Below are 44,341 nucleotides of genomic sequence, written 5' to 3'. Positions count from 1 at the left end.
ATCTGTTCTCGCCCCCGCTGCCTATGTCTGTGTTCGTCTGCGCCTGTGCGCTCAGCCCGCGCCCGCGGTATCAGCCAGCGCAGTCCGAGCAGACGAGGACCCCGTCGTTGTCTTCCGCCAGCTGCGAACGATGGCGAACCAGGAAGCACTCCATGCAGGTGAATTCGTCGTTCTGACGCGGCAGAACGCGCACCGAGAGCTCTTCGTTCGAAAGGTCGGCACCCGGCAGCTCGAAATCTTCGGCCGCGGCCGTTTCGTCTTCGTCTACCTGGCTGGCCTGCGCCTGATTGCGCTGCGCTTTGAGCTCTTCGATGGAGTCAGCGCTGATCTCGTCATCCTGCTTACGCGGGGCGTCGTAGTCGGTTGCCATTTGTACTGGTCACACTCCGGCGGCATCTGGTTGAAGTCTGTGAAAGACCGGCTCATGTGCGGGTCATCCCGAATAATGCACCTTCATTTGCTTTTGCGCAACTGCAGACCGGGTGATTTCTGCTGTTTTTTCTTACTTTGGTAATTTGGAGGCTCAACATCATCGTGTTCATATTCAGTTCATGCGGACTGCCGATGATGCTGATGTTTGAGAAGGGAGGCTCCCATGTCAGGTTTTGCTGAAGGACTCGACAACAAAGTCGAGCTCCTGCGTGAACAACTCGCCGAAGCCCGCGAGGCCGGCGATGAGTTCCGCGAACAGGCCCTGCTCGAAGAGCTGAGCGATACCGTCAACATCGCCGGTGAAAACGATCTCGACACGTCCGAGCTGAAGAAGGTCCTCGCCGCAGAAACCGGCACAATCCCGGTTATCGACGACCCTGAGGACTGACGATTCGCATACGAAAGGGGCGGCCGAAGCCGCCCCTTTTCTGTGCTCAAAGGGTGATCAGTCAGCCCAGTTCGGCATCGTGGGCCGGTCTTCCCGACCGCGGCAGCATTCGACGGAGCCTGCGCCGGAACCGTCAATGAGCGCCCCTTCTTCCGTCACGGCCGGTGCGCTGACCTCTTCACCGCGCACCTGTGCGGCACGTTCCAGGATGAGGTCGACAAGCCCGCTGACGAACACCGGGTCGGTGCCGACAGTTGCGGCTCGCACAAATGCGAAGCCGTGCTTGTCAGCTGTTTCCTTTGCCTCCGTGTCAAGGTCGTAGACGACCTCCATGTGGTCGGAGACAAAGCCGAACGGAACAACGACCACACCGGTCACGCCTTCTTCGGCAAGTTCGTCCATGCGGTCGTTGATGTCCGGCTGAGACCACGGGATGTGTGCCGGGCCGGATTCCGAGCAGAATACGAGTTCCTGTTCAAGCGGCTGTTCGTCACCCAGCTGGGCGGCAACATAGTCCATGAGCTGTCGGTGCTGCGCTTCGTAGCCGATGGTGCACTTTTCCGAGGCTGCCTGCATGGTGTCCGGGATTGAGTGCGTCACGTACAGAACCCGGTGTTTCTGCGGATCGAGCCCACCGGTTTTCTGCGCGAATTCAGCCAGTGCTTCGCGGACGATCTTCACCTGCGTGTCGGCAAATCCCGGGTGGTTGTAGTACTGGCGGATCTTGTCGATTTCAACGTTGATCCCCTCGCCGGCGAGCTTCTGGCTGGCCTTGGCGAAGTCTTCGCGGTACTGGCGGTCCGATGAGTAGCTGGAGTAGGCCGATGTGGTCACAGCGATGAAGCGGGAGTCTCCAGCCTGTGCGCGCTCGCGCAGAACGTCGTCAAGGTACGGGTCCCAGTTGCGGTTGCCCCACACAACGGGGGCATCAATGCCGCGCGCGCTGACTTCCTTCCTCAGCGCTTCCAGAAGAGCGATGTTCTGTTCGTTGATCGGCGATTTTCCTCCGAAGGCGAAGTAGTGTTCACCCACTTCTTCGAGACGCTCCTCGGGGATGCCGCGGCCGGCCGTGACGTTCTTGAGGAACGGCACGACTTCTTCAGCCTTGTTGGGTCCGCCGAAGGACATGAGGACAATCGAATCGAAGGGAGAAACCGAAGATGAGGTCATGCCTGAAGTCTACCGTGGAGCTTCTGCGCGTCGCCTGGTCGCCGGGGCTTGACGACTCGCCGCCGCTGGTGCGCCCATCGGGCCGCGGCCCGTGAAAATATGGAACGGCTACAGGAAGGTGTGATTCGAGTGACGGAACTGTCTTTTCACGCAGCTGACGCGTCCGGTGCGCTTGTGCTGCGCGATGCACAGGGAGCCGAATATCGGCTTCGCGTCGACGACGAACTTCTTGCCGCGGTGCGCCGCCTGCGCACCCAGCAGGCCACCCGCTCCTACGGGCGCGGTCAGCTGAGGCCCAAGGCTATTCAGGCGATGATCCGCTCGGGGCTTACCGCTGAGGAAGTCGCGGATGCCACCGGCGGGGATCTCGACCACATCAAGGCCTTTGAACAGCCCGTCCTGGCTGAGCGCCGCCACATTGCCCACAGCGCCGGCCAAAGCCCTGTCTACGAAGACGGCAGCCGCGACCACACGCCGCGCCCGCTGCGCGATGTCGCCATGGAGCGCCTGGAGAAGCGCGGAGCTGACACTGACAGCCTCCAGTGGGACGCCTGGCGGTCCGATGAGGGCGTGTGGAACGTCGAACTGGCCTTCGCGATCCGCGGCACGCAGAAGACTGCGCGCTGGGAGTACCGCGAGCGAAATGTCCACGCTGTCGACGACGAGGCGCGCTGGCTGTCGGAAGCCGGCCCTGCTGATTCCGGACCGATCCCCAACTTCGGCAGCCCTGATGAACGTGTTTTCGACTTCGAAGACCAGGACCGCACCCCGAAGTCCGCTGATCACCAGGCCGAGACGGGACGCATTCTCGAAAGCCTCCGCAGGCGCCGCGCCCGTACACAGGAGGCCGAATCAGCGCAGGCTCCCACAGGTCTGCGCTCAGTGCCGGAAATGCCGGAAACCGAACCTGACGGAGCGCACACCGCACTGTCGCGGCCCGAAGAGGCCGATGATGACTCCGTGCTCGCTGTGAGCCCACCGGAAGAAGAGCACACTGACGCGCAGCCGTCACTGCTGGATGAACCGGGGGTTTTCGACGGCGGTGACGCTGCTGCAAGCCCCCAGCCGGCGGAACAAACGGAACAGAAAGAAGCTAAGCGCGGCCGGTCGTCCGTCCCCAGCTGGGACGAGATCATGTTCGGCACAAAACGCGACTGAGCTCTACAGCTTCACCCGCAGATCATCAGCGCTGACCCACCGCTGGTCGTGGGTCACCATGACGACAGCGCGGTCATCAAGAGTTTCGCGCAGATCCGCCATAAGCGCCTGTGCGGTCTCGACGTCGAGGTGTGCGGTCGGTTCGTCGATGACGATCACATCGGCACCTGTCAGGAGGGTGCGGGCAATCGCCAGTCGTCCCCTCTGCCCACCGGAGAGGAACTCTCCCCCGGCGCCGATGACAGCATCCAGACCGCGTTCGCGCGCAAGTTCGTCCAGTCCCACGCGCCGCAGCACTTCAAGCAGCTCGTCATCGCCGGGCCGGTCATCACGATCGCGCGCAATGAGCAGGTTCGCGCGCAGACTGGAATTGAAGACGTGTGCTTCCTGCGGACACCAGGCGACTGTGCCCGCGAGGTCTTCCGGCCCCACCTTAAGCAGGTTCGCATCGTCTGCCGTGTAGGTCCCAGCGCTTGGGTCGAGGAACCGCAGGATGACGGACACGAGAGTGGTCTTGCCCGAACCAGAAGGCCCGGTGACCGTCGTCCATCGCCCTCGCACGATATCGGCGTTGACCCCCGTGAGAATCTCCGGGCCGGTGGGCCACGATGCGCGAATGCCGCGCAGCTGCGCACTGCGGATCGATTCGACCGGGTGCTGCTGCTTCGCATCATGTTCTTCTTCCGCACCGAGTTCAGGTACGCGCTGCAGGACGGAAGCCAGTGCCGGCCACTGCTGAACGGCCCGCAGGGAATCGAGGTAAGCATCAATGAGGGCAAGCGGTACGAGCACGAGGATCGCCAGAGCTTCCGCAGAAATGCTGCCGGAAATCACCGCGGGGCCGGCGATGACGAGCATGAGAGCGCTCAGAGCCGACAACAGGAACGTGACTATTCCCTCGCCGAGCCCAGAAGACTGCAGGATGCGCTTTTCAAACGCGCCGACTCTTTCATCTTCTTCGATCAGCGCAGCTGCGGCCGCATCGGCTTTGCCGTTGGCGATGAGATCTGACTTAGCAGCCAGCAGCCGGGTGAGCTGCCCCAGCACGCGCGCCCGGTATTCCAGGCGCTGCACACCGGCCCGGCGCTCAGCCAAGAGCGCAGCAGCTGGTCCCACGGTGAGCGCCAGCGCAAGAACAGCAGCAAGCGCCAGTGCCGCCTGAGGCAGGAAAATCCAGAAGACTACGACAGCCGCTGCACCGATGATGACTGCAACAAGCGGGGGAACCAGAACCCGAGGTGCCGCGTCCCTGATGTCATCGACATCAGACACCAGCCTGCGCAAAGCCACATCGCTTCGCGCAACAGCGCGGTTGGCTGTTCCCTCGCGGGCAAAGGTCTGCCACAGCTGCCTGCGCAGCGAAGCCAGTTTGCCCAGGATCGCGTGATGCAGGTTGAGCTGGTGAGTGTAGGTCAGAACAGAACGGCTCAGGCCGAAGAACCGCACCCCGACGATCGCCACCAGCAGGTACATGATGGGCGGCTGGAATGAGGCGTAGACGATGAGCCAGGCCGACACTGCGGTCAGCGCCGTGCCGGCGGCGACAGCACCGACCGCCGACAGAACACCCAGCCAAAAGCGTCCCGTCGTGAAGCCGACGGCATCGGCTGCACGCCGAAGCAGCTGCCATGTCGAGGCGGGGCGGACGTCCTCCGCACCTTCGTCGAGGTTTGGGCGAGTGTTCGACTCGACAGGGTCCGCTGCCGGTTCCACCGCGTCGAGGTCCCGTGCTGGCGCGCCGATGTGCAGGCGTGTTCCTGCTGCTGTCAGCACTGGATCGTGGCTTGCCGCAATGACGGGGCAGGATTCGCTGATGGTCTGCAGTTCCCGTCGAATGCGCGCGGCAGAGGCGTCGTCAAGGTGCGCTGTCGGTTCGTCGACAATCAGCAGCTGCGCCCCTGAATCCACGCGCGCAAAAGCTCGCGCCAAGGACAGTCTCCGAGCTTCACCGGGGCTGAGCGCATCCACAGCGGCGGCATCATCCAGGTCGAGAGCCGCGCGCTGCTTCAGAGCAGCCGTATCAATCTCGGAACCGCCGAACAGGCGGAGCTCCTCGCCTACCGTCGAAGTGAAGAAGCGGGGACTCTGATCTGCAAAGGCCAGTGAGTCCGGAACCCCCGTCAGGCTGCCGGTGACCGAGGCGGTCTCCCCCGGCCGCACAAGACCGGCGAGGACACCCAGGAAAGTCGACTTCCCAGCGCCAGAAGCCCCAGTCAGAACAGTCAAACCCGGGCCGATCTGTCCCGACACCGGCGGCAGCGCGACAGAATCGCCGTAGGAAACCGACACCTCGGCAAACTGAACAGTCACCTCCGACCCGGCCGACTCCGCACCTCGGGAGCCGAAAACAGCAGACCGCGGAGAGGCGATGAGACCACGAATGCGGTCGAAAACGGCCAGTCCGTTCTCAGTGGAGTGAAAAGCCGCACCCAGCTGACGCAGGGGCAAGAACACCTCGGGGGCCAGAACAAGAGCCAGCAGACCGGCGCTCAGATCAAGCGTCCCGTTCACCAAGCGGACGCCGATGAAAACCGCTACGAGAGCAACCGACAGAGTGGAGATGAGCTCGAGAGCCAGAGCAGACAGAAACGCGACCTTGAGCGTCTGCATCGTGGTGCGCCGGTAGCTGTCGCTGATGCGCACAAGAGCTTCCGTCTGCGCACGCACGCGTCCCAGCCCCACAAGAACCGGGAGGCCGCGCGCAAGTTCCACCAGGTTGTCCGACAGGCGATCAAGAGACTTCAGCGCCTGCCCCACGCGCTCCTCGGTATAGCGACCTATGAGGATCATGAACACCGGCACAAGGGGCAGCGTGATGACAAGGAGTGCCGCTGAAACCCAGTCGGCGAAGACAACGCGGACGATAACCGCAAGAGGGATGACAGCAGAAGCCGTCAAAGCGGGCAGAACACCCGTGAAATAGTCGTCGAGGTCATCCAGCGAACGCGTGGCGGTCAGAACCAGCGCACCGTCGTCAATGTCAAGATCCCGCCCGCCGGAACCGACCGAGCGGCCGATGAGCTTCCGGCGCAGAGCCGTTTTGACGCCCACGGCGGCGCGTGCTCCGGCAGCCCGCTGGGCCCACGCCGCGGCCCCGCGCACAAAAGCCCCGAGCACACCCAGGAAAACAGCCAGCGAAACATCCTCGCCGACCATCACCCCGGTGACACCCCGAGCGGCAGCCTCGGCAATGAGCACCAGCCCCAACGCCTTGGCTGCGGCCACCCCCACAAGAACGCCAAGCGCCCGCCGCCCCGAGGGGACGGCGGACGCTGGAGCCCACGGTGAACTCACGCGTGGTAGCTGGCGATTGCCACCGGAACGCTGTGCGCCGGAGGCAGGTGCTTTTCGTGAATACGACGAGCGAACACGCGGTACGAATACACGGTGTAGCCCAGAACGATCGGCAGGAAGATCACCGTGACGACGAGCATCACGCCGAGCGTGTAGTCCGACGAAGAAGCAGAGGTGACTGTCAGCGACAGGGAGTCATCGATCGACGACGGCAGCACGCGCGGGTAGATGTTGACGAACAGGCTCGCAACACCTGCCCCGAGGAACACGCCGTTGAACAGGAAGGCGCGCAGCTCGGTGTTCTCGCCGATGCTCATCCACGTCACAACTGCTGCCAGCACCGCAACGGCGATGATCACAGCACCGGCGATGTTGCCGAACTTGAACTGGACGATCAGCACCCACACAGCGGCGAACAGCAGCAGAAGCGGCAGGAGCTTCTTTGCCTGTGCACGTGCGCGTACGCGCATTTCGCCGTGCGACTTCAGAGCCGTGAACAGCAGGCCCTGCAGGTAGGCGAAGCCGAGGATGGCCAGGCCGCCCACGATCGCGTAGATGTTGACCCACGCGAAGGCACCGCCCACGTTGTCGCCGTTGTCGTTGATCGGCATACCGGTGGTGCTCAACGCCAGCATCGCGCCGACGCAGAAGGCCGCGGTCGCCGAACCGAGCGACAGGCACCAGGTCCAGGCGTCGCGCCAGCGCTGCGAATTGACCTTGCCGCGGTATTCAATCGACACGGCGCGCAGGATGAGTGCGAGCAGCGCCAGCGTAAGCGGCACGTACAGGGCGGAGAACAGCGAGGCGTACCACAGCGGGAACGCCGCGAACGTCGCACCGCCGGCGGTCAGCAGCCACACCTGGTTGCCGTCCCATACGGGTCCGAACGAATTGAGCAGAACACGCTGTTCTTTTTCGCTTTTCGCGAAGGTCTTCATCATCATGGCCGCGCCGAGGTCGAAGCCGTCGAGGATGAGGTACCCCGTCCACAGGACAGCGATGAGGATGAACCACAGAGTTGAAAGGGCTTCCACAGCGTCTCCTTAGTAGGCGAACGACAGGACGTCGTCGTCTTCGTGCTCGGCGCTCGGCTTGCTTCCCGAAGTGTCGAGTTCGGGCATAGCAGCCGCGACACCGCCGCGGGCGTACTTGATGATGAGGATGAGCTCGACGACCATCAGACCGCCGTACAGCAGGGTCAGGGCGACCAGGCTGAACAGCATGGCGCCGGCGGAAACGGACGGAGAGATCGCCGCGGCCGTGTAGAGCATGACCCCGTCGACGCCGTCAGCACCCATATTGGGGGCCACAACGAACGGCTGGCGGCCCATTTCGGTGAACACCCATCCGGCCGAGTTGGCAACGAACGGTGCCGCGATGCCCCACAGCGACAGGTGTGCGAGGAACTTCGACTTCGGCACGGTTCCCTTGCGGGTGGCGAACAGTGCGTAGCCGGCGAAGATCGCGGCGAGAGCACCGAATCCGATCATGAAGCGGAAGCCCCAATAGGTGACGATCATCAGCGGCTGGTAGTCGATCTTCTGTCCCGCGTAGTCGCGGTACATGGGGTCATCCGGGATGACGCCGCCGAATTTCTCTTCGTATTCCGGCAGAAGCGTCTTCACGCCGGGGACTTCTTCCGTGAAGTTCGAGTGGACGAGGAAGGACAGCAGACCGGGAACCTCGATGAGGGTCTTCGTGTCGTCACAGTGGTTGGAGTCGGGGATGCCGATCGTCAGCACCGAGAACGAGGTGCCGTCGGAGCAGGCGGCTTCCGCTGAGGCCATCTTCATGGGTTGCTGTTCGTACATGAGCTTGGCCTGAATGTCACCGGTGATGGCAACCGCGACGAAAGCGATGACTGCGGCCCAACCGCCGATACGCAGCGACTTGAACCACACTTCGTGGTCTTTTTTGTCGCGGCCGGGCACAGCGGGGTTTTCGCCCACGACGACGCGGCCCTTCTCATCGACCGTGTCGATGCCGTCCCTGCGGCGGCGGTACAGGTGGTACCAGGCAATGCCGAGCATGAAGGCGGCACCGCAGGCGAGCGAACCTGCAAGCGTGTGGGTGTAGGCAGCGATTGCGGTGTTGTTCGTGAGAACTGCCCAGATGTTGGTCATGACGGGACGGCCGTCGACCATTTCAACGCCGACCGGGTGCTGCATCCAGGAGTTGGCGACGATAATGAAGTACGCCGAGATCCACGCACCGATAACAGCACACCACAGAACAGTCAGGTGTGCGCGCTTGGACAGTCGACCCCAGCCGAAGATCCACAGGCCGAGGAATGTCGATTCGAGGAAGAACGCGATGAGCGCTTCCATAGCCAGAGGAGCACCGAAGACGTCGCCAACGAACTTCGAGTATTCCGACCAGGCCATACCGAATTGGAATTCCTGGACGATGCCGGTGGCAACGCCCATGATGAAGTTGACGAGGAAGAGCTTGCCCCAGAACTTCGTTCCGCGCAGCCACTTTTCGTCACCTGTACGGGTGTACATCGTCTGGAAGATTGCAACCAGCAGACCCAAACCGAGGGTCAGCGGAACCATCCAGAAGTGATAGACCGTGGTGATGCCGAATTGCCACCTGCCGATGAGCACCGGATCCACAATCGCCTCCTTGTTCGGCTTGGTCCGCCAGATGTGCACGCGCACGACGAACCGGTCATTATTATGCCGGTTCTAGACTACCGGCAGGGAACTTTCTGTGAGCACGCTGAGCATGCGTGGTCACGGGTGTCTCAGAATTCAGAATGGGCTGTTGAAGGCCCTGCTGATCAGGCGTCGATCTTCTCGGAGTCCATGACGTCGGCACCGGACACGATGAATTCGCGGCGCGGGGCAACCTCAGATCCCATGAGCAGGTTGAACGTGGTCTCGGCAGCGCCGGCATCGTCCATCGTGACACGGCGAAGAAGCCGATGCGCGGGATCCATCGTCGTTTCGGCAAGCTGGTCGGCATCCATTTCGCCGAGCCCCTTGTAGCGTTGCGGCGGCTTGTAGGCTTTGCCGCGCCGATCGAGCTTCTTCAGCTCACGGTGAAGCTCAGCTTCCGAATAGGTGTAGATGACGTCATTGGCTTTGCCGCGGTTGATGACCTCAATGCGGTGCAGCGGCGGCACTGCGGCAAACACGCGGCCAGCTTGGACCAGCGGACGCATGTAGCGGAAGAACAGCGTCAGCAGCAGGGTCCGAATGTGGGCGCCGTCAACATCCGCGTCGGTCATGATGATGACCTTGCCGTAGCGGGCAGCCTCCAGGTCGAAGCTGCGACCGGAACCGGCGCCGATCACCTGGGTCAGCGCCGCACACTCGGCATTCGCCAACATGTCCGACACGCTTGCTTTCTGCACGTTGAGGATCTTGCCGCGAATGGGGAACAGCGCCTGGTGTTCAGAGTTCCTGGCGGCCTTTGCGGTTCCCATCGCCGAATCGCCTTCGACGATGAACAGCTCGGTGCTGTCACCGTCACTGATGCGGCAGTCGTAGAGCTTGGCGGGCAGAGCCGAGGATTCGAGGGCGTTTTTGCGTCGCTGGTTGTCGCGATGCGTGCGCGCGGAGATGCGCGATTTCATTTCCGCGACAACCTTTTCCAAAAGCGCGTTCGCCTGAGCCTTTTCCTGGCGTTTGCTTGCCTCAAGACGTTCAGTCAGGCCGTCTTCGACGACTTTGCTGACAATCTGACGGACCGCGGGCGTTCCAAGAACCTCTTTTGTCTGTCCTTCGAACTGCGGTTCGGCAAGCTTGACGGTGACGACAGCCGTCAGCCCGGCCAGGACGTCCTCTTTATCGAGTTTGTCCTTGCCGACTTTGAGTTTGCGGGCATTGGCTTCAACTGCTTTGCGGACCGTCTTCACGAGGCCTGCTTCGAAGCCCGCCTGGTGGGTGCCGCCCTTAGGGGTGGCGATGATGTTGACGAAGCTCTTGATCCGAGTGTCGAAGCCAGTCCCCCAGCGCAGGGCGATGTCAACATCGACTTCCCTGTCGACATCGGTTGACACCATGTGGCCGGTCTTATCGAGGACTGGAACAGTTTCCGTGAAATCGCCCTTGCCGCTGAAGCGCCACACATCGGTGACAGCCGGGTCAAGCGCCAGATGATCGGCAAACGCGGAGATTCCACCGTCATAGCGAAACTCTTCTTCGCGACGTTCAATGACCTCGCCTGCTTCGTCGCGCGCAATGCCGCGTTCGTCGACGATTGTGATCTTCAGACCGGGAACGAGGAACGCGGTCTGCCGGGCACGGTCAACGAGCTTGTCGTATTCGAAGTCGGCGTCTTTCAGGAAGATCTGCGGGTCAGCCCAGTAGCGCACCCGCGTTCCGGTGACACCCCGCTTGGCCTTGCCGATGATCTCGAGCTTTTCACCCGGCTTGTTCTCAGTGAACGGACTTTCAGGGCTGGGGGCGCCGTCATCGGCGAAACGTCCGGGCCGACCCCGTCGGAACGACAGACGGTGAACCTTGGAAGCACGGGTGACTTCGACGTCCATACGTTCGGACAGCGCATTGACAACAGCACCGCCAACACCGTGCAGACCACCGACCGCAGCATAGGAACCGCCGCCGAACTTACCGCCGGCGTGCAGCTTCGTCATGACCAGTTCTACACCGCTCAGACCTGTCTTCGGTTCGATGTCAACGGGAATGCCGCGCGCACAGTCGTCCACCGCGACCGAGCCGTCAGGATAGAGAGTCACAGTGATCTCTTCTCCGTAGCCGGCCAGGGCTTCATCGACGGAATTGTCGATGATCTCCCACAGGCAGTGCATGAGACCGCGCGAATCAGTGGAGCCGATGTACATACCGGGCCGTTTGCGAACCGCGTCGAGCCCTTCCAGTACCTGGAGCTGCTGTGCGCCGTACTCTGCTTTGGCCGCCACTTCCACGTCCTTTCCCTCTGATGCCCTGCCATTGTAGGGCTCAGCCGGCGAAAGCCCGTGGATTTGCCCGCCGCCCTGTCATACCGGATGTGCTTCAATGTTCGTATGATTCTGCGCTCCCCCGCCCTTGCTGCCGCACTCTGTGCCCTCCTCCTGACCGGGTGCGCTGGCGGCACACCCGGGCCCGGCACCTCGTCAGCACCGGCAACCCCAACCGCAGCGAGTGATGCGCCCTCGAGCACCCCGACAGAAGACGAGGACTCCCAGCCGCTGGCTGGACTGACGATCGCAGTCGACCCCGGCCACAACGGCGGCAACATGAAGAACGCCTCAAAGATCTCCCGGCAGGTCGATGACGGCCGCGGCGGAACAAAAGCGTGCAACACAACCGGAACAGCCACACCAGATGGCTTTGCCGAACACGAATTCAATTGGAAAGTTGCTGAGCATCTGCGCACATTGCTCGAAGACAAAGGTGCGAGCGTCATCATGTCGCGCAAAGACGACACCGGCATCGGCCCGTGCGTTGATGAGCGCGGGAAGTTCGCAGCCGAGGCGGACATCCTCGTCAGCATCCACGCCAACGGCTCCGAAAGCACCAAGCCGTTCGGCTTCGGCGCCATCATCGCACCGGACCGCGAACACGCTGAATCCAAGAAGCTGGCCACCAGCCTTGTGAAAGGCCTCAAAGATGCGGACTTCCGCGCCAACCCCAGCTATGGCAAGAAGACCATCATCGAGCGCACAGATCTCGGCGGTCTCAATCACGCCACGGTGCCAGCCGTGCTCATGGAGATGGGCGAAATGCGCAACCCGGAAGAAGCAAAGACCATGAAGACGGATTCCGGCCGCAAGCGCTACGCCGAGGGGCTGGCTGCCGGCATCGAAGACTACTTCAAGGGCCGCGGCTGACCACGACAGCTTTACCTGCGACAATGGCCGGGTGACTGACTACACTGCTCAATCTGCTCAACCCGTCTGGTTGGAGCTCAGCTCCCCGCAGTCGGATGTTTCCACTAAGTTCTACAGCGAACTCTTCGGCTGGGAGTTCAGCGGCGCAGGCCCCCTTGGCCTTGGGTCGCAGGCGCTGCTCGGCGGACGCGCCGCCGCAGGCATCAGCCCACAGCCGCCGCAGGCGCCGGAAGGCCAGCCTGGCTTTTGGTCTGTCTACTTCCGCGCTGAATCGCTCGACACCTTCCTCACCGCTGTTGACGCCAGCGGCGGACAGGCAATGACGGTCGTTCCCGAATTCGATGGCGAAGCATCGGTTGCGCTTGTCTCGGACTCCGGCGGCACGGCATTCGGCGCGCTGACCTTTGACGATTCCCGCGGACTGGGAACAGTGGGCGAACTCGGTGCGGCCGTCTACTTCGAGCTGCACACTCACTCCCCTGAAAAGGCGGACTTCTACTCTGAGGTGTTCGGCTGGACCACGAGCACCGGACCGTCGACCATCCGCGAAGAAGCCCAGCTGTTCACCATGCCGGGTGATGTTGATCTGACGGCCGCTGTCGTGGACCTTTCCGGCACGCAGATCCCCTCGCACTGGGAAGCGTTCTACATGGTTGAAGACGTCGATGCCTTTGCCCAGAAGGTACCCGAACTCGGCGGCGCCCTGCTGGTCAAGCCGACCGACACTCCCCGCGGACGTGTCGCCAAGTTCATCGACCCGCACAATGCGGCTTTCGGCGTAATCGAACCCAACTGGCTGTAAGCCTTCCGCTTCAGCTCTGGGCGGCTGCAGGTCTTTCTGACTGAAACTTCGCAGGTAAGAGATCAGGCCCGGCCCCGTTTGACGGGGTCGGGCCTGATTGTCTCTGCGGCTGTTCCGCGTATCAGTCGAGGTAGTCGCGCAGCACCTGGGAGCGCGAGGGGTGGCGCAGCTTCGCCATGGTCTTCGATTCGATCTGGCGGATGCGTTCGCGGGTCACGCCGTACACCTTGCCGATTTCGTCAAGGGTCTTCGGCTGGCCGTCGTTGAGTCCGAACCGCATCGAGACCACACCGGCTTCGCGTTCCGACAGGGTGTCAAGCACCGAGTGGAGCTGTTCCTGCAGCAGAGTGAAGCTCACGGAGTCAGCGGGTACAACGGCTTCGGAGTCTTCGATGAGGTCACCGAATTCGGAATCGCCGTCTTCGCCCAGCGGGGTGTGCAGTGAAATGGGCTCGCGGCCGTACTTCTGCACTTCGACAACGCGTTCGGGCGTCATGTCGAGTTCCTTGGCGAGCTCTTCCGGGGTGGGTTCGCGGCCCAGGTCCTGCAGCATCTGACGCTGCACGCGGGCCAGCTTGTTGATGACTTCCACCATGTGCACCGGGATGCGGATGGTGCGTGCCTGGTCGGCCATGGCACGGGTGATTGCCTGGCGGATCCACCACGTGGCGTAGGTGGAGAATTTGAAGCCCTTCGTGTAGTCGAATTTTTCGACCGCGCGAATCAGACCGAGGTTGCCTTCCTGGATGAGGTCGAGGAACAGCATGCCGCGGCCGGTGTAGCGCTTGGCCAGCGAGACAACCAGACGAAGGTTGGCCTCCAGCAGGTGGTTCTTAGCGATGCGGCCGTCGTGGATGATCCACTTGTAGTCGCGCTGGTCGCGAGCTTCTTTGACTTCGCCGTTGTTCAGCAGGTGCTCGGCGTACATTCCGGCTTCGATCCGCTTGGCGAGGTCAACTTCTTCTGCCGCGTTGAGCAGTGCCACGCGGCCGATCTGCTTGAGGTAGTCCTTGACCGGGTCTGCTGTCGCGCCCGCGCTGACAACCTGCACCGTGGGCTGGTCGTCATCATCAGCGTCAGAAACGACGAAGCCGCCTGCTTCTTTGACTTCTTCGTCTTTCTTTTCTTCTTCGGCGTTGCGGGTTTCGGTTGCTTCGGCGTCGTCGGTCTCTTCCGGTTCTTCCGGGGTTTCGATGTCTTCGACGAGCTCGTCGTCCTTCTTCTTGCGAGTCGACTTCTTCGCCGCGGGCTTTTCAGCCGGCTTCTTGGCAGCGGTCTTCTTCGTCGCTGTTGTCGTTGTGGTTTCTTCGACTTCCGGTGTTTCCTCGACCGCAGTCTTCCTGGCAGCGGTGGACTTCTTCGCAGCCGTGGACTTCGCGGCTGTTGTCTTCTTAGCGGTGCTCGACTTAGCCGCAGTGGACTTAGCTGCCGTGGACTTCTTCGCAGCCGTGGATTTGGTAGTGCTCGACTTGGCGGTCGACTTCTTCGCAGTCGTCGACTTGGCGGTCGTCTTCTTCGCAGCAGTGGTCGACTTCGCCGCCGTGGTCTTCTTAGCAGCGGTCGCCTTTGTTCCGGCCGCCTTCGACTTCGCTGTCGTCGCGGTGCTCTTCTTGGCGGTGGTCTTGGACGCGGGCTTCCTCGCCGTCGTCTTCTTGGCAGCCGAGTCGTCTGCGCTGGTCTTCGTGGAGTCCTTGGGTGCGGTCGGCACGGTTCACCTTTCACTGCGTCTGCGGTGCCTTGAGTCTTCATGGCACTAGTAAGACCCAAGTCAAGTCTTCACACGCGGCCTGCCGTGCTCAAGCTGGGCTTAAGCTGGCTGCGCCGGATGCTGGGACCTACCGGGTCAACACTTTATCTTCTCACGGTATTCCGCTCAGACCCAATCGACTTCGTCAAACCGCTCGTGTCGCAGCCAGCCGGGCAGCACCGCCTGTTCGGCCGCGGCCGCCTGCAGCCGTGCCAGCGAGTGCTCTGAATCCAGGTGAAGAGCCGCTGCAGCGTAGTAGTCCGAGAACGACAAACGCCCCCTGACCCATTCCAGCCATGCGAGAACCGCGAGCGCATCAGGCAGAGCCTCACTCGAGGCGTAGGCCGCAATCATCTTCATGACTTCACACCCCAGCTGCAGCCGGCGCATATCGGGCAGCGCCGCACTGTAGCCCACGCACTCGCTCATGTACTCGGGATGAACAAACTCTTCCAACAGCCAACCTTCCGTATGCTCGTCACACTCTGCTGGCAGTTCGGCCGGCCGCAGTCCGGGATTCTGAAAAACCATGAGGAGCATGACTAGGTCCCGCCTGCGCGGATTGGTCAGCATGGCCTCAGCCGCGTTGAGTGCCTGTGGCGAGAATGCCCGGGCGCACTCTTCTGGCGCGACGCCTTCCGCGTGCAGGCTCTCCACCTTTGCCAGAGCGTCGGCCAGCTTCGGGAACGGCACTGTTGGTGTCCCGAAGAACTCTTTGGCCCGTACGATTTCGAGCTCTGGGGTTGGCAGTGCAGCCGCTTCCGCGATGCCAGCCGGGCGGCTGTTTTCCGTGTTGCACTGGCGCACATCACGCGGAGCGGCAAAATCACCGCACAGTTCACCCGCGGACCACACGGGCCGCCCCACGTCATAGCCGGAGTCGACCAGCAGATCGCAGACCGCGTAGATGCCGTCGCGGTGCACTTTCCACGACTGCGCCTCTATCGGCCCGCCCAATCCGAGAATGTCGTAGAGGTCATCACAGAAAACGACTGGCAGCACGGTTTTCACGCTGCCAAGACCGTGCACGAGGTCCACAACGTCTCCTGCGGATCCATCGGCGAAGCCCAGTGCGGCGGCTGTGCTGTAGTCGATGCGGAGCACGCCCAGGCCGGGTCCTTCTGTGTTGGGATCCATGATGCCCAGGAGGACCAGCGAATCCTCCGGTCTATAGCCGAGCATGTCCACTGCGGTTTCAATAATGTCTTCCGGTGTTCTGATGGTGATCTTCTTCATGCCAGAAGTGTTTTCCACTCACCTCCGCAGTGAAAACAGGTGGCGGGAGGCTGTGGACAGAGGCCAAGTTGTGCACAGGCTGGCGAACCTGAGTGCGAGCCTCCCTAGACTGACGGCATGGGCAGACAACGACGATCCGCTGAGCGCGAAGTAGACATCGACACGGGCACAGCTGTGCTTGAGGCCGTTGCCGGCGAACCCGACTCATACGTCCTGTGGGTCAACGGGGTCCCGTCGTCCTGCGTCACCCTGTCCGATCCCCTGCGGCTGGATTTCGAGTACCTCGATTGGATGTCGAGGATCGTCCGGGTGCGCCACGATGACGCCGATGGGCGCGGAACACCCCTGAGAGCAGTTCATATCGGGGCCGGAGGCTGCAGTCTGCCCCGCTGGATTGACGCGCACTGTCCCGGTTCTAAGCAGACAGCCATCGACATCGATGCCGCCCTGCTGGACAAAGTCCGGGAGTGGTTCGACCTGCCGAAGAAGCCCCGGCTGGCGCTGCGCGCGGGTGACGGCGCACGTGAAATCCACACCTTCCGGACCGGCAGCCTCGACGTGCTTGTCCGCGACGCCTTCGCCGGAAGCGAAACTCCGGCGCCCTTGGCAACACGCGAGTTCTTCGACCAGTGCGCGAACGTACTGGCCCCCAGCGGCACTTTCCTGCTCAATATCGCGGCAGCTCCACCTCATGAGCGGCTGAAAGGCGAACTGCGCTTACTGCAGCAGTCTTTTCCCTACGTCGCCCTGGCAATCGACCCGGGCAACATGCGCGGTCGCCGCTACGGCAACGCGGTCGGAATCGCCGCCCACACCCCACCCGAACCCGGCATCGTGGCCCGCGCCCTGCGCGGTGGGCCCGCAGTTGCCCGCGTCCTCGAGGGCACACAGCTGACAGCTTTCACCGGCCGTTGAATCCCGGCCCACCCCAGTGCGTGCGCGCGGGCGCGGCCACGGCATAATTGAATGCCGATCGGAGGGAGAACGGTGCCGGAAAACAGCGAAATCCAGCGGGAACAGACATACGTTTCCCGCGTCTATGAGCGCTTGGACAGCCTGCGCGAAGAAACGCACAGCAAACTCAGCGCCGTTCGGGCATCCAAAGTCGGCGGCAACCACCAAAACCGCTCAGAGCGCGATGCCTTCGCCACCATGTACGAAGACCAGCTGCTGCGCCTGCGCGAAGCTGAAACCGGCCTGTGCTTCGGCAGGCTCGACATGGCTGATGACAAGACCACCTACATCGGGCGCATCGGCATTTCAGATTCCGACCAGACTCAGCTGCTCATGGACTGGCGAGCACCCGCGTCCGAACCGTTCTACCGGGCCACCGCAGCCAACCCCACCGGCGTCATCCGCAGAAGGCACATCGCCACACGAGGGCGCACCGTCATCGGCCTGGAAGACGACGTCCTGGACCTCGATGCGCTGACCGCCGCCGAACGCGACGACCTGCACGGCGAAGGCGCGCTCATGGCAGCACTCGAAAGCCACCGCACGGGACGCATGGGCGATATCGTCGCGACAATTCAGGCAGAGCAGGACGAAATCATCCGCCGCCCCGCCGACCAAACGGTTGTCGTCCAGGGTGGACCCGGCACCGGGAAGACCGCGGTGGCCCTGCACCGCGCCGCATACCTCCTGTACAGGCAGCGCACCAAAATCGCCGGTTCGGGTGTGCTCATCGTCGGCCCCACGCCGGTTTTCCTCAAGTACATCGAACAGGTGCTGCCCAGCCTCGGCGAAACCGGCGCTGTTCTTCTGACCCCCGGCCAGCTGCTGCCCGGCTACGAGGCCAGTCTGCACGACGGGCCGAAAACCGCCGCCGTCAAGGGCAGCCTGCGGATGGTCGACGTCATCAAGCGCGCTGTGCGCGGCTACCAGCGGGTGCCCGACGGCGACCAAGAGCTCGCCGTCGGTGCGCAGCGGGTCACTCTCAAACGCAAGGCCGTGCGCAAGGCGATCAAGAACGCGCAGCGCTCGGGCAAGCCCCACAACGCGGCGCGCGAAGGCTTTGTCCAGCAGATCCTCGACGAACTCGTCGAACAGCTGCTGCAGAACTCACCCCTGGCCGGCATGGATGATCCGCGCGGCCACCACATGGCCGACCTGCGCATGTCGACGGATGTGCGCCGAGCCATCAACCTGTGCTGGTTGCCTGTCAGCGCTGGTCGTGTGCTGAGTGACCTGTACACGAAGCCGGCGAAACTCGTTGCCGCCTGCGATGGCCTGCTGTCCTACGAGGAGATGGCTCGCCTGCGCCGCGGCAAGGACGAGCCGATCACGGTTGAGGACATTCCGCTGCTCGACGAACTCGAGGAGCTGCTGGGCTCGGCTGAGGTGCGTCCGCGAGCGAACGCAGAAACGGAGTACGCGCAGGCTGTCAACGACATGATGGGCACGTCAGATTTCGTGTCTGCTGAGGTGCTCGCCCAGCGCTTTTCCGATGGCGGCGATCATCGTCCGCTGGCGGAGCGCGCCGCGGAGGATCGCGAGTGGACCTACGGACATCTGGTTGTCGACGAAGCTCAGGAGCTCAGCCCCATGCAGCTGCGCCTGCTGTTCAGGCGGGTGCCGAGCAAGTCCGCCACGATTGTCGGCGACCTCGCTCAAGCCAGTCTGACGGATGCCGCGCGCACGTGGGAGAGTGTGCTCTCCCCGCACGTGGGTTCCCGCCTGTCGCTGACCGAGCTGACGGTCTCCTACCGAACTCCCGCTTCGATCTTGGAACCGGCGAACGCGCTGCTGCGCACGCACTTCCCCAACCTCGAGGTGCCCACACCGGTTCGCGATGGCGACACGGCTCCCGCAGTGGCCCGGCTTTCCTCTGACGAGGTGCCGCCGGCTGCCGCTGTCTGGGCGGCCGGACAGCTGCGAGAGTTGGGAGGCGGTCGAGCCGCGGTCATCGGCACCTCGCCACAGCTGCGGGAAGCTGCACAGGCGTTGGAGGAGGCTGGCGTCGAGTACGGCATCGGCACGTCCGGCATCGACTTCCCCATTGCCCTGCTGCAGCCCCATCAGGCAAAAGGCCTGGAGTTCGATGCTGTCGCCCTCGTCGAGCCGGCTGACTTCGCACCCGCCGGGGATTCGACTGCCGTGGGCGATCTCTATGTTGCGCTCACCCGCGCAACAGCGCGTCTTGGCGTGTTTGAGAGCAGGGATTCGCTCGTCACCGCCTGGCTGTAAGAACAGTCCGCGGAAACCACCGCAGGCAGCGTGGCCTCGCTGTGTCAGTGCCTCGTGTAAGAGTGTCGGCACGAGCAGCAGAAAAGAGGCCATCATGTCATTTCCATCACCCCTGGAACTCTGCCGCGAACTGGGCACTCCCCACGGCAGCGAATCAACCGATGAAATTGAATTCTGTCCGCAGCATTTCGCCCAGTGGTGGCCGGAGGACTGCCCGCTGCCGGAAGTTCTGCACTCCGACGGCTGGAACGGCAGAGCGCGCATTTCGCGCGGTCAGCTGTTTGCGCTGGGCCGCGGCGTGAGCACCGCTGAGGATGCCGTGGAGTTCTTCGCCGCAGCGGCCGCCTACGGCAGCGGCACACAGGCCCGCAGCGTCTATCGAGCGTGCCGCGCACCGGCAGTCGATGGCTTCGGTCAGGTTCTTGCCGATCTCGTCGACCGCGGGCGCGGGCTTACCGCCGCGGAAACATTTTCCCTGTGGAACGGCGCCGTACCGTTCATCGGACCGTCCACTTTCACCAAGCTCGCCTATTTCTCACAGCCGGAATGGTCTTTGGAAACAGCCGACAAGCCCATGATTCTCGACGGCCGCATACTGCGCGCCCTCGGCTCTTCGGGTGCCACGATTTCGTCACGGCTGTATCAGGACTATCTTGACGTTCTGGCTATGACAGCAGCCCTTGCTGATTGGCCAGAATCTGCGGTTGAAAGGCGATGGACGCACATGGGGCTAAAGCTGTTGGGGTCTCCGGCATCCGGCACTGACCGCGCACCGGCAGCTCTGCTGTAATCGCTGGTCAGGGCGCTGCCTGAGTGTTGAAGGGAAATAAAAACAGGCGGCACCGGCTTCCCCTCCGATGCCGCCTGTTGCGACCACACTTAAGTGTGTGCCCTCATTTTATACACATGCACTGTGCGGGGCGCAAGTCACTGTCAGAATTCTTTCTCTGCAGCCCGTCCGTCGCGTTCGGCGCGCAGTGATTCAATGGCTTCTTCGAAGTCTTCGAGGCTTTCAAAGCCCTGGTACACACTGGCAAAGCGCAGGTAGGCCACCTGGTCGAGCTCGCGCAGCGGGCTCAGAATTGTCAGGCCCACTTCGTCCGCATCGATTTCAGCAACACCACGAGCACGGATTGCCTCTTCGACCGTCTGGGCGAGCTTGGCGAGGTCGTCTTCTTCGACCGGACGACCCTGGCAGGCTTTGCGCACACCGGAAATCACCTTGGAACGAGAAAACTCCTCGGTCACACCCGAACGTTTGATGACAGACAGGCTGGTGGCCTCCATTGTGGTGAAACGGCGGCCGCACGCGGTGCACTGCCGGCGCCTGCGGATCGAGGCGCCGTCTTCGGCAGTCCGCGAATCCACAACGCGCGAATCAGCATTGCGACAGAAAGGACAGTGCATCAGCCCTCCATCCGGATCTGCACGGCTGCACCGTGCGCGGGCAGGTCTTCCACTCGGCTGAACGCGCTGATGTGACCGGCAACGGCCTCCAGCGCCTCCTTCGAGTAGCTGATCACCTGACTGCCCTTCATAAACGACATGGTGCCCAGCGCGGAGGCAAAAGCTGCCGAACCGACAGTGGGAAGCACGTGGTTAGAGCCGGAGCAATAGTCGCCCAGAGCCACGGGAGAATAATCGCCGATGAAAACCGAACCTCCGTTGACGATTCCACGCGCGGCTTCCTCTGCGCCGTCGCCGTGAACTTCAACGTGTTCGCCCGCATAGGCGTTTGCCACGGCAATCGCGTCGTCCTGAGAGGACACCAGGATCGTGCCGGACTGTTCGCCCCGCAGAGCCTGTTCGACACGCTCGCGGTGTGGGGTTTTCGCCGTCTGTTCGGCAAGAGCCGCATCGACGGCATCAGCGAAGTCTTCGCTGTCGGTCACCAGAACCGAAGCGGCAAGGGGGTCGTGCTCCGCTTGGCTCAGAAGGTCAGCCGCAACAAAGTCGGGGCGTGAACCGCTCAAAGCTACAACGATGATCTCGGTGGGACCGGCAACAGCGTCAATGCCCACAACATCGCGCACTTCGGCCTTTGCCGCAGCGACAAAGGCGTTGCCCGGACCGGTGATGAGATCCACTGGCTCAAGATCTTCCCCACCAGAGAATCCGTATGCGAAAGCACCGATCGCCTGGGCTCCGCCCATCGCCCACACTTCGGTCACTCCGAGCAGGTGGGCGGCCGCCATGACCGTGCGGTTGGGCAGACCGTCAGGGCCCGGAGGCGAAGCAATCGCCATCGACTTCACGCCGGCCGTCAAAGCCGGCACAGCGTTCATCAGCACAGTAGACGGGTACGCGGCCAGTCCGCCGGGAACATACAGGCCCACCCGCTCGACCGGCTGCCATCTGCTGGTGACGGTGCCGCCATGGGCGAAAGTCTGGGTGTCATCCGAGGGCAGCTGTCCAGCGGACACACGCTCCAGCCGAGCACGGGCTTCACGCAGAGCTGCTGCGACATCCGCGGGAAGATCGTCATAGGCCTTTTTCAGTTCTGCCTCGGGAACACGCACGCGCTCCAACCGCACACCGTCAAAGCGGTGGGTGAGGTCAACAACTGCTTCGCGCCCGCGTTCACGCACGTCAGCAAGCACCCCGGCTGCCGCACCCGCGGCGTGGGAAAAGCCCGCGTGGGCTCGCGGCACCGCGGTGCGAAGGGTGCGGCGGTCCATGTCTGTGTTGCGCAGATCGATGCGGCGAAGAAGTTCAGTCACACCGTTAGTCTACGGATCCCAGCGGAGCAGATTGTGCTGCACCCGCCTCGTGAGTCCAGCCAGAGAACAGCCAGCGGCTGTCAGCCCTGCAGACAGCGCGGGCCCAAAAGGGCCTTGAGGTCACCGAAGAGGCTCGGGCCGCTGGTCACACTGCAGGAACTGTCCAAACGCATAAGGGTGGTGCGTCCAGGTTCCTTGATGGCCAGGCGCACCTCTGTGGCCCCACGGTTGGACCGCAGGATGTCACCGAGCTGGGTGACCAACTGTTCGCTCAGCAGCGAGTGCGGAACGGTGAGCACGAGGGGGCGGTCCTCGGGGTCAGTGACATCCGGAATCGTCATCGACTGGGCCATGAGCGACGTCGGCCGGTCATCCGACTGGCGAACTCGGCCGGTGATCGTCACCACCAGGTCGATGGCCAACAGCGAGGCAACGGGTTCGTAGACGTCGCCGAAGAACATGATCTCCAGGCTCGCTTCCAAGTCCTCGACCGTGACGATGGCATAGGGCTTGCCGGAGTTCTTCGACACTTTGCGCTGCACCTGCGTGATGATGCCGCACACCGTCACACTCGAACCGTCGCGCACGTGGCTTTCAGGATCCAGCAGCTGCACAATCGACGTATCGGCTTCGCTCGCCAACACACCCTCGAGTCCGTTGAGCGGGTGATCCGACACGTACAGGCCGATCATTTCGCGCTCAAAGGCGAGCTTTTCCTTCTTGTCCCATTCGGGCCGGTCCGGCACGGGGACCGAGAATTCAGCTCCCTCGCCTTCACCCAAACCGGCAAACAGGTCGAACTGGCCGACAGCCTCCTGCCGTTTGACGCCGATGACCGAGTCCACAGCTTCCTCGTGGATCTCGACCAGAGCGCGCCTGGTTTCACCGAGAGAGTCAAAAGCGCCCGATTTGATGAGCGATTCCACCGTGCGCTTATTGCACACGTGGGAGGGCACTTTGTCCAGGAAATCCGAGAACGAGGTGAAGTCGTCCTTTTCAGCGCGGGCGTTGACGATTCCATCAACCACGTTGTCGCCCACATTGCGCACGGCCCCCATGCCGAAGCGAATGTCGTCGCCGACCGGGGTGAAGTTCAGCTGCGATTCGTTGACGTCCGGCGGCAGCACCGTAATGTGCATCTTCCGGCACTCGTTGAGGTAAAGGGCAAGCTTGTCCTTGTTGTCAGCAACCGAGGTCAGCAGCGCCGCCATGTACTCGGCCGGATAGTGCGCCTTAAGGTAGGCGGTCCAGTAGGACACCACACCGTAGGCGGCGGAGTGCGCCTTGTTGAACGCGTAGTCCGAGAACGGCAGCAAGATGTCCCACAGCGCCTGCGCAGCTTCTTTCGAGTAGCCGCGTTCCTTCATGCCGCCGAAGAAGCCCTCCTGCTGGGCATCCAGTTCGGCCTTTTTCTTCTTGCCCATAGCGCGGCGCAGAATATCTGCCTGACCGAGCGAATATCCGGCGACCTTCTGCGCGATCGCCATGACCTGCTCCTGGTAGATGATCAGGCCGTAGGTCGTGTCGAGGATCTCTGCCAGGGGTTCGGCAAGTTCCGGGTGGATTGGGGTGATCGGCTGGAGACCGTTTTTGCGCTTGGCGTAGTTGGTGTGTGAATCCGCGCCCATGGGGCCTGGGCGGTACAGGGCCAGGGTTGCCGAAATGTCTTCGAAGTTGTCCGGCTTCATCAGCCGCAGCAGACCTTGCAGTCCCCCGCCGTCCAGCTGGAACACACCGAGGGTGTCCCCGCGGGCCAGAAGTTCGTAGGTCGCCCGGTCATCCAGTTCGAGGGTTTCCAGATCGAGGTCGAAGTCGCGGTTGACCTTGATGTTCTCAATCGCGTCCGAAATGATCGTCAGGTTCCGCAGCCCCAAGAAGTCCATCTTGATCAGTCCGAGGCCCTCAGCTGTCGGATAGTCGAACTGCGTGATGACCTGGCCGTCCTGAATACGGCGCATGATCGGGATGACATCGATGATCGGCGCTGAGGACATGATGACGCCGGCGGCGTGCACGCCCCACTGCCGTTTCAGGCCCTCCAGGCCAAGTGCTGTGTCGAAGACTTCGCGTGCTTCCGGATCGTTTTCGATGAACGTACGGAAGTCCCCGGCTTCCCCATAGCGAGGCGCCTTGGGGTTTTCGATATCGGCCAGGGGAATGTCCTTGGCCATGACCGCCGGCGGAAGCTCCTTTGTCAGCCGCTCCCCCAGCGAGAACGGTTTGCCGAGCACGCGCGCGGAGTCTTTCAGCGCCTGCTTGGTTTTGATGGTGCCGAAGGTGACGATCATCGAAACGTATTCGGAGCCGTATTTGCGGGTTACGTATTCGATGACCTCGCCGCGTCGACGGTCGTCGAAGTCGACGTCGAAGTCGGGCATCGACACGCGGTCGGGGTTGAGGAACCGTTCGAAGATCAGTCCGTGTTCAAGCGGATTGAGGTCGGTGATGCGCAGGGCGTAGGCGACCATGGAGCCCGCACCGGAGCCTCGGCCGGGGCCTACGCGAATGCCGTTGTCCTTCGCCCAGTTGATGAAGTCGGCAACCACGAGGAAGTAGCCGGGAAATCCCATATTCGAGATGATTCCGAGCTCATAGTCCGCCTGCTTGCGCACATCGTCGGGAATGCCGTCGGGGAACCTGTAGTGCAGACCCTTGTCGACTTCCTTGTACAGCCAGGACTCTTCGTCTTCGCCGTCTGGTGTGGGGAACTTCGGCATGAAGTTCGCATTCGTGTCAAAAGACACATCACACATTTCGGCAATGCGCAGGGTGTTGTCGCAGGCCTCCGGCATTTCTTTGAACAGGGCCCGCATTTCGGCCGCGGATTTCAGGTAGTAGCCGGTGCCGGAGAACGCAAAGCGCGAACCGCCCTGATCGTAGGTCGGTTCGATGAGCTTCGAACCGGATTGGATGGCCAGGAGCGCTTCGTGGGCTTTTGCGTCAGATTCGTGGGTGTAGTGGAGGTCGTTGGTTGCCACGAGCGGCAGGTCGAGGCGTTTGGCGATCTCGAGGAGGTCTTTGGACACGCGCTTTTCAATGCTGAGCCCGTGGTCCATGATTTCGCAGAAGAAGTTCTCTTTGCCGAAGATGTCTTGGAACTCCGCTGCGGCGGCAAGTGCCTCATCGAACTGACCGAGGCGCAGGCGCGTCTGCACTTCTCCGGAAGGGCATCCGGTTGTTGCGATGATGCCCTCGGAGTGCTTCGACAGCAGTTCCCGGTCCAGGCGCGGCCATTTGCCGAAAACCGAGTCAAGAGAAGCCATGGAGGCGGCTTTGAACAGGTTCGACATTCCCCGGTTGTCGCGTGCCCACATGGTCATGTGGGTGTACGCACCGCCGCCGGATACGTCGTCGCCGCGCTGGGCTTCGTCAGTCCGCCATTTGACGCGAGTCTTGTCGTGCCGTGAGGTTCCCGGTGTCACATAGGCTTCCAAGCCGATGATCGGCTTGATTCCGTTGGCGACAGCCTGCGAGTAGAAGTCGAACGCACCGAACAGGTAGCCGTGATCGGTGATCGCAATCGAATCCATACCGCTGGCTTTGACAGCCTGCATGAGATCTCCGAGGCGTGCCGCCCCGTCGAGCATCGAGTATTCGGTGTGAACGTGCAGGTGCGAAAAGCTGTCAGCCACGGATTCTGCTCTCCTTACTCGCCGGCGGCAGCGCGCAGGTGGTCGAGCGCGTTCTGCAGATCAGCCGGGTACTGGGATTCGAATTCTACGTACTCCCCCGATTCGGGATGTACGAACCCCAGTCGCACGGCGTGCAGCCATTGCCGCTCAAGCCCCAGTTGTTGGGCCAAGACCGGGTCGGCTCCGTAGGGAAGGTCACCGCAGCACGGGTGTTTCGTAGCGGACATGTGCACGCGAATCTGGTGGGTGCGCCCGGTTTCCAGATCGATTTCGAGCAGACTGGCCGACCTGAAAGCTTCCAGCAGCGTGTAGTGGGTGATGGCGTGTTTGCCTTCTGACCGGACAGCGTACAGGCCGTCACGGCGCGGATGGCGTCCGATGGAGGCTTCAATTGTTCCGACCACGGGGTCTGGCAGCCCCTGGACGAGCGCGTGGTAGGTCTTGTCGACTTCCCTCTGTTTGAAGGCCCGTTTGAGGACAGAGTAGGCGTGTTCGCCTTTTGCGACGACCATGACTCCCGAGGTGCCAACATCAAGGCGGTGCACGATGCCCTGGCGTTCCGCGGCTCCGCTCGTGGCGATCTTGTGCCCGGCTGCCGCAAGACCGCCGATGACCGTCGGCCCTGACCAACCGGCTGCGGCATGGGCAGCGACGCCGATCGGTTTGTCTACGACGATGATGGCGGGGTCTTCGTAGAGGATCTTCATGCCGGGCACGGGATCAGCCACGATGCTCAGCGGCTTTTCCGGTTCTGGCATGATGACATCGACACGAGCTCCGCCGGTCACACGCGAAGACTTCTGGGCGAGAGCGCCGTCAATGTGCACTCCGCCCTCAGCCGCAATCTGGGCGGCTTTCGACCGTGACAGACCCAAAAGCCTCGACAGTGCAGCGTCGATGCGTTCACCGTCAAGACCTTCGGGAATGAGAAAAGAGCGCTCAGTCATGGTTCTCCTGCGGTTGAGCCTGCGCTTCGTCCAGCGGGGTGCCCTTGAGTGCAGCCAGCATGAGAATTGCCGCCGCCCCGGTGATCGCGATGTCGGCAACATTGCACACGAAGAAATGCAGGTCAATGAAGTCGACAACCGCGCCGTGGAAGAACCCGGGCGGTCGGAACAGGCGGTCGAACAGGTTGCCCAGCAGGCCTCCCTGCAGAAGCCCGAGTCCAACCGCCCACAGCGGTGAGCGCAAACGGCGGGCCGCAATCACGATTGCAAAGAACACGGCAACGGCAATCGCGCTGAAAATCCACGTGCTCGATGCGCCCATGCCGAAGGCCGCACCGGGATTGCGCAGGAACGCGAATCCCACAAGGTCCCCGATGACTGCAATGCGCGGCTGGCCTTCGAGTGCCATGACTGCGATCGCCTTGGTCGCTTGGTCAAGTGCGAAGGCCAAGGCTGCGATGCCGGCCAACAGCAGACGTGCTGAGCGTCGAGTCACGGTTCTCCTGGGAAGCTGCGTTCAGGGATCGGATACAAGCAGAGGCGGCCATCAGAAGATGGCCGCCTCTGTCATGTGAGAGATCAGAGTGAGTTCGAGTTTCCGCCCACCTTGCTGCCGGAAAGGGTTTCCGGTGCGAGGGTGCCCGAGCTTTCGAGGTCGCGGAGCTGGTCCGACAGGTAGCTCTTGAGGCGGGTGCGGTACTGGCGTTCGAAGTTCTGCAGACCGTCGATTTCGCGTTCGAGCGAAGCCTTCTGGTTCTCCAGCTGGCTCAGCGTTTCGTCACGCTTCTTTTCGGCGGCCGACAGGATGTCAGCGGACTTCTTTTCGGCTTCGCCGATCAGCTTGTCGCGGGTGCGCTCACCTTCGGCAACGTGTTCGTCGTGGACGCGCTGGGCCAGAGCGATCAGGCCGTGAGCGTCCTGGTCGCCGCCCTGTGCGGCGGGAGCGGCAGCAGACGCACCGACGGCGGCACCGGCAACACCGGCGGAAGCGGCCGGGGCGGCAGGAGCCTTGGGAGCTTCCTTGGCTTCAGGAGCTTCCTTAGCGGCTGCTTCTTCCTTAGGCTTGTCAGCCTTCTCAGCCTTGTCGGCTTCGACCGGGGCAGAGGTTTCGGTCTTGGCGGGAGCCTGCGGAGCAGTTGCAGGAGCAGCCTCAGCCTTCTTTTCAGCCTTGGGAGCTTCAGCCGGAGCAGAGGCGGGAGCCTTCTTCGACTGCAGTTCTTCAACCTTGGCTTCGGCAGCCGAGAGCTTCTGGCGAAGATCGTCGTTTTCGGTGTAAAGACGGCGCAGTTCAACTACGACCTCGTCAAGGAAGTCGTCGACTTCGTCCTGGTCGTAACCTTCACGGAACTTAACGTGCTGGAACCGCTTGTTAACTACGTCTTCAGGCGTAAGCGCCATGAGCCCACCTTTTATCGAGATTACAGTTGCTACATCGATGAACGATATTAAACAACACTTTAGACCACAGCGAGGCGTTTTGTCTTTTCGAATGCCTGCTCAGGCCGGCTGAATTGTGATTTTTTGCAGAACTTCGCTATGTGAAAGCCACTGCTACAGCATTGTGTAGCCGAAGCGAATGAGCATCCCGGCGAGAACCTGCACCGCGATGAAGACGATGATGAAACCCAGGTCAAGGGCAATGCCTCCCAAGCGCAGCGGGGGAATCACCTTGCGAACCGCTTTCACCGGCGGATCCGTCAGTGTGTAAATGATTTCAGCGACTGCCAGCATGAAGCCCTGCGGCCGCCAGTCACGGCTGAAAACCTGAATCAGATCAAAAATCACGCGCGCGATGAGCACGTAGACGTACAGGTTGAGCAACATGCCCACGATGATGAATGGATAACCCACTCTGTGCCCTTTCCAATGAAGAAGGCGGCGGGTGTTGCCCCGCCGCCCCCTAGAGTACCCGGAGTACCCGGTCGGTTCTCTCAGCTCTGGTTGAAGAAGCTCGCCTGCGAATCTTCTTCACCGTCAGCTTCTGCGGTCACTTCGATGTTCTCGGGTGTCAGGAGGAACACCGAGTTCGTGACCTTTTCGATGGAACCGCGCAGGCCGAAGATCAGGCCGGCAGAGAAGTCCACGAGCCGCTTGGAGTTCGCTTCGTCCATAGCGGACAGGTTCATGATGACCGGCACGCCTTCACGGAAGGTGGTGCCGATGATCTTGGCGTCGTTGTACGAACGGGGGTGAATCGTCTGAATGCGAGACATAGTTGAGGGTGCCGCCGTTTCTACCGGGCGCACGGATGCGCGGATGGGAGTGACCTGCGCGGGTTCGGGAGCAGGTTCATTCGGGACGATCGAGGTTGGCTCGGACGCCGGTTCAGCCTGCTCGGGCTGTTCAGCGCGCACTTCTTCGTGCGCGTAGACGTCGTCGTACTCTTCTTCGCCGAAGCCGAAGTAGTTGCCGATCTTCTTCAGAGTAGACACGGGACCTCCTGGTGCCGTCCGGGGGAAACTCTCTCCACGAAACTATCGCAGAGCGAGTACAAATAGATCGATCATCTAAGGCGTGTCGCGGCGTGATTCAAACCATGCGACAACAGCCATCCGGCCGGTGGTCTGTTCGCGCCGGTAGGAGTACAGCTCAGAAGCTTCATATGTGCAGGTGCGCGAAAACTCCGCGATCTCAACACCCGCCTGCACCAGCTGATGAGCAACTCCGCCCGCTACGTCGATCGCGGCTGTTCCCGCAGCGGAAACTGCTCCGGCAACCGGGCAGACTTCCATAGCCTCGGCGCGCATCCGATCAGGAACCTCATAACAGCGAGGGCAGATGGACGGGCCGATGTAGGCGAAGATGCTTCGGGCACCCGCCTCGCGCATTTCTTCGACAGCGCGCACCGCAACGCCGTCCAGCATGCCGCGGCGTCCCGCGTGCACAACTCCGATGTGTCCAGTGTCCGGTGCAGCGAGTGCCACGGGAACGCAGTCAGCGGTCAGTACGGCCAACCCGATTCCCGCCAAAGACGTGATCTGCGCATCGGCCTGCGGCCCTTCAGCGACGTCGCCTTCCGTCTGCACGTGGTGGACGTCAGTTCCGTGCACCTGGCTGACGAAGCTGATCTTGTCGGCCGAAAGCGACAGTGCCGCAGCCAACGCGGAACGGTTGGCGTCGACGAGGGTGTCGTCGTCGCCAACCGAACGGCCCAGATTGAGCGAACTGAAGCGGCCAGAGCTGTAGCCGCCCCAGCGATCAGTGAAAGCCACGTGGGCTTTCCCCGCTGAACCGCTGAGAACGTGCCTGGCCTGCAGCACTGCGTTACTTCAGGAAAGAGGGAATGTCGAGCGAATCGCCGCCGAAGTCATCGCGCTCATCCGGCAGTTCCTGCGGGATGTCGTTCTTCGGTTCAGCTTCAGTGACCTCCGGAGCAGGGCTCTCTTCGCGAGCTGCCTGCGCCGTGGCGGCGGTCTGTGCGGAAGGCACAGCCGGCGCGGCCTGCTGGCCTTCGCGGTCGCCCTTAGGGGTCGGGTCGAAGCCAGCGGCGATGACGGTCACGCGGACTTCGTCACCCAGGGCCGAGTCGATGACATTGCCGAAGATGATGTTTGCTTCGGGGTGAGCGGCTTCCTGCACGAGGCGGGCAGCTTCGTTGACCTCGAACAGGCCGAGGTCTTCGCCACCCTGGACGAGCATGAGCACGCCGTGCGCACCGTCGATGCTGGCCTCCAGAAGCGGCGAGGAGATGGCAGCTTCCGAAGCCTGGATCGCGCGGTCTTCGCCGACTGCCGAGCCGATGCCCATGAGCGCCGTGCCGGCGTCCTGCATAACCGACTTGACGTCGGCGAAGTCGAGGTTGATGTAGCCGGGAGTGGAAATGAGGTCCGTGATGCCTTGCACACCGGAGCGCAGGACTTCGTCTGCGGCGTTGAACGCTTCGACGATCGTGACGTTCTTGTCGGAAATCGACAGGAGGCGGTCGTTCGGGATGACGATGAGCGTGTCGACTTCTTCACGCAGTGCGGCAATGCCGGCCTCGGCCTGTTCCGAACGGCGGCGCCCCTCGAATGTGAAGGGACGTGTGACAACGCCGATCGTCAGAGCCCCCAGGCTGCGTGCGATGCGCGCAACAACGGGAGCCGCACCGGTGCCCGTGCCACCGCCTTCGCCGGCGGTGACGAAGACCATGTCGGCGCCTTCGAGCGCTTCCTTGATGGCGTCTTCGGAGTCTTCTGCGGCGCGCTTGCCGATCTCAGGATCAGCGCCTGCGCCGAGGCCGCGGGTAAGTTCGCGGCCGATTTCGATTTTGGTGTCTGCTTCGGACAGAACAAGGGCCTGGGCATCGGTGTTGATTGCGATGAACTCAACTCCGCGCAGACCGGCGTCGATCATGCGCTGGACAGCGTTGACACCACCACCGCCGGTGCCGGCAACTTTGATCTCAGCTCCGGAATTGGGGTATTCAGCCAAGTCGATTCCTCTTTCAGCGGTCGATGCCGATAATGGTCTTCGTCAGAACGGTATTAAAGCCGCTATGCGTGTGCAACCACCCGCGCGGTGTGTCTTAGACGGTCAGTCTTGGGAGTCTGCTTCCCGCGGCAGACGAGCCCACGCCGGCGCGTCCTCTTTTGTCGCGGGGACTGCTGTGCTCTGCACGTCAATGACCGGTGGTTCGTCTTCCATGATTGTGCGCGCCGTCGTGAGTTTCGCTTTGATATCCGTCGGCTCGCCGAGTATGACTGCGACCGTATAGTCCTCTTTGGGCCGCATGATCACAGCCGTCCGCGTGGAGCTCTTCACGGCGACGGCCTCGGTCTGCTTGAGGTTCTCCCCCAGGCTGCTGACAACCGTGGACGCGATTTCGATCCCCTCCCGGTCAGCAGTTCCGACGAACATGGGAACGTCTTTCGGTTTGTCATCGGGGTTGCCCAACACGACTGCTTCGCGGTCGTAGATCTCCCAGGCTTCTCCGCGCTTAACCGTGAACGCTGGCTGTCTGTCGTGCACTTTCACCCGGAGTGAACGAGGTCCGGCAAGACTGATGTCAAAGCTGCGCGCCAGCGGAAACTCTTCCGCAAGCTCATCTTTCAGCCGCTGGGATCGCAGCTGCGGCAGCGGTGTCCCTTCGTGCTTTTGAAGCATGAAGGCAGCCACTTCATCGCCGTCGACGAGCTGCGCGCCCTCAGCTTTGACGTCCGTGAGCGCAAGCAGCGGGGAAAACCATACGACCGCTCCCAGAGCGAGCACAGCAACAGCAGCGACGCCCCCGTACAGGATCCGCCGCACCCGCAGAGAACGGTGTTCTCTGCGTCGCTCGTCGAGGCTCGCGGTGTTCATCGGCTGCGCAGCGAATCCAGGATTTCCGGTCCGACGATCGTCACGTCCCCCGCCCCCGCGGTGATGACCACGTCACCGGGCCGGCAGCGCCCCGCAACCAGGTCTGCCACCTCGGCAAAGGACGGAACAAAAGTGACCTTGTCAGCAGACAGCGGCACCTCGGCGGCGACAATAGCCCCGGTCACGCCCGGGATCGGGTCTTCGCGAGCCGGATAGACATCCATGACGATGACGTCGTCAGCCAGACCCAGCGCCTCGCCGAACTCGCGGCGGAAGTTCTGAGTGCGGCTGTACAGGTGCGGCTGGAACACAACGCGGACGCTGCGCTCTGGGTCAACTACCTGCTTGGCCGCGGTCAGCAGGTTGTGCAACTCCGTGGGATGGTGGGCGTAGTCGTCAAAAACCCGCACGCCCCTCTGCGTTCCTTTGAGCTCAAAGCGCCGTTTGGTGCCACCGAAGCGGCCTAAGCCTTCGGCTGCAGCGTCAACGTCGAGGCCGAGTTCAGCCACGATCGTCAGTGCGGCAGCCGCGTTGCGCAGGTTGTACAGCCCCGGCAGGCTCAATTCGTACGGGCCGGATCGACCGTCTGCGGTCTCCAGTGCGAAGCTCTGAGACTGGTGTGTGTGGTGGGCGTCGACGATCCGCACGTCAGCGTCTTCCGAGGTGCCGTAGGTGATGACGCTGACTCCTCGGCTGCGTGCCAAGTCGGCCACTTCCCGGCTGCCGGCATCGTCGGCACACGCAATGAGCACTCCCCCGTTCTCTTCGACCCGGTGAGCGAACTGTGCAAAAGCCTCGCGGACCTTCTCCCAGCTGCCGTAGTGGTCGAGGTGGTCAGCCTCAACATTGGTCACGACGGCAATTTCGGGACTGTACAGAAGGAACGAACCGTCTGACTCATCGGCTTCCGCAACAAAGACGTCGCCGGTTCCGCTGTGCGCGTTCGTGCCCGCCGCCGTCAGCACTCCCCCGATGACGAATGACGGGTCGGCCCCGCAGGCCTGCAGCGCCACCGTCGCCATCGACGTGGTGGTTGTTTTCCCGTGGGTTCCGGCAATCGCGACCGTGCGGTACCCCTCCATGAGCGAAGCAAGCGCCTCGGAACGGTGAATGACGGGGATCCCCTTGCTGCGGGCGGCGGCAAGCTCGGGGTTGCTTTCACGGATTGCGGACGACACGACGACAGTTCCCGCACCGTCGACGGCTTCTGCACTGTGCCCGATGTTGATCTGGGCTCCCTGTGCGCGCAGAGCCGTGACGACGGAGGAGTCTTTGGCATCAGAGCCAGTGACGGAACATCCGCGCATCAGCATGACGCGCGCGATGCCGGACATCCCTGCTCCGCCGATGCCGATGAAGTGGATGGGCTCGCTGAGGGCGGGTTTCATTCAGCTCTCCTTTGTGCCGCGCTCACGGCGCGTTTGGCGGGCGGGTGGGTACTCGCGGCCGGGGTGCGCAATGCCTGCGGCGGCGAAGATCTTCTTCGTCATCGCCCGGTCGGCGTTGACGGGGAACTCCAGACCGCGGGCGGCTGCACTCATCTTTTCCAGCTGTTCGGGGTTTCGCAGCAGCGGCAGGACGGTGTTACGCACGCTTTCGGCAGTGAAGTCGGCGTTGTCGATCAGAATTGACGCGCCGGCAGCCACAGAGTCAGCGGCGTTGCGCTTCTGCTCTCCGTTGCCGATTGCCAGCGGCACATAAACGGCCGGCACTTCTGCGACTGTCACTTCGGCTACTGTTCCCGCACCCGAACGACACACGATGAGGTCCGCGGCAGCATAGGCGTTTTCCATACCGTCAACGTATTCAACGACGTGGTAGTCAGGGCTGTCCTTCGCTGCTTCGCGCAGTTCATCGGCTTTGCCAGCACCCGTGATGTGCAGAACCTGGACTCCGGTGAACTCTGACGCGGTCTGGACGAAAGCCTCGTTGATCTTCTGCGCGCCAGAGGACCCTCCCGTGACAACGAGGGTCGTCATATCCGGGTTGATGCCGAGCCGTTCGGCCGCCTGCGCACGCTGCTGCCTGTCGCTGCGATCAACCTGGGCGATTTCAATGCGCATGGGCATGCCCACCTGCTCGCCGGCCATGGGGGTTGAAGCGAAGGTGAAGCCGATGTTCGATGCCTCGGCGTACCGGGCACCGAGCTTGTTGGCCATGCCGGGAACCGCGTTCGCTTCGTGCAGAACAATCGGGATGCCCAGTGATTTGGCAGCCAGGTACGCCGGCGGGCACACGTAACCGCCCACGCCGACGACAACATCTGTCTTCTGCTTCTTCAGCAGACGGCGCACCTGGCGGATGCTGGAGGTGAACTGGAACGGAAAGGTGAGAATCTTTGGGCTCAGTCCTCGTGGGAAGGGCACCTTCGGGATTGTCTGCAGGCGGTAGCCCGCCTGCGGAACCAGTCGCTTCTCCAGTCCTTCGTCTGTCCCCAGCATGAGGATGTCAGAGTCTGGGTCCTGGAACCGCAGGTCTTCGGCAATCGACAGCATCGGAGCTACGTGCCCCGTTGTGCCGCCGCCGGCAAAGAGAACGTTGACCAAATTCAGCTCCTCCTCTTAAGGAACGACAGCGAGCCCCAGAACCGGGACCGCCGCTCACGCAGAGCATCGGCGACCCCCTCCTCTGAACGGGCAAAGGACAACAGAAGACCAGCGGCGATGAGTGCCGCGAGCATCGACGACCCACCGTAGGACACAAAGGGAAGCGGCACGCCGATCACCGGGGCGATGCCCGCAACAACCGCGATGTTGACCGCGGCCTGGCCGATCAGCCAAGCGAAGACAGCCGCGGATGCCGTCTGCACAAAAACACTTGTGGACTGCACCATGAGCCGGTAGATCCCAAAGCCAAGGACGGCAAACAGCGCAATCACTGCGGCTGCGCCCAGCAGACCGAGCTCTTCGCCGATGATTGCGAAGATGAAGTCGTTGTGGGCTTCTGGCAGCCACGACCATTTTTCGCGGCTGGCACCAAGACCGACACCCAGCCAGCCTCCGGAGGCCAGTGCGTACAGACCGTGGTCTGACTGCCAGTGCGCACCCAGCGGATCCCCGGAATCACCGCCACGGCCAGAAAGCATGGCCATCACGCGGGTCATGCGGTTCTCACTAGTCAAAACGAAGAAGGCGACAATCCCGGCCGCGGCTGTGGCCAAGCCGAAAATCCAGCGTTTGGGAAGACCGCCGATCACCAGTGCCGTACCCAAGATCAGGAACAGGACCATGACCGTTCCCAGGTCCTGCCCCGCAATGACCAGGCCCACCGTGCCGCCGGCGAAAAGCAGAAAGCCCACCATGTTCTTAAAGGTGAACGGCCTGCGAACCATCAATGCCATGTAGCGGGCAGTGAAGAGCGCCAGGGCAATCTTGACGAACTCCGCCGGCTGGATCTGCACAGGTCCCACCCGAATCCAGTTGCGGTTGCCGTTGATCTCAACGCCCAACGGCGTGAGCGGCAGAACCTGCAGGATCATGGCTCCGATCAGAACGGGATAGGCCAGTCTGAAGCTCGCTTTCACGGGCGTGAACGACACAACGCCCATGAGGGTCAGGCCGAATGCCGCGTAGATCGCCTGGCGCAGGAAAACCGAAAAAGCCGACGACACGCTGGCATCACCGGAGGTGACTGACGATGCCGAGAGCACCATGAGCAGGCCGAAGCCGGTCAGTGCCGTGACGGGAATGAGAATCAGGTAGAACGTTGTCGTCTTCTGCGCAAGCAGGCGCTGCCACCGGTCGGAAAGCTCGGTGATCTGTGTTCGGAAGCCCCTCCGCCGGGTGGGGGCGGATCCGGTCACGGCAGAGCACCTCGCACAGCGTCGGCAAACAGATCGCCTCGCGTTGCGTAGTTGAGGAACTGGTCCATGCTGGCCGACGCCGGCGCCAAGAGCACCGTGTCACCGTCTTCGGCGTACTGGCTGGCGGCTGCCACCGCCCGCCGCATGACATCTGCTCCGCGAGTTCGGCTGTCCTCCATGATGTCGGGCCCTGACGGCGGCACGACCGTGTAATCGACGTCCGCGGCTTCAAGAGCAGAAATCAGCTCGGATGAATCAGTGCCGATGACGACGGCGGTGCGAATCCGGTCGGCAAATGTCTGGACCAGGTCGGTGAAGTCTGCCCCCTTGGCCAGTCCTCCGGCGATCCACACGATTGATTCGTGTGCGGCCAAAGCGGCGGCAGCGGCATGGGGGTTGGTGGCTTTTGAGTCGTCCACCCAGGTCACACCGTCAGCTTCTGCCACGATCGCGCTGCGGTGATCGCCCACTTGATGATTGCGCAGCCCATCACGGACGGCCGCGGGTTCAACGCCGATGCTGCGAGCCAACGCGGCGGCCGCCAAAGCATTGAGAACCTGGTGGTCAGCTGGTTTTGCACCGGGTGTTCCGGAGGCCTGCGCGACGTCGTCCAGCGAGCCGAGTTCCTGTGCAGATGTCTGGCGGCGCTGAGCAAAGGCCCGATCGGCGAGGATCTCTCCGACAACGCCGAGCTCGCCCACACGGGGTGTGTCCAGACGGAAGCCCACCGCGCGGGCTCCTTCGATCACTTCGGCTTCCTCGACGAGTTCACGCGTTGCGGGATCCTCGCAGCTGTAGACGCACGCCAGCTGGACATTGGAGTAGACCCTCGCCTTGTCGGCCACATAGCCGTCCCAGCCGCCGTGCCAGTCGAGGTGGTCATCGGCCAGGTTGAGAACGGCAGTCGAATGGGCGGCCATGGAGAACTGCCAGTGCAGCTGGAAGCTCGACAGTTCGATCGCCAGAACCTCAGCACCCGGATCGAGCACAGCTTCCAGCAGCGGGGCACCGATATTGCCGCAGGCCCGCGACTGCAGACCCTGTGCCCTCAGCATTGAATCAAGCATCGAGGTGGTGGTCGTCTTGCCGTTGGTTCCGGTGACGACAAGCCACGGGGCACTGTTGGCTCCCCGCACCCGCCAGGCGAGCTCCACCTCGCCGATGACCGGAATGTCGTGTTCGGCAGCCTCAACCAACAGGGGCTGGTCGGGACGCCAGCCCGGCGAGGTGCACACGAGGTCGGGCAGACGGCCCGAGCTGGTGCGCGGCAGCTTCTCGACATGTTCGGGTCCGCGGCGGATATCGACGTCGAAGACCCGCAGGATTGTTTCGTGTTCCGATTCGTCACGCTGGTCATCAGCGTCGACGACGATGACTTCGGCACCCCGCTCAGCCAGGTGCACCGCCATGGGGTAGCCGGAAACGCCCAACCCGGTCACGCACACGACGATGCCGGCAAGCGACGACTCCGGGCCGTGGATAGCCGCCGGGATCCGCTCTTTGTTCGGATAGTCGACAGGTTCGGCACCCGGTGGGCTGATGGCGGGAATGAGCATCAGCTGTTCACCGGCGGGATCACCGGAGGGCGTGAGCGCGTCATCAGCCAATGTGCGACACCCACTCCCCGTAGAACAGCGCGACGCCGATGACCGCGAACACCAGCGCAACAATCCAGAAGCGGATGACGATCGTCACTTCGGCCCAGCCTTTGAGCTCAAAGTGGTGCTGCAGCGGGGCCATGCGGAAAATGCGTTTGCCCGTCAGCTTGAACGAGCCCACCTGCAGAATCACCGACAGGGTGATGATGACGAACAGACCACCCAGAATGACAAGCAGGATTTCCGTGCGCGACAGGATCGCCAGACCGCCGAAAGCACCGCCGATCGCCAGCGAGCCGGTGTCGCCCATGAAGATCTTCGCGGGTGATGCGTTCCACCACAGGAAGCCCACGCAGGCGGCCGCGATGGCTGCGGCGACAATAGCGAGGTCGCGCGGGTCGCGAACCTCATAGCAGCCAGCGCGGGCTGAGGACATGAGGTCACAGTTCTGTGTGGACTGCCACGAGGTCATGAGGACATAGGCGGCAAACACAATCGCAGAGGCGCCCGCAGCCAAACCGTCGAGACCATCGGTGAGGTTGACCGCGTTCGAAACTGCGGTGACGATGAGGTTCGCCCAGATGATGAACAGAACCAGGCCCACCCCGAAGCCGGCGAACGCGAGGTCGAAGCGGGTGTCGCGGAAAATCGAGATCGCGGTGGTTGCGGGAGTCTGCCCGTAGGCATTCGGGAAGAACAGCGCGGCAACGGCAAAGGTCACTCCGACGAAGGCCTGCCCGATCATCTTGGGCACCGGGCGCAGACCAAGGGAGCGCTTCTTGGAGATTTTGATGAAGTCGTCCAAGAAGCCGACAACGCCCAGCCCCGTCATGAGCCACAGGACCAGCAGACCCGACACTGTCGGCGTGGAGCCGGTCAGCAGGTGCGCCAGGAAGTAGGCCACGAGGGTCGCCAGGATGATGACGACACCGCCCATTGTGGGAGTGCCCCGCTTGGTTGCGTGGGACGCAGGACCGTCGTCGCGAACGAACTGACCGTAGTTCTTCTTGACGAGGATCTTGATGTACTGCGGCGTGCCCAGCAGCGTCAGCAGCAGGGCAAAGCACGGGGCGAGGACGACTGCGATCATTGGGCTACAGAAACTCCTGCGAATTCGTCTCCCAGGTATCGCAGACCGGCGTCGCGGGAGGACTTGAACAGAACAATGTCACCGGGTTCGACTTCGGAAGCCAGAAGTTCTCGCGCTTCCGTGACCGTGGGCACCCAGGCCGCCTCGCTGCCCCAGGATCCTTCGAGGTTGGCAGCCTGGTAGATGGGCAGGGCGCCCTGTCCGACGGCGATGGTGCGGGTGATGTTGAGACGGACCACCAGGTGGCCGATCTCGTAGTGAGCCGCCGCGGATTCGTCACCGAGCTCGAGCATTTCGCCAAGCACCGCGAAGGTCCTGCGCGGCGGATGATCGGCATCACCGGCGCCCATGGCGGCAAGCGTCTTCAGGGCGGCGCGCATTGAATCGGGGTTGGCGTTGTAGGCATCGTTGAGCACGGTCACGCCGTCGGGCGAGTCGATGAGCTCCATGCGCCAGCGGCTGGCCGCACCGGACGTAGCCAGGATGGTGGCGATGTCCTTCGGCGCAACCCCGCACAGGTGTGCAATGGCCGAAGCGGCCAAAGCGTTGGTCACGTGGTGTTCGCCCAGCAGCGCAAGTTCGATGTGGAGTGGTTCGTCGTGGTCAGGCAGGTGCAGATCGAACGCCGTGCGACCGGATGGCTGGATGTCGACGTTGGACGCCCACACGCCTTCGTCAGGGTTCGAACCGAAGAACAGGGTGTCAACACCTTCGGCGAGAACTGACTGCATGGAGCGCACGCGCGGGTCGTTGCCGTTGAGCACCGCGGTTCCGCCGGGCACGAGCGCTTCAATAAGCTCCGCTTTTGCCCGTGCCGTGTTCTCAATCGAGCCGAAGACCCCGGCGTGGGCCGAGCCGACGCCGAGCTCAACGCCGATATCGGGACGCACGAGCGAGGTCAGGTAGGCGAGGTTGCCGATGTTGCGCGCACCCATTTCAAGCACGAGGAAGCGGGTGTCAGCGTCAGCGCGCAGCGCCGTGAGCGGCACACCGACTTCGTTGTTGTAGGAATTCGGCGGCCACACGGTCTCGCCGGCTGTTGACAGCAGTGCTGCCGCGAGGTCTTTGACGGTGGTCTTTCCGGCAGAACCGGTGATTGCGACGACTGTGAGTTCGCCTGAGCTGCGAAGGGCTTCGACGTTCGCTTTGGCCAGCTGACCGAGAGCGGCCGTCGCATCGTCGACAACGCAGGACGGCAGGTGTTCGCCGTCGACGGATGGGACGGCCTCGGCGATGACGAGGGCCGCACCGGCCTGTACGGCCGCCGCGGCGAATTCGAGGCCGTCGTGGTTTTCGCCGGTGCGCGCAACGTAGATGTCGCCCGGCGCCACTTCGCGGGAGTCGGTGACGACACCGGCGCACAGAGCCGTGTCCGGTGTGATTCCGTAGAGTTCGCCGCCGGTCGCGGCGGCGATTTCTTCAGCAGTGAATTCCTTCATATACCTTCAGACCTTACCGGGTGGCGGCGGAAGAACCGCGCTGTGAAACGGCGGTGCGTGTTATCTCACGATCGTCAAACGGCAGCTTGGTATCGCCGTAGTCCTGGCCGGGCTCGTGTCCCTTGCCCGCCACCAGCACGGTGCCGCTCTCACCCGCTGCCGCAACACCGGCCTCAATTGCCTCGCGCCTGCTGGCGTACTCGACGATCGCGTCAGCGGCTGCCCGGCTGGTGCCGTCAGCCACTGCTGCGCGGGCGCCGGCAATGACTTCAGCGCGGATCGTCGCGGGGTCTTCGCTGCGCGGGTTGTCGTCGGTGATGATGACGACGTCGGCGTTTTCTGCCGCGGCCCGCCCCATGAGGGGGCGTTTGCTGTGGTCGCGTTCTCCACCGGCACCGCACACCACAACCAGCGGCTGGCCCGAAAGCCCCGCCAGCGCCTTTTCTATTGCGTCGGGTGTGTGGGAGTAGTCGACGATGGCGCGCGGAGCCTGTTCTGAGATGACTTCCATCCGGCCCGGCACATTGACGCTGAAGCCTTCGGCTGCCCTTGAGAATTCGTCAGCGGACACACCGGATTCGAGCAGCATGGCCATTGCCAGCGCGGTGTTGCTGATGTTGAAATCACCCGGCAGCGGGCTCTTCGCCCGAAGGCTCACGGAAGACCCGCGGAGGGTGAAGGAAAGACCGTCGATGTCTTCGATCCTGTAGTCCGCGTTGTCTTCGGGACGAGCGGAGACGGTGACGACGGGAATCTGTGAGTCATTCACCAGCTGACGTGCCCAGTCGTCAGCCAGCACGATGACGCCGCGGGATGCGAACTGCGGCGTGAACAGGAGCGCTTTTGCCCGGTAGTACTCCTCCATGGTCCCGTGGAAGTCCAGGTGGTCCTGGGACAGGTTGGTGAAGCCGACCACCGTGAAGTGTGCGCCGTCGACCCGGTGTTGGCTAAGCGCGTGGGAGGACACCTCCATGGAGCAGGCGTCAGCGCCCTGGTCGCGCATGTTTTTGAACAGACGGTGCAGGTCGGGGGCTTCCGGGGTGGTTCGCACACTGGGCTGTTCCTGGCCGGCGATGACGGTCGCGACAGTTCCGATCAGCCCTGTTGTTCTGCCGATGCTGCGCAGCAGAGCGTCGAGGATGAAGGTGCTCGTGGTTTTGCCGTTGGTTCCGGTGATGCCGAATAGGGCGGGCGTCTGCGGGTCTGTTCCGTAGATCGCGGCCGCGATGTCACCGAGAATCGCACGAGGTGCCGGGTGGGTCAGTACGGGGATGTCACCGGCTGACGCCGGTAGGAGGTCGCGGCCGGCTGGGTTCGTGAGGATTGCCGCGGCACCGCGGTCGAGTGCCTGCTGGGCGAACTGGGCTCCGTGGGCGTTCGCACCCGGCAGTGCTGCGTAGAGACCGCCGGGTTCGACGGTTCGGGAGTCCAGACTCACACTGTTCACGGTGGTGTTCCCGTCACCGTGAACAGCTGCGCCGCCGGGGAGTTCGCTCAGCTTCATCATTTCCATTCTTTCGGAATCAGTTTCGGTTCTTAGGTTGATGGGGCGACACCCATCTGCCGCAGCGCGTATCCGGTGACCTCGGAGAACACCGGTGCAGCGGATGTACCACCGTAGTACCCCTTGGTGGGTCGCTGCAGGGTCACACTCACAGCGACCTTGGGGTTTTCTGCCGGTGCGAATCCGGAGAAGTTCGCGGTGTAGCCGCTCTCCCGGTCTTTGCCGGCGGCGATCTGCGCGGTTCCGGTTTTGCCCGCGACCCTGTAGCCCTTGATCTGTGCAGACGTTCCCGTACCCTCGGCGACAGCGGCTTCGAGCATGGTTCCCACAGAATCCGCTGTCTCTTCGCTGACGACGCGAGTGCCCTCTTTCGGCGGAATTTCTGAGACCCTGCCGGAGTCGCTCACTGTGCCCTTGACGAGCTGCTGGGGTACGCGCACTCCTCCGTTGCCCAGGGTCGCAAACACGGAAGCGCTCTGCAGCGTGGTCGCGGACAGCCCCTGGCCGAACATGACGGTGTACTCGGTGCGGCCGTCCCACTTGTCATAGGGATGCACGATGCCCTTCGCCGCTCCGGGAAAGTCGATGCCGCTGGATTCACCCAGACCGAACTTCTTCAGATAGTCGTAGCGCTGTTGCAGGCTGAGCTTCTGCCCTGCCATGAGCGTTCCGGTATTGGATGACTTTTCGATGATTCCGGAGAACGTCAGCTTTTCGTCGTCGTGGTTGCTGGAGTCGCGGAACTCTTCGCCGTTGGGCGCTTTCCATTTGTCCGGCACCGTGAATTTGCTTTCAGGTGTGACCAGGCCTTCTTCTATGAGCGCTACGGCCGTGATGGCCTTTCCGGTTGAGCCGGGCTCTACGGGGTCGGTGAAAGCGCGTGCGCCCCGGTCGGGACCGCCCACGCCTCCGGGGTTGTTGGGATCGACTGTGGGTGCCTGCGCAACGGCAAGAAGCCGGCCGGTGCCGATCTCCTCAATGACGACTGTGCCCCATTCGGCGTTGTGCTTCTTCACCGCTTCGGCGATGGAGCGCTGAGCGAACATCTGGATCTGCGGGTCGATGGTCAACTCCAGGCCCGTGCCGTTGACCGGTGGCGTGGTGTCGTTCTCACCCAGGGGAATGATGTCGCCCTTCAGACCCTTTTCGAACTGCCTGCTGCCGTCTTTGCCCTGCAGCTGTTTTTGGTGCTGCAGTTCGAGCCCGGCAAGCGGAACGCCGTCGGAGCCGACCCACCCGATGAGGTTGCCGGCGACAGCGCCGGAGGGGTAGGAGCGCACAGTGTACTTTTCGGCTGTGATGCCGGGGATTTCGAGTTCCTGGATTTCGCGCCACACTTCGCTTGTGATGCCGGTGGCTACGGGGTTCCACCTTTTGTCGCCGCTGAGCTTCGGGAAGATCAGCCCGGCTTCCGTGCCCAGGACAGGAGCCATAGCCTTTGCTGCGCCCCAGGCGCCGAGCGGGTTGTCGTCTTCGTCCTTATACGCTGCGACGTTCACCTGGTCGACGACGATCTGGTACCGGTCCGCGTTGTCGGCAAGCACTGTCCCGTCGGCGCCGAGGATGACGCCGCGGTCCGCCGGCAGAGGTTGGGTGACCAGGCGGCCGGCCAGAGCCCGCGAGGCAATCTGAGAAGCGTCAAGCCCTTGGATCCACACGAGTCTGCCGAGAATGCCGACCAGCACGATCACTGACAAGAAGGCAATGAGCCGCGTGCGGATCGTGAAACCGCGCTGCCGCTTGGCCTTGCCAGGCCGAGAAGAACGCGGATTCATACTCTTCCTTACTTGTCGGCTGGTTCTTTTGGCTCTTGGAGTTTCGGCGGGGTGAGCGTCCCACTGCTGCCGCCTACAACCGGCAGCTTTTCGTCAGATTTCAGATTCGGCTTGATGTCGTCGCGGGCGTCTTTGCGGGGGCCCGGAACTTGGGCTTCGGGAGCTTTGCCCTCGCCTTTTGGCGCATCGACTATTGTGCCATCTTCGCGAATGAACTTAACGGATTCCGCGGGCTTCATACCCTGAGCTTTCGCTGTGTCTTCAACGTTCTGCGGGCTCATCCGGTAGGAAAGGTCTTCGGCGAGTCGGTCACGGTCATCCGTCAGCTGGTCGCGTTCGACGGTGAGCTCCTGCACCCGGTACGTGCTGTGGTTGATGAAGATGTTGGTCACCAGGATGAGTGCAAGCCCCACAACGACCGTGGCGATGCAGATGAGAGGAAAAGACGATCGGGCCTCGGCGATTTCCGGTACGACGAGGCGGAGCTTCGGCTTGTTCTGCTCTGTTTGTCTGCGCGGGCTGCTCTGGGGAGCGGCCGTTGTGACTGCGTGGCTCATTGCGGCTTCTCCTTGGTTTTCTGCACTGCCCGCAAGCGCACACTCGCGGCACGGGGGTTGATGCTGATCTCTTCGGCATCGGCCTTTTCTGCTCCCCTTGTGAGGTCGTTCAGCCAGGGCTGCAGGTGTTCGGGCACGACGGGCAGTTCCGGCGGCGCGGAGCTGACGGTTCCTGCCCGGAAGATCTTTTTGACGATGGTGTCTTCGAGCGACTGGTAGGACTCGACGACGGCGGTTCCGCCCACGTGCAGCCCATCCAGGGCCTGTGGAAGTGCGGAGCGGAGAATGTCGAGTTCCGCATTGACTTCGATGCGCAGGGCCTGGAAGGTGCGCTTAGCCGGGTGGGAGCGTTTGCGCTGGCCTTTGGGTTCGGGGATGACCCGCTGGAGCATCTCGGCCAGCTGGTCGGTGGTTTCCCACGGCCTTTCCTGGCGGTCTTCGACGATGACGGATGCGATTTTGGCCGCCCAGCGCTCTTCGCCGTATTCAGAGATGATGCGGGCCAGCTCCGCCTGTGAATAGGTGTTGAGAACATCTGCCGCGGTCAGGGTGTCTTCTGCGTTCATCCGCATGTCGAGTGCGGTAGCGCGCGAATAGCTGAAGCCGCGATCGTCATCGTCCAGCTGCAGCGAGCTCACGCCCAAGTCGAAGAGAACGCCGGCCAGGCGCTCACCGCGCTGCTCGAGAATCGCGCCGAGTTCGTCATCGCGCGCGTGCACCGCCGTGAAGCGCTCACCGAATCGTTCGAGCCTCTTGCTGGCAATGGCTATTGCCTCGGGGTCTC

At 62.6% G+C, this 44,341-nt stretch carries 36 protein-coding genes (1 of these 36 cut by a window edge); 7 read left to right on the top strand and 29 right to left on the bottom strand.

The window, feature by feature from the left end:
• Nucleotides 1-70 precede the first annotated feature (70 nt).
• Nucleotides 71-370, bottom strand: coding sequence for a DUF4193 domain-containing protein (locus tag HMPREF3087_RS00735; protein WP_019175241.1), 300 nt, complete (start codon nt 368-370; stop codon nt 71-73).
• Nucleotides 371-595: 225 nt separating this feature from the next.
• On the opposite strand from HMPREF3087_RS00735, the gene HMPREF3087_RS00730 reads away from it, so the two are divergent.
• Nucleotides 596-820: a hypothetical protein gene (locus HMPREF3087_RS00730; RefSeq protein ID WP_061941250.1), complete on the top strand. Its 225-nt coding sequence runs from the start codon at nt 596-598 to the stop codon at nt 818-820.
• Nucleotides 821-877: 57 nt separating this feature from the next.
• On the opposite strand, the gene HMPREF3087_RS00725 is transcribed toward HMPREF3087_RS00730, so the two are convergent.
• Complete coding sequence (locus HMPREF3087_RS00725; protein WP_061941251.1) at nt 878-1,990, bottom strand: ferrochelatase; 1,113 nt, start codon at nt 1,988-1,990, stop codon at nt 878-880.
• A 129-nt stretch (nt 1,991-2,119) separates the two neighbouring features.
• On the opposite strand from HMPREF3087_RS00725, the gene sepH reads away from it, so the two are divergent.
• Nucleotides 2,120-3,148: a septation protein SepH gene (sepH, locus tag HMPREF3087_RS00720; RefSeq protein ID WP_070427692.1), complete on the top strand. Its 1,029-nt coding sequence runs from the start codon at nt 2,120-2,122 to the stop codon at nt 3,146-3,148.
• Between the two features lie 3 nt (nt 3,149-3,151).
• Here the strand turns inward: sepH and cydC are convergent, their stop codons facing one another.
• The 4 genes from cydC to HMPREF3087_RS00700 all read right to left on the bottom strand — a co-directional run bounded on the left by cydC (nt 3,152) and on the right by HMPREF3087_RS00700 (nt 11,336).
• Nucleotides 3,152-6,442 carry a thiol reductant ABC exporter subunit CydC gene (cydC, locus tag HMPREF3087_RS00715; RefSeq protein ID WP_256172983.1) on the bottom strand — a complete coding sequence of 1,097 codons (3,291 nt, stop codon included), beginning with the start codon at nt 6,440-6,442 and terminating at the stop codon, nt 3,152-3,154.
• Nucleotides 6,439-7,476 carry a cytochrome d ubiquinol oxidase subunit II gene (gene cydB, locus HMPREF3087_RS00710; RefSeq protein ID WP_070427690.1) on the bottom strand — a complete coding sequence of 346 codons (1,038 nt, stop codon included), beginning with the start codon at nt 7,474-7,476 and terminating at the stop codon, nt 6,439-6,441. Before cydB ends, cydC begins: the two co-directional genes overlap by 4 nt.
• A 9-nt stretch (nt 7,477-7,485) precedes the next feature.
• A complete protein-coding gene (locus HMPREF3087_RS00705) occupies nt 7,486-9,057 on the bottom strand; it encodes a cytochrome ubiquinol oxidase subunit I (protein ID WP_070427700.1) in 1,572 nt (523 codons plus the stop codon).
• A gap of 167 nt (nt 9,058-9,224) precedes the next feature.
• Nucleotides 9,225-11,336, bottom strand: coding sequence for a DNA gyrase/topoisomerase IV subunit B (locus HMPREF3087_RS00700; RefSeq protein WP_082784650.1), 2,112 nt, complete (start codon nt 11,334-11,336; stop codon nt 9,225-9,227).
• Nucleotides 11,337-11,435: 99 nt separating this feature from the next.
• Between HMPREF3087_RS00700 and HMPREF3087_RS00695 the strand changes: the two genes are divergently transcribed.
• Nucleotides 11,436-12,242 carry an N-acetylmuramoyl-L-alanine amidase gene (locus HMPREF3087_RS00695; protein WP_070427689.1) on the top strand — a complete coding sequence of 269 codons (807 nt, stop codon included), beginning with the start codon at nt 11,436-11,438 and terminating at the stop codon, nt 12,240-12,242.
• 31 nt (nt 12,243-12,273) lie between these two features.
• Nucleotides 12,274-13,044 carry a VOC family protein gene (locus HMPREF3087_RS00690; RefSeq protein ID WP_061941260.1) on the top strand — a complete coding sequence of 257 codons (771 nt, stop codon included), beginning with the start codon at nt 12,274-12,276 and terminating at the stop codon, nt 13,042-13,044.
• A 121-nt stretch (nt 13,045-13,165) separates the two neighbouring features.
• On the opposite strand, the gene HMPREF3087_RS00685 is transcribed toward HMPREF3087_RS00690, so the two are convergent.
• Together HMPREF3087_RS00685 and HMPREF3087_RS00680 are read right to left on the bottom strand one after the other, a co-directional pair.
• A complete protein-coding gene (locus HMPREF3087_RS00685; RefSeq protein WP_070427687.1) occupies nt 13,166-14,752 on the bottom strand; it encodes an RNA polymerase sigma factor in 1,587 nt (528 codons plus the stop codon).
• Between the two features lie 165 nt (nt 14,753-14,917).
• Complete coding sequence (locus HMPREF3087_RS00680; RefSeq protein WP_070427686.1) at nt 14,918-16,027, bottom strand: DUF4192 family protein; 1,110 nt, start codon at nt 16,025-16,027, stop codon at nt 14,918-14,920.
• Between the two features lie 117 nt (nt 16,028-16,144).
• Between HMPREF3087_RS00680 and HMPREF3087_RS00675 the strand changes: the two genes are divergently transcribed.
• From HMPREF3087_RS00675 to HMPREF3087_RS00665, 3 genes are all read left to right on the top strand, one after another.
• Nucleotides 16,145-16,942: a spermidine synthase gene (locus HMPREF3087_RS00675; RefSeq protein ID WP_061941266.1), complete on the top strand. Its 798-nt coding sequence runs from the start codon at nt 16,145-16,147 to the stop codon at nt 16,940-16,942.
• Between the two features lie 72 nt (nt 16,943-17,014).
• Nucleotides 17,015-19,213 (top strand): HelD family protein, encoded by a 2,199-nt coding sequence (locus HMPREF3087_RS00670; protein ID WP_083271944.1) that lies wholly within the window; start codon nt 17,015-17,017, stop codon nt 19,211-19,213.
• A gap of 94 nt (nt 19,214-19,307) precedes the next feature.
• Nucleotides 19,308-20,003, top strand: a complete 696-nt coding sequence (locus tag HMPREF3087_RS00665) for an 8-oxoguanine DNA glycosylase OGG fold protein (protein WP_061941270.1) — start codon at nt 19,308-19,310, stop codon at nt 20,001-20,003.
• Between the two features lie 143 nt (nt 20,004-20,146).
• Here HMPREF3087_RS00665 and nrdR read toward each other — a convergent pair whose 3' ends face one another.
• The 21 genes from nrdR to rsmH all read right to left on the bottom strand — a co-directional run.
• Complete coding sequence (nrdR, locus tag HMPREF3087_RS00660) at nt 20,147-20,620, bottom strand: transcriptional regulator NrdR (RefSeq protein ID WP_061941272.1); 474 nt, start codon at nt 20,618-20,620, stop codon at nt 20,147-20,149.
• Nucleotides 20,620-21,933 carry a histidinol dehydrogenase gene (hisD, locus tag HMPREF3087_RS00655; RefSeq protein ID WP_083271943.1) on the bottom strand — a complete coding sequence of 438 codons (1,314 nt, stop codon included), beginning with the start codon at nt 21,931-21,933 and terminating at the stop codon, nt 20,620-20,622. The genes nrdR and hisD overlap by 1 nt, the downstream gene beginning before the upstream one ends.
• 80 nt (nt 21,934-22,013) lie before the next feature.
• Nucleotides 22,014-25,520, bottom strand: a complete 3,507-nt coding sequence (dnaE, locus tag HMPREF3087_RS00650) for a DNA polymerase III subunit alpha (RefSeq protein ID WP_070427698.1) — start codon at nt 25,518-25,520, stop codon at nt 22,014-22,016.
• A gap of 59 nt (nt 25,521-25,579) precedes the next feature.
• A complete protein-coding gene (locus HMPREF3087_RS00645) occupies nt 25,580-26,512 on the bottom strand; it encodes an RluA family pseudouridine synthase (RefSeq protein ID WP_070427684.1) in 933 nt (310 codons plus the stop codon).
• On the bottom strand, nt 26,505-27,008 hold the full coding sequence (locus HMPREF3087_RS00640; RefSeq protein ID WP_070427683.1) for a signal peptidase II: 504 nt from the start codon (nt 27,006-27,008) through the stop codon (nt 26,505-26,507). Before HMPREF3087_RS00640 ends, HMPREF3087_RS00645 begins: the two co-directional genes overlap by 8 nt.
• An 83-nt stretch (nt 27,009-27,091) precedes the next feature.
• Complete coding sequence (locus HMPREF3087_RS00635) at nt 27,092-27,910, bottom strand: DivIVA domain-containing protein (protein WP_062020847.1); 819 nt, start codon at nt 27,908-27,910, stop codon at nt 27,092-27,094.
• A 153-nt stretch (nt 27,911-28,063) separates the two neighbouring features.
• Nucleotides 28,064-28,363 carry a YggT family protein gene (locus HMPREF3087_RS00630; RefSeq protein WP_019175262.1) on the bottom strand — a complete coding sequence of 100 codons (300 nt, stop codon included), beginning with the start codon at nt 28,361-28,363 and terminating at the stop codon, nt 28,064-28,066.
• An 80-nt stretch (nt 28,364-28,443) separates the two neighbouring features.
• A complete protein-coding gene (locus tag HMPREF3087_RS00625; RefSeq protein WP_070427682.1) occupies nt 28,444-28,944 on the bottom strand; it encodes a cell division protein SepF in 501 nt (166 codons plus the stop codon).
• A 75-nt stretch (nt 28,945-29,019) separates the two neighbouring features.
• Entirely contained in the window at nt 29,020-29,724 is a 705-nt protein-coding gene (pgeF, locus tag HMPREF3087_RS00620; protein WP_342341614.1) for a peptidoglycan editing factor PgeF, read from the bottom strand.
• A gap of 52 nt (nt 29,725-29,776) precedes the next feature.
• Nucleotides 29,777-30,925, bottom strand: a complete 1,149-nt coding sequence (ftsZ, locus tag HMPREF3087_RS00615) for a cell division protein FtsZ (RefSeq protein ID WP_061941281.1) — start codon at nt 30,923-30,925, stop codon at nt 29,777-29,779.
• 102 nt (nt 30,926-31,027) lie between these two features.
• On the bottom strand, nt 31,028-31,792 hold the full coding sequence (locus HMPREF3087_RS00610) for a cell division protein FtsQ/DivIB (protein WP_070427681.1): 765 nt from the start codon (nt 31,790-31,792) through the stop codon (nt 31,028-31,030).
• On the bottom strand, nt 31,789-33,180 hold the full coding sequence (gene murC, locus HMPREF3087_RS00605) for a UDP-N-acetylmuramate--L-alanine ligase (RefSeq protein ID WP_070427680.1): 1,392 nt from the start codon (nt 33,178-33,180) through the stop codon (nt 31,789-31,791). The genes HMPREF3087_RS00610 and murC overlap by 4 nt, the downstream gene beginning before the upstream one ends.
• Nucleotides 33,181-34,338, bottom strand: coding sequence for an undecaprenyldiphospho-muramoylpentapeptide beta-N-acetylglucosaminyltransferase (gene murG / locus HMPREF3087_RS00600; protein ID WP_070427679.1), 1,158 nt, complete (start codon nt 34,336-34,338; stop codon nt 33,181-33,183).
• Between the two features lie 2 nt (nt 34,339-34,340).
• Nucleotides 34,341-35,594, bottom strand: a complete 1,254-nt coding sequence (locus HMPREF3087_RS00595; protein WP_070424195.1) for an FtsW/RodA/SpoVE family cell cycle protein — start codon at nt 35,592-35,594, stop codon at nt 34,341-34,343.
• Nucleotides 35,591-37,150 (bottom strand): UDP-N-acetylmuramoyl-L-alanine--D-glutamate ligase, encoded by a 1,560-nt coding sequence (murD, locus tag HMPREF3087_RS00590; protein ID WP_070427697.1) that lies wholly within the window; start codon nt 37,148-37,150, stop codon nt 35,591-35,593. The genes HMPREF3087_RS00595 and murD overlap by 4 nt, the downstream gene beginning before the upstream one ends.
• A gap of 43 nt (nt 37,151-37,193) precedes the next feature.
• The gene (gene mraY / locus HMPREF3087_RS00585) at nt 37,194-38,282 is read right to left on the bottom strand and encodes a phospho-N-acetylmuramoyl-pentapeptide-transferase (protein ID WP_019175271.1); all 1,089 of its coding nucleotides are present in this window, start codon (nt 38,280-38,282) and stop codon (nt 37,194-37,196) included.
• Nucleotides 38,279-39,721 (bottom strand): UDP-N-acetylmuramoyl-tripeptide--D-alanyl-D-alanine ligase, encoded by a 1,443-nt coding sequence (gene murF / locus HMPREF3087_RS00580; RefSeq protein ID WP_070427678.1) that lies wholly within the window; start codon nt 39,719-39,721, stop codon nt 38,279-38,281. The genes mraY and murF overlap by 4 nt, the downstream gene beginning before the upstream one ends.
• Before the next feature lie 13 nt (nt 39,722-39,734).
• A complete protein-coding gene (locus HMPREF3087_RS00575; RefSeq protein ID WP_070427696.1) occupies nt 39,735-41,228 on the bottom strand; it encodes a UDP-N-acetylmuramoyl-L-alanyl-D-glutamate--2,6-diaminopimelate ligase in 1,494 nt (497 codons plus the stop codon).
• Nucleotides 41,229-41,257: 29 nt separating this feature from the next.
• The gene (locus HMPREF3087_RS00570; protein ID WP_070427677.1) at nt 41,258-43,000 is read right to left on the bottom strand and encodes a peptidoglycan D,D-transpeptidase FtsI family protein; all 1,743 of its coding nucleotides are present in this window, start codon (nt 42,998-43,000) and stop codon (nt 41,258-41,260) included.
• An 8-nt stretch (nt 43,001-43,008) separates the two neighbouring features.
• Nucleotides 43,009-43,557, bottom strand: coding sequence for a cell division protein FtsL (locus HMPREF3087_RS00565; RefSeq protein WP_019175275.1), 549 nt, complete (start codon nt 43,555-43,557; stop codon nt 43,009-43,011).
• Nucleotides 43,554-44,341: the 3' portion of a 16S rRNA (cytosine(1402)-N(4))-methyltransferase RsmH gene (gene rsmH, locus HMPREF3087_RS00560; protein ID WP_061941299.1), read on the bottom strand. The gene runs 184 nt beyond the window's last position; only the last 788 of its 972 coding nucleotides appear in the window; its start codon lies beyond the right edge, outside the window — the gene reads right to left on this strand; it ends in the stop codon at nt 43,554-43,556. Before rsmH ends, HMPREF3087_RS00565 begins: the two co-directional genes overlap by 4 nt.

Source organism: Brevibacterium sp. HMSC22B09, assembly GCF_001806795.1.
Classification (GTDB): Bacteria; Actinomycetota; Actinomycetes; order Actinomycetales; family Brevibacteriaceae; genus Brevibacterium; species Brevibacterium ravenspurgense.
Note: the sequence above shows the minus strand (reverse complement) of the source record. Positions and strands in the feature narration are given on the sequence as shown.

Bases quoted from the DNA above. Each gene is read 5' to 3' on its own strand.
- HMPREF3087_RS00645 (WP_070427684.1), bottom strand. From the start codon at position 26,512: ATGACTGAGCGCTCTTTTCTCATTCCCGAAGGTCTTGACGGTGAACGC.
- dnaE (WP_070427698.1), bottom strand. From the start codon at position 25,520: ATGCTCGACGGGGCGGCACGCCTCGGAGATCTCATGCAGGCTGTCAAA.
- HMPREF3087_RS00735 (WP_019175241.1), bottom strand. From the start codon at position 370: ATGGCAACCGACTACGACGCCCCGCGTAAGCAGGATGACGAGATCAGC.
- HMPREF3087_RS00695 (WP_070427689.1), top strand. From the start codon at position 11,436: ATGATTCTGCGCTCCCCCGCCCTTGCTGCCGCACTCTGTGCCCTCCTC.
- murF (WP_070427678.1), bottom strand. From the start codon at position 39,721: ATGAAGGAATTCACTGCTGAAGAAATCGCCGCCGCGACCGGCGGCGAA.
- HMPREF3087_RS00635 (WP_062020847.1), bottom strand. From the start codon at position 27,910: ATGGCGCTTACGCCTGAAGACGTAGTTAACAAGCGGTTCCAGCACGTT.
- HMPREF3087_RS00665 (WP_061941270.1), top strand. From the start codon at position 19,308: ATGTCATTTCCATCACCCCTGGAACTCTGCCGCGAACTGGGCACTCCC.
- murD (WP_070427697.1), bottom strand. From the start codon at position 37,150: ATGCTCATTCCCGCCATCAGCCCACCGGGTGCCGAACCTGTCGACTAT.
- mraY (WP_019175271.1), bottom strand. From the start codon at position 38,282: ATGATCGCAGTCGTCCTCGCCCCGTGCTTTGCCCTGCTGCTGACGCTG.
- HMPREF3087_RS00575 (WP_070427696.1), bottom strand. From the start codon at position 41,228: ATGATGAAGCTGAGCGAACTCCCCGGCGGCGCAGCTGTTCACGGTGAC.
- murC (WP_070427680.1), bottom strand. From the start codon at position 33,180: ATGAAACCCGCCCTCAGCGAGCCCATCCACTTCATCGGCATCGGCGGA.
- HMPREF3087_RS00725 (WP_061941251.1), bottom strand. From the start codon at position 1,990: ATGACCTCATCTTCGGTTTCTCCCTTCGATTCGATTGTCCTCATGTCC.
- HMPREF3087_RS00730 (WP_061941250.1), top strand. From the start codon at position 596: ATGTCAGGTTTTGCTGAAGGACTCGACAACAAAGTCGAGCTCCTGCGT.
- HMPREF3087_RS00675 (WP_061941266.1), top strand. From the start codon at position 16,145: ATGGGCAGACAACGACGATCCGCTGAGCGCGAAGTAGACATCGACACG.
- HMPREF3087_RS00610 (WP_070427681.1), bottom strand. From the start codon at position 31,792: ATGAACACCGCGAGCCTCGACGAGCGACGCAGAGAACACCGTTCTCTG.
- HMPREF3087_RS00570 (WP_070427677.1), bottom strand. From the start codon at position 43,000: ATGAATCCGCGTTCTTCTCGGCCTGGCAAGGCCAAGCGGCAGCGCGGT.
- HMPREF3087_RS00565 (WP_019175275.1), bottom strand. From the start codon at position 43,557: ATGAGCCACGCAGTCACAACGGCCGCTCCCCAGAGCAGCCCGCGCAGA.
- nrdR (WP_061941272.1), bottom strand. From the start codon at position 20,620: ATGCACTGTCCTTTCTGTCGCAATGCTGATTCGCGCGTTGTGGATTCG.
- HMPREF3087_RS00680 (WP_070427686.1), bottom strand. From the start codon at position 16,027: ATGAAGAAGATCACCATCAGAACACCGGAAGACATTATTGAAACCGCA.